We start from the raw sequence: 56,253 nt of genomic DNA, 5'->3' as shown, positions 1-56,253 counted from the left end.
ATTGCTGGCCGTCGCGACCCAGGCTGCCGGCGCCGCCCATGAACTGGGCACACCGCTGGCGACCATGAGCGTGCTGCTTAAGGAAATGCAGCAGGATCACCCTGACCCGATGTTGCAGGACGATCTGAAGGTGTTGCAGGATCAGGTCAAGTTGTGCAAGGAAACCTTGCAGCAACTGGTGCGCGCCGCCGAGGCCAATCGTCGTCTGGCGGTGGAAATGCAGGACGTCACCGATTGGCTCGACGAAGCCCTGAATCGCTGGCATTTGATGCGCCCGGAAGCCAGTTACCGCTTCCAGCGCCTGGGCCAGGGGACTGTGCCGCGCATGGCGCCGCCACCGGACCTGACCCAGGCCCTGCTAAATTTGCTGAACAACGCCGCCGACGCTTGCCCCGAAGGCTTGCAGGTAACCCTGGACTGGAATGCCGAGGACTTGACCATCAGCATTCGCGACCATGGCGCCGGTGTGCCATTGGCCATTGCCGAACAAATCGGCAAACCGTTTTTTACCACCAAGGGCAAAGGTTTCGGCCTGGGCCTGTTTTTGAGCAAGGCCAGCGTGACACGCGCCGGCGGCTCAGTGAAACTCTACAGTCATGAGGAAGGCGGCACGCTCACCGAGCTGCGCCTGCCCCGTGTCGCCCGAGGAGACGAACATGAGTGACGAGATCCAAGTCGAAGGCGAAGAACTGCCGCATTTGCTGCTGGTAGACGACGACGCAACCTTCACCCGCGTAATGGCCCGCGCCATGGCCCGCCGCGGTTTTCGCGTCAGCACGGCAGGTTCCGCCGAAGAAGGCTTGACCATTGCCCAGGCCGACATTCCGGATTATGCCGCCCTTGATCTGAAGATGGACGGCGATTCGGGCCTGGTGTTGTTGCCAAAACTGCTCGAACTCGACCCGGAAATGCGCGTGGTAATCCTCACCGGTTACTCGAGCATTGCCACCGCCGTCGAGGCGATCAAGCGCGGTGCCTGCAATTACCTGTGCAAACCGGCGGACGCCGATGATGTGCTGGCCGCGTTGCTCTCCGAGCACGCCGACCTTGACACCCTGGTGCCGGAAAACCCGATGTCGGTGGACCGTCTCCAGTGGGAGCACATCCAGCGCGTACTGACCGAGCACGAAGGCAACATTTCCGCCACCGCCCGCGCCCTGGGCATGCACCGCCGCACGCTGCAGCGCAAACTGCAGAAGCGCCCGGTCCGTCGCTGAACGGACGCTGAACGATTATCGCCAGCCCTCGCGATAACACGAACCGATCATTTATGATCGGCTCGTGTGTGTTCTTTTCTTTATCGAGCCTTATCCATGAATCAGAACGCTGAATATTCCGCGGTCAACGATGCTGTGCGCGGGCAATTTTTTCGCAAAGTCTGGGCGATGACCACGCCTTACTGGCGCAGCGAAGAGAAGGGCAAGGCCTGGACGTTGCTGATTGCGGTGATCGCGCTGTCATTGTTCAGCGTGGCGATTTCGGTGTGGATCAACAGTTGGTACAAGGATTTCTACAACGCCCTGCAGAAGAAGGACGAAGCGGCGTTCTGGCAGTTGATCCTGTATTTCTGCGGCATCGCCGCCGTGGCGATTCTCGGCGCGGTGTACCGGCTTTATCTGACTCAGATGCTGACCATTCGCTGGCGGGCGTGGCTCACCGAAAAGCACTTCGCCCGCTGGCTCACCAACAAAAATTACTACCAGCTGGAGCAGGGCGGTTACACCGATAACCCGGACCAGCGGATTTCCGAAGACCTCAACAAGTTCACCACCAATACCTTGGGCTTGGGCCTGGGTTTGATCCGTAACATCGTTAGCCTGGTGTCGTTCTCGATCATTTTGTGGGGCGTGTCGGGCAGTATCGAAGTGTTTGGCTTCACGATCCCCGGCTACATGTTCTGGTGCGCGCTGGTTTATGCCGCCGTCGGCAGCTGGCTGACGCACGTGATCGGTCGTCGCTTGATCGGCCTCAACAATAACCAGCAACGTTTCGAAGCCGACTTGCGTTTCTCCATGGTGCGGGTCCGCGAAAATGCCGAAAGCATTGCGCTATACAACGGCGAGCCCAACGAGAACCGTCGTTTGAGCAGCCGCTTCGGTCTGGTCTGGCACAACTTCTGGGACATCATGAAGGTGTCCAAGCGCCTGACCTTCTTCACCTCCGGTTATGCGCAGATCGCAATCATCTTTCCGTTCATGGTCGCGGCGCCGCGTTACTTCGCTGGCAAGATCGAGCTTGGTGAGCTGATGCAAATCAACTCCGCATTCGGCAACGTCCAGGAGAACTTCAGCTGGTTCATCAGCGCGTACCAGGACCTCGCCGAGTGGCGTGCCACGTGTGATCGTCTGCTGAGTTTCCGTCAGGCCATGACCGACAACGAAGAACGCGTACCGGCCATCGACGTGCAGAATCAAGGCTCGGCGCTGAAGGTGCAAAACCTTGGGCTCGACCTCGCTGACGGTCGTCATCTGCTCACCAACGCCGACATGACCGTGGAGGAGGGCGAGCGCGTCATGCTCAGCGGTCGTTCCGGCAGCGGCAAGTCGACGTTGCTGCGGGCGATGGGGCACCTTTGGCCGACTGGCCATGGCAGCATCCGTCTGCCGACGGCGCGTTATCTGTTCCTGCCGCAAAAACCCTATCTGCCGATTGGCACCTTGCGCGAAGCGCTGAGTTATCCACAACCCGGCGACACCTACCCGCACGAGCGTTATGCCCACGTTCTGGAAACCTGCCGCTTGCCGCACCTGGTTTCGCGTCTGGATGAGGCCAATCACTGGCAGCGCATGCTCTCGCCGGGTGAGCAGCAACGTCTGGCCTTTGCCCGTGCGCTGCTTTATGCGCCGCAATGGCTGTACATGGACGAAGCGACTTCGGCGATGGACGAAGAGGATGAAGCGTCGCTGTATCAGGCGTTGATTGATGAGTTACCGGGGTTGAGCATTGTCAGCGTCGGCCATCGCAGCAGCCTGAAGCGCTTCCACCCACGGCATGTGCGGATCGAGAATGGCCATCTGGTGGACCAAACCGTGACCGCCTGATCACCACCGCCTCGCTCCTACAGAGGCGGTGGTGATCGTACAACCGTGTTGAGCTATGATGCGGATTCAGCCGAATTTTCGAGAAAGACGTTCACCATGGAAAACCCGATCGACGCACCTCGCCTCCCTCGCAAGCGCCGCAGCCTCGCTCAGGAACTGGTGACGGTGCTGTCCGAGCAGATCCGCGACGGTCATCTCAAACGTGGCGACAAATTGCCCACCGAGTCGGCGATCATGGATGCCCATGGCGTCAGCCGCACCGTGGTACGCGAAGCGATTTCCCGTTTGCAGGCCGCCGGGCAGGTGGAAACCCGCCACGGTATCGGCACCTTTGTGCTCGACACGCCGAGCCCGAGCGGTTTTCGCATCGATCCGGCCACCGTGGTGACCTTGCGTGATGTGCTGGCCATTCTGGAATTGCGCATCAGCCTGGAAGTGGAATCCGCCGGCCTTGCCGCGCAACGTCGCAGCGCTGAGCAGTTGGCGTTGATGCGTGCAGCGCTGGATGCGCTGAATGAAAGCGCTTCCCACGCCAGCGATGCGGTGGCTTCGGACTTCCAGTTCCACCTGCAAATCGCCCTGGCCACCGGCAACCGCTACTTTACCGACATCATGACCCATCTGGGCACCAGCATCATTCCGCGCACGCGCCTTAATTCCGCGCGTCTGGCCCATGATGATCAACAGCACTACATGAGTCGTCTGAGTCGCGAGCACGAAGAGATTTACGACGCAATTGCCCGCCAGGATTCCGATGCGGCGCGGGCCGCGATGCGGTTGCATCTGACGAATAGCCGCGAGCGGTTGCGCCAGGCGCATGAAGAGGCGCAGGCGCAGCGGGGATAGGTTTTGCAGGTTGGGGATTTGTTGCCTGATAGATTGCTTTCGCGAGCAAGCCCGCTCCCACACTTGATCTCGGTTGTTCACAAAAAATGCGTTCACCGAAGATCCAATGTGGGAACGGGCTTGCTCACGAAAGGGCCGGTGGCCATCTCGCAGTAACTTCAGCCAGTCCTCAAAATCGAACGATCCACCCTCACCGCCAACTCAGCAGCCCCAGATTTGGCATCAAAAACCGCATTCCCGCGCTCATCCACAACCGCCCGGGCAATTGGCAAGCCTTTCGACAACAATTCCAGCGGTGCGCCTTTCAGCGATTGGCCCGAAGCCAGTTCCAGTTTCAATTTGATAGTCATCAGTGATCCCCTTATCAGGCATTGGCCGCTGAATTCAGCACGCCGGTTGGTTGGTAGTCCTTGAGCAGGAGGTAAGTGCTCCAGCCCCACCAATCATCCACGGTGGCAGTATCGTTCAGGTTGTTGACGTCCTTGCGCCGCAGCACCTTGGCGCCCTCAACCTTGAACAGCGGTGAGAAATTGCCTGCCGGGTTCAGTACCGCTTGCAGGTCGGGCAGTCTTTTCAAAGCAGCGAAGCTGCCGGCCGATGGAGCGGTGCCACCGAGGTACGCCGCGAACACTTCATCCGCCGACACCTGAACCGCTTGATTCACCTGAGCGCGATTGGCGCTGTCGATGGCGTCGAAGTAGCGCTTGTCGCCGTAGGCGTGCCAGCGATCGCCGTTGCCATTGCTCACGTTGAGGCCGAACTTGCTGTCTTCATCGTGCATGAAACGGGTAATCAACGAACCGAGATCACTGGGCGTGACCACCGCCGCCAACTGTTTGCGCGGTACTCGCAGGTGACCGGCGGAATACAGGTCGGTCAGGTAGTGATCGGCAAAAGCGTTCATCGCATAGGCCTGTTCCAACTGCTTTTCATCGCCGCTGTTGTGGGCCAGTACCGCATGTTGCAGAGCTGCCGTGTGCCCGGCGATGTAAGCCAGCAACGCCCATTCGGCAAAGTGGTCGGCATTGTTGGCGGCCAGTTTCAGATAACGCCCCAAAGGGAACAGCGCCGAGACGAAGCTGCCGCCGCCGGTGATTTTGTTCCACTCTTCCGACAACGTATCACCCAAGGCGTCATAAGCCTCGTGCGGCTGTTTACCCTCCCTGATCGCTTGATTGATGGCGGCGATTTCCTTCTGCATGACGCCGAGGATCAACTTCACCTCGGCGTTTGAGGCCGGCAGTACCGCCAGGGAGTTGAAGGCATTGGTAAAACGCAGGATTCGGTCCGTCGCTGTTGCGCCTTCGCAGATCGGTTGATCGGGAACTCCATAAAAATCACCCCCCAACGCAATCACTTGCCCATAGGTCAATGCCAGGCCATTGGGCAGGTGCAACTCCACCTGCGAGGCCGGTATGGCAGGCGCATCCTTGACGAAACGCAGCAGGGTGCTGTCGCCGATCGCGGTATGTTCTGCACCTTCAAACCTCAACTGGGGCGCGCTTTTCAGCGCCTTTTTCGGTGGCGTCGGCAGCAGGCCTTGATGCTGATGTTTGGGGCCGTGATGGCCGCCAGCGGTGAGCTTAAGCGTGTCGCCATTGCCAGAAAAGGCGATGCCGTGCTCGGTAAAAAGATCATCCAGATCGGCAATGACCTGTCGGGTATTTTCCTTCGATTGTGCGTGTAGTCCTGACATTTCTAGCTCCTTGATATGTCGTAGGTAGAATCAAATTAAACTGTATGTATATACAGTTATCTGGATCATAGATGAGAACTTTCCTACGTCAAGGGATTACTTTTTCCGACGCGAATTTTGAGGTCCGCGATGAAATGCAGTTGACGGTTATATTTTAAGTTGTACGATGACCTACAACTTCGGCGAAGGCTGAACGGTTTTCTCACACAACGTTGCTACCAGGGTGTTCGAATAATGAATCCACAAGAACTGAAGTCCATCCTCTCTTCCGGCCTGCTGTCGTTCCCGGTCACCGACTTCAATGCTCAGGGCGATTTCCATCGCGCGGGCTACATCAAACGTCTCGAATGGCTGGCCCCATACGACGCCTCGGCATTGTTCGCCGCGGGCGGCACCGGTGAGTTCTTCTCTCTGGCGGCCAGCGAATATTCGGAAATCATCAAGACTGCCGTCGACACCTGCGCCACGAGCGTACCGATCCTGGCCGGTGTTGGCGGTTCGACTCGTCAAGCCATCGAATACGCTCAGGAAGCCGAGCGTCTGGGCGCCAAAGGCCTGTTGCTGCTGCCGCACTACCTGACCGAAGCCAGCCAGGATGGTGTTGCCGACCACGTTGAAGCGGTATGCAAATCGGTAAAAATCGGCGTGGTGGTTTACAACCGCAACGTCTGCCGCCTGACCGCTCCATTGCTGGAACGTCTGGCCGAGCGCTGCCCGAACCTGATCGGTTACAAGGATGGCCTGGGCGATATCGAGTTGATGGTGTCGATCCGTCGCCGTCTCGGTGATCGCTTCAGCTACCTGGGTGGTCTGCCGACCGCCGAAGTCTACGCCGCAGCCTACAAGGCGCTGGGCGTACCGGTTTACTCCTCGGCGGTGTTCAACTTCATCCCGAAAACCGCGATGGATTTCTACCACGCCATTGCTCGTGAAGATCACGCCACGGTTGGCAAAATCATCGATGACTTCTTCCTGCCGTACCTGGACATCCGTAACCGCAAGGCCGGTTACGCCGTGAGCATCGTCAAGGCCGGAGCGAAAATCGCAGGCTTCGACGCAGGCCCTGTGCGTGCGCCGCTGACCGATCTGACGGGTGAAGAGTACGAAATGCTCGCCGCGCTGATCGACAAGCAAGGTGCGCAGTAACACTCGATAAAACCTGGGCCGCTGAGCAATCAGCGGCTTTTTGCGTGAGGAGATGATTCCGTGGTTGATTCAAAGCGTTTCGATAACTACATCAACGGCGAATGGGTGGCGGGCAGTGATTATTGCGCCAACATCAACCCGTCCGAGCTGACCGATACCATCGGCGACTACGCCAAGGCCGATCTGGCTCAGGTCCACGCCGCCATCGACGCCGCTCGCGCCGCGTTTCCGGCCTGGTCCACTTCGGGCATTCAGGCACGTCACGATTCACTGGATAAAGTCGGTACTGAAATCCTCGCTCGTCGCGAAGAGCTCGGCACTTTGCTGGCCCGGGAAGAAGGCAAGACCCTGCCCGAAGCCATCGGCGAAGTGACTCGCGCCGGTAATATCTTCAAGTTCTTCGCCGGCGAATGCCTGCGCCTGTCCGGCGATTACTTGCCGTCGGTGCGTCCGGGCGTCAACGTCGAAGTCACTCGCGAAGCGCTCGGTGTGGTCGGCCTGATCACCCCGTGGAATTTCCCGATTGCGATCCCAGCGTGGAAAATCGCTCCGGCTCTGGCTTACGGCAACTGCGTCGTGCTGAAGCCTGCTGATCTGGTACCGGGCTGCGCCTGGGCGCTGGCGGAAATCATCTCCCGCGCGGGCTTCCCGGCCGGCGTGTTCAACCTGGTGATGGGCAGCGGTCGCGTGGTTGGCGATGCGCTGGTACAGAGCCCGAAAGTTGATGGCATCAGCTTTACCGGTTCCGTGGGCGTGGGTCGTCAGATCGCTGTCAGCTGCGTCTCGCGCCAGGCCAAGGTTCAGCTGGAAATGGGCGGCAAGAACCCGCAGATCATTCTCGATGACGCCGACCTCAAGCAAGCGGTCGAGCTGTCGGTACAGAGCGCGTTCTACTCCACCGGCCAGCGTTGCACCGCGTCGAGCCGCTTCATTGTCACCGCCGGGATTCACGACCAGTTCGTCGAAGCCATGGCCGAGCGCATGAAGTCGATCAAGGTTGGCCACGCGCTGAAAACCGGCACTGATATCGGTCCGGTCGTCTCGCAGGCTCAGCTTGAACAGGACATGAAGTACATCGACATCGGCCAGTCCGAAGGTGCACGTCTGGTCAGTGGCGGTGGTCTTGTGACCTGCGACACGGAAGGCTACTTCCTCGCCCCGACGCTGTTTGTCGACAGCACAGCGGCGATGCGCATCAGCCGCGAAGAGATCTTCGGCCCGGTGGCCAATATCGTTCGCGTGGCCGATTACGAGGCAGCGCTGGCCATGGCCAATGACACCGAGTTCGGTCTGTCGGCGGGCATCGCTACCACGTCGCTCAAGTACGCCAACCACTTCAAACGCCACTCCCAGGCCGGGATGGTGATGGTCAACCTGCCGACCGCCGGCGTGGATTACCACGTTCCGTTCGGTGGGCGTAAAGGTTCATCCTATGGGTCACGTGAGCAAGGTCGCTATGCGCAAGAGTTTTATACGGTCGTGAAGACCAGCTACATCGGCTCCTGACAGGAAACACCGCGGTATCGGCATCGATACCGCAACACAACTGCTTCACCCGCGCATAAAAATAATCAGTGGGAGTACATCTACAATGCAATCGACCAAGCCGACTCACGTCCGCTATTTGATCCTGCTCATGCTGTTTCTGGTGACCACGATCAACTACGCCGACCGGGCCACCATCGCAATCGCCGGCTCCAGCCTGCAAAAAGACCTCGGCATCGACGCGGTCACCCTCGGTTATATCTTCTCCGCATTCGGTTGGGCCTACGTGGCCGGGCAAATTCCCGGTGGCTGGCTGCTGGACCGTTTCGGTTCGAAAAAAATCTACGCCCTGAGCATTTTCACCTGGTCGCTGTTCACCGTGCTGCAAGGCTATGTCGGTGAATTCGGGCTTTCCACCGCCGTCGTCGCGCTGTTCATGCTGCGCTTTTTGGTGGGCCTGGCCGAAGCGCCATCCTTCCCCGGCAACGCACGTATCGTGGCGGCCTGGTTCCCGACCGCTGAGCGCGGTACAGCGTCTGCGATCTTCAACTCGGCGCAATACTTCGCCACGGTGTTGTTCGCGCCGCTGATGGGCTGGATCGTCTACAGCTTTGGCTGGCAGCACGTGTTCATCGTCATGGGCGTGATCGGTATTGTCTTCTCGGGGATCTGGCTGAAGGTGATCTACAGCCCGCGCCAACACCCGATGATCAACGACGCCGAGTTCAAACACATCGCCGACAACGGCGGCATGGTCGACATGGACCAGGACAAAGGCAAAGGCAAAAAAGGCGACGGTCCGAAGTGGGACTACATCCGCCAACTGCTCACCAACCGCATGATGCTCGGCGTGTATCTGGGCCAGTATTGCATCAACGGCATCACTTACTTCTTCCTCACCTGGTTCCCGGTGTACCTGGTGCAGGAGCGCGGCATGACCATCCTCAAGGCCGGTTTCATTGCCTCGCTGCCGGCGATCTGCGGGTTTATCGGTGGTGTGCTTGGCGGGGTGATTTCCGATTACCTGCTACGCAAAGGTCACTCGCTGACGTTCGCCCGCAAGGCGCCGATCATCGCTGGCTTGCTGGTTTCCAGTAGCATCGTGGCTTGCAACTATGTGGACGTGGAATGGATGGTCGTCGGCTTCATGGCCCTGGCGTTCTTCGGCAAAGGTGTGGGTGCATTGGGCTGGGCGGTGGTGTCCGACACCTCGCCGAAACAGATCGCCGGTCTCAGCGGTGGCCTGTTCAACACCTTCGGCAACATCGCGTCGATCACCACGCCGATCGTTATCGGTTACATCATCAGCTCCACCGGCTCGTTCAAATGGGCACTGGTGTTCGTTGGTTGCAACGCGCTGGTAGCCGTATTCAGCTATCTGGTGATCGTTGGCCCGATCAAGCGTGTGGTACTCAAAGAGCCGCCTGTCAGCGGTCCTGAAACCAACAATAAGTTATCTGAAGCGCATTCCTGAGGAGCGGCGTCATGCAGTTGATTGAACATTCCGACTCGCCGCGCTACATCCGCCTGCACGAGCGGGACAATGTGGTGATCGTGGTCAACGATCAGGGCGTACCGGCCGGTACCGAATTCCCCGATGGTTTGGTCACCGTGGATTTCGTGCCGCAGAGCCACAAGGTCACTCTCGAGGATATTCCCGAGGGCGGTCAGGTGATTCGTTACGGCCAGACGATCGGCTACGCATTGCAGCCGATTCCGCGTGGCAGCTGGGTCAAGGAAGATCAACTGCGCATGCCCACCGCGCCACCGCTGGACAGCCTGCCGCTGTCCACCGAAGTACCGGCTGCGCAGGCACCGCTGGAAGGTTTCACGTTCGAGGGTTATCGCAACGCCGACGGCACCGTCGGCACGCGCAATATTCTCGGCATCACCACCACTGTGCAATGCGTCACCGGCGTGCTGGATCACGCGGTAAAACGCATCAAGGATGAGTTGCTGCCCAAGTACCCGAACGTCGACGATGTGGTGGCGCTGACCCACAGTTACGGCTGCGGCGTGGCGATCACCGCCACCGATGCGTACATCCCGATTCGCACGGTGCGCAATCTGGCGCGCAACCCGAACCTGGGGGGCGAAGCGCTGGTGATCAGCCTGGGCTGCGAGAAATTGCAGGCCGGGCAGGTGATGCACGAGAACGACAGCTCGGTGGATTTGAGCGAACCGTGGTTGTATCGCTTGCAGGATTCCAGTCATGGTTTCACCGAGATGATCGAGCAGATCATGGCGCTGGCCGAGACTCGTTTGAAGAAGCTCAATCTGCGTCGTCGGGAAACCGTGCCGGCGTCCGAACTGATCCTCGGCATGCAGTGCGGCGGCAGCGATGCGTTCTCTGGCATCACTGCCAACCCGGCACTGGGCTATGCCTCGGACCTGTTGCTGCGGGCCGGTGCGACGGTGATGTTTTCCGAAGTCACCGAGGTGCGCGACGCGATTTACCTGCTGACGTCCCGCGCCGAAACCGAGGAAGTGGCTCAGGAACTGGTGCGGGAAATGGACTGGTACGACCGTTACCTGGCCAAGGGCGAAGCGGATCGCAGTGCCAATACCACACCGGGGAACAAGAAGGGCGGGTTGTCGAATATTGTCGAGAAGTCCCTGGGCTCGATCGTCAAATCCGGCAGCAGCGCGATCAATGGGGTGCTCGGCCCTGGCGAGCGCTTCAAGCGCAAAGGGCTGATTTTCTGCGCGACCCCGGCCAGTGATTTTGTCTGCGGGACGTTGCAGTTGGCGGCGGGGATGAACCTGCATGTGTTCACCACCGGGCGCGGTACGCCGTATGGTTTGGCGATGGCGCCGGTGGTGAAGGTGTCGACCCGCACAGAACTGGCGCAACGCTGGCCGGATTTGATTGATATCGATGCCGGGCGGATTGCTACCGGGCGAGCTTCGATCGAGGACCTCGGCTGGGAGTTGTTCCACTACTACCTTGATGTGGCCAGCGGCAAGAAACAGACGTGGGCGGAGCAGCATAAGCTGCATAACGACATTACCTTGTTCAACCCTGCACCTATCACGTAATGATCGTTCCCACGCGCAGCAAAGGAATGCAGCCCGGGACGCTCTGCGTCCCAAAAGCGTGACGCAGAGCGTCACAAGAGGCATTCCCACGCAGAGCGTGGGAACGATCCGGGTGAAAGTGGCTTATCATTAGCCCCCTAACGACGCCCACCCAAGGTTCTCCCGGCATGCTGGCTATTTTCCTCGAAACCCTGAACATCACCGCGCCGGTGTTTGCCATGCTGTTTCTGGGGGCGCTGCTCAAGCGCATCGACTGGATCAACGACAACTTCATTCATACCGCGTCGGCCCTGGTGTTCAACGTCACCATGCCGGCGTTGCTGTTTCTGGGCATCTTGCATGCCGACCTGCACGCCGCACTGCAACCGGCGCTGCTGATCTACTTCTCGGTCGCGACGCTGGCGTGCTTTGCGATTGCCTGGGGCTGGGCGATCTGGAAATGCCCGCGGGAAGACCGAGGCATCTATACCCAAGGCGCTTTCCGTGGCAACAACGGCGTTATCGGTCTGGCCCTGGCGGCGAGTATGTACGGCGACTACGGGATTTCCCTCGGGGCCATTCTCGCAGCGTTGGTGATCCTGTTTTACAACACGCTTTCGACCATCGTGCTGGCGGTCTACAGCCCGGTGATCAAGTCTGACCCGTGGAGTATCTGCAAAAGCGTGATGGTCAACCCGTTGATCATCAGCGTGTTTGCGGCGGCGCCGTTTGCGTATTTCAAGATCGGTTTGCCGGGGTGGCTGGAGACGTCCGGCCAGTACCTGGCACAAACCACTTTGCCATTGGCATTGATCTGCATCGGTGGCACGTTGTCGCTGGCGGCGATGCGCAAAAGCGGCACGATGGCGCTGAGTTCCAGCCTGGTGAAGATGATCGGCCTACCGGTGCTGGCGACACTCGGTGCCTGGCTCTGGGGGTTTCGCGGGGCGGAGTTGGGGATTTTGTTTCTGTACTTCGGCAGCCCGACTGCCGCGGCCAGTTTCGTCATGGCCCGAGCGGCCAATGGCAACCATGAACTGGCGGCGGCGATCATTGTGATTACCACGCTGATGGCGGCGGTCACCACCAACGTCGGGATCTTTTTGTTGCAGTGGGGTGGGTGGATTTAGCCGAAGGTTTTGCGGTGTTCTTCAGATCGCCTACTCCGGCTTCTGATAGGTATCAATCACTTCCTGCGCCGCCCGAAACGCATCGATCGCCGCCGGCACGCCGGCATACACCGCGCAATGCAGCAGCGCCTCGCGAATCTCTTCCACGGTGCAGCCGTTGTTCAGTGCACCGCGCACATGGCCTTTCAATTCTTGTGGGCACTTCAACGCGGTCAGCGCGGCGAGGGTGATCAGGCTGCGGGTTTTCAGCGGCAGGCCTTCACGATTCCACACTCCGCCCCAGGCGTGTTCGTTGACGAAGTCCTGCAACGGTTGGGTGAACTCGGTGGCGTTACCCAAGGCGCGGTCGACGAAGACGTCGCCCATCACTTGGCGGCGGACTTCAACCCCAGGCTTTTTGTCAGTGCTCATGGCAATTCCCTCTTATGGTGTTGGCGACGCCAGGCGCGCAGCGATGTGAATAGCAAGAACGCCCCCAGCGCCGGCAGGACGAAAAGCAGCATCAGGTGTTCAAGCTTGCCGGCCAGCGGCATGCCGGTGGTGAACGACACCACGTGCAGCCCATAGGCCAGGTACAAACCCAAAAACAGCAGGCCTTCGGCGCGCGTGACCCGGTAGCCGGAATAGAACACCGGCAGGCACAGCACTGCGACACCGAGCATCACCGGCAGGTCGAAATCCAGGGCGTTCGGCGAGACCGACAGCGGCGACGGCGCGATCAATGCGGTAAGACCGAGCACGCCCAAGAGGTTGAGCAGGTTGCTGCCGATCACGTTGCCCACCGCGATGTCCCGCTGACCGCGCAACGCAGCGATCAACGAAGTGGCCAGCTCCGGCAGGGAGGTGCTGACGGCGACGATGGTCAGGCCGATGATCCGCTCCGACAACCCCAGGTCGGTCGCGACAGCCACCGCGGCGCCGAGCAGCAAATGCCCGGCGAACACCAGCATCGCCAGCCCGGCGACGATCATCAGCAAGCTGCTGAACCACGGTGCCTGCGGTGCCTCATGAGCCCCCGATGCTGGACGAGCCGAGTGCCGCGACTGACGCAGTATCAAGCCCAGATACAGCACCAGCGCGCCCAGCAGAATAATGCCGTCTGTGCGGTTCAGCTCTTCGTTCCATGCCAGTACGAACACCAGCAGGCTGGCGCCGATCATCAGCGGAATATCCAGGCGCACCAATTGCCGCGAAACCCGCAGCGGAATTATCAGCGCCGAAAGCCCGAGGGTGACAAGGATGTTGAAGATGCTGCTGCCGATCACGCTGCCGACGGCGATGTCGGCGTTTTGCGCCAGGGTGGCTTGCAGGCTGACCGCCATCTGCGGTGCGCTGCTGCCGAGGGCCACGATGGTCAGGCCGATGATCAGCGGCCGCACATGCAGCCGCGCGGCCAGGCGCACGGCCGCGCGCACCATCAGTTCGGCGCCGGCGATCAGTAAAAACAGGCCGCTGAACAATTCAATCACGCTGATCAGGGGTAAATCGGCAAGTCCGAAAATAGTCAGCGCTCCGTCTATCAATCGTCGAGGGCTTGCACGCGAACTTTCGCGGTGCCACTGCGCAGCATGCCCAACTGTTCGGCCGCTTCACGTGACACGTCGATCAGGCGCCCACGGGAGTATGGCCCGCGGTCGTTGACGCGCACCACGCAGGACCTGTCGTTATTCAGGTTGGTAATCTTCACCCGGGTGCCGAACGGCAACTGGCGATGGGCGGCGGTCAGGCCGTGCTGGTTGAAACGCTCGCCACTGGCGGTGCGTTTGCCATGGTGTTTGGCGCCGTAATACGAAGCTACGCCGGTCTTGTCGTAGCCGTGTGGATCGATGGTATCCGTACTGGCACAACCGGCCAGCAGAGAGAGCAGGGCGCAGGCACTGAGCAGACGTTTCATTAGGGTGACCCCATGATCGTTCCCACGCTCCGCGTGGGAATGCAGCCCGTGACGCTCCGCGTCACAAAAGCGGACGCAGAGCGTCCAATGAGGCGTTCCCACGCAGAGCGTGGGAACGATCACTGTGGTTAGCCTTCGAGCTTGCTTTTAAGCAGTTCGTTGACCTGTTGCGGGTTGGCCTTGCCTTTGGAGGCTTTCATGGCCTGGCCGACGAAGAAGCCGAACATCTTGCCGCGTTTGGCTTCGTCTGCCGCACGGTATTGTTCGACCTGCTCGGCGTTGGCCGCGAGCATTTCGTCCAGCACTGCCGAGATCGCGCCGGTGTCGGTCACTTGCTTGAGGCCGCGCTTGTCGATGATCTCGTCCGCGCTGCCTTCGCCGTTGGCCATGGCTTCAAACACCACTTTGGCAATCTTGCCGGAGATGGTGTTGTCCTTGATGCGCAGCAGCATGCCGCCCAGTTGCTCGGCCGAAACCGGCGACTGGTCGATATCCAGGCCTTGCTTGTTCAACAGGCTGCCCAGTTCAACCATCACCCAGTTGGCCGCCAGTTTGGCGTCGCCACTGATGCTCACGACTTTTTCGAAGTAGTCGGCTTGCTCGCGGCTGGTGGCCAGGACGCTGGCGTCGTAGACCGACAGGCCGAACTGTTCCTGGAAGCGCTCGCGTTTCTGCGGTGGCAGTTCCGGCAGGGTGGCGCGCACGTCGTTGAGGAACGAGTCCTCGATGACCACCGGCAGCAGGTCCGGATCGGGGAAGTAACGGTAGTCGTTGGCTTCCTCTTTGCTGCGCATCGGACGGGTTTCGTCCTTGTTCGGGTCGTACAGGCGAGTCTGCTGGATCACCTTGCCGCCGTCTTCGATCAGTTCGATCTGACGCTGCACTTCGCTGTTGATTGCCTTCTCAATGAAGCGGAAGGAGTTGACGTTCTTGATCTCGCAGCGCGTACCGAACTCAACCTGACCCTTTGGACGGATCGACACGTTGCAATCGCAACGCAGCGAGCCTTCGGCCATGTTGCCGTCGCAGATGCCCAGGTAGCGCACCAGCGCGTGGATAGCCTTGACGTAAGCCACGGCTTCCTTGGCGCTGCGCATGTCCGGCTCGGAAACGATTTCCAGCAACGGCGTGCCGGCGCGGTTCAGGTCGATGCCGGTGGCACCGTTGAACTCTTCGTGAAGGCTTTTACCGGCGTCTTCTTCCAGGTGCGCGCGGGTAATACCGACGCGTTTGACCGTGCCATCTTCCAGGGCGATGTCCAGGTGGCCCTTGCCGACGATCGGCAATTCCATCTGGCTGATCTGATAACCCTTGGGCAGGTCCGGGTAGAAATAGTTTTTCCGGGCGAACACGTTGTGCTGACCGATCTCGGCATCGATGGCCAGACCGAACATCACCGCCATGCGCACCGCTTCCTGGTTCAGCACCGGCAATACGCCGGGCATGCCCAGATCGACCAGGCTGGCCTGGGTGTTCGGCTCGGAACCGAAAGTGGTGGAACTACCGGAAAAGATTTTCGACCGGGTGGTGAGCTGGGTATGAATCTCCAGCCCGATCACGACTTCCCATTGCATGTGTTTCTCCTCAGAAGCCGGTTGGGGTGCGGGTGTGCCAGTCAGTGTTCTGCTGATACTGATGGGCAACGTTCAACAGGCGACCTTCCTGGAAATACGGGGCGAGCAATTGCACGCCGACCGGCAGGCCATCGACAAAACCTGCAGGCATGGACAAGCCCGGCAGACCGGCGAGGTTGGCGGTGATGGTGTAGACGTCTTCCAGGTACGCAGCGACCGGGTCGCTGTTCTTGGCGCCGAGCTTCCAGGCCGGGTTCGGCGTGGTTGGGCCGAGGATGATGTCGACCTCATCAAAGGCAGCCATGAAGTCGTTCTTGATCAGACGACGGATTTTCTGCGCCTTCAGGTAGTAGGCGTCGTAGTAGCCGGCCGACAGCGCGTAGGCACCGACCATGATCCGGCGCTGCACTTCCGGGCCGAAACCTTCGCCACGGGAACGCTTGTACAGGTCTTCCAGGTTTTTCGGGTCTTCGCAGCGATAGCCGAAACGCACGCCGTCGAAACGCGACAGGTTGGAAGACGCTTCCGCCGGGGCGATCACGTAGTACGCAGGGATTGCGTGCTGCATGTTCGGCAGGCTGATTTCCTTGACCACGGCGCCGAGCTTTTTCAGCTCTTCAACGCTGGCCATGACAAGATCGGCGATGCGTGGGTCCAGACCGGCGCTGAAGTATTCCTTCGGCACGCCGATGCGCAGGCCTTGCAGCGAACCGTTGAGGCCGGCGCTGTAATCAGGCACGGGCTCGTCGATGCTGGTGGAGTCCTGCGGGTCGAAACCGGCCATGCCTTGCAGCAGGATCGCGCAGTCTTCGGCGGTGCGGGCCAATGGGCCGCCCTGATCGAGGCTGGACGCGTAGGCGATCATGCCCCAGCGCGAAACGCGACCGTACGTCGGTTTCAGACCGGTGAGGTTGGTCAGCGCGGCGGGCTGACGAATCGAGCCGCCGGTGTCGGTGCCAGTCGCCGCTGGCAGCAGACGAGCGGCTACCGCAGCAGCCGAACCGCCAGACGAGCCGCCCGGAACGTATTCCAGGTTCCACGGGTTTTTCACCGGGCCGTAGTAACTCGACTCGTTGGCCGACCCCATGGCGAATTCGTCCATGTTGGTCTTGCCCAGGGTCACGGCCCCGGCAGCAGCCAGTTTGGCGACCACGGTGGCGTCGTACGGTGCTTTGAAGTTGTCGAGCATCTTCGAACCGCAGCTGGTGCGGATGCCCTGGGTGCAGAACAGGTCTTTGTGGGCGATCGGCGCGCCGAGCAGGGCGCCGCTCTCACCGTTGGCCCGACGAGCGTCAGCGGCTTTCGCCTGCTGGAGCGCCAGGTCTTCGGTGAGGCTGATGAAACTGTTGAGCTGCGGGTCGAGCTGGGCGATGCGCGCCAGCAGGACTTTGGTCAGCTCTTCGGAAGAAAACTTTTTATCGGCGAGTCCGCGGGCGATCTCGGCCAGAGTCAATTGATGCATTGCAGGCTCTTTCCCTTTAGTCGATGACTTTCGGAACCAGATACAGGCCGTTTTCGACCGCTGGTGCGATGGACTGATAGGCCTCGCGATGATTGGTTTCGGTCACGACGTCTGCACGCAGGCGCTGGCTCGCTTCCAATGGGTGGGCCAGCGGCTCGATACCGTCGGTATTGACCGCTTGCATTTCGTCAACCAGCCCGAGAATGCTGTTCAGGGCCGAAGTGATGTGTGGAAGATCGGCATCATTGAGGCCAAGGCAGGCCAAATGAGCGATTTTTTCCACGTCGGAGCGTTCAAGCGCCATGGGATTCTCCAGTGGAAAACAGAACGGACGGCGTCCGTGTGTTAGATTGTCGGAACACTACCGCATTTCTACGGTCTCAAGGCCGCGATTGTGGGGCTTGGTGCACAGAAAAGCGGCCAATTTAACATATTGGCGCCTTGCCCAAAATCCCTGTCGTTGTTAGAGTTTGCCGCACTTTTTTACCCACGCGTTGCCTAGGGTCCCTTTCCCATGTTCAAGAAACTGCGTGGCATGTTTTCCAGCGATCTTTCCATTGACCTGGGCACTGCCAACACCCTTATTTACGTGCGCGAGCGCGGTATCGTCCTGAATGAGCCATCGGTTGTGGCTATTCGGACACACGGTAACCAGAAAAGTGTCGTTGCTGTCGGCACCGAGGCCAAGCGTATGCTCGGCCGTACGCCGGGCAATATTGCTGCCATTCGTCCGATGAAGGACGGTGTGATCGCCGACTTCAGCGTCTGCGAAAAAATGCTGCAGTACTTTATCAACAAGGTTCACGAAAACAGCTTTCTGCAGCCTAGCCCTCGTGTGCTGATCTGCGTTCCATGCAAATCCACCCAGGTTGAGCGTCGTGCCATCCGTGAATCGGCCCTCGGTGCCGGTGCCCGCGAAGTATTCCTGATCGAAGAGCCGATGGCTGCTGCAATCGGTGCTGGCCTGCCGGTTGAAGAAGCTCGCGGTTCGATGGTTGTCGATATCGGTGGCGGTACCACTGAAATCGCACTGATCTCCCTGAACGGTGTGGTTTACGCCGAATCCGTACGGGTTGGCGGCGATCGCTTCGACGAAGCGATCATCACCTACGTGCGTCGCAACTACGGCAGCCTGATCGGCGAATCCACCGCCGAGCGCATCAAACAGGAAATCGGTACGGCCTACCCGGGCGGCGAAGTTCGTGAAGTCGACGTTCGTGGCCGTAACCTGGCTGAAGGCGTTCCACGCGCATTCACCCTGAACTCCAATGAAGTGCTGGAAGCTCTGCAAGAGTCCCTGGCCACCATCGTTCAGGCTGTGAAAAGTGCGCTGGAGCAATCGCCTCCGGAGCTGGCGTCGGATATCGCCGAGCGTGGCCTGGTACTGACCGGTGGTGGCGCCTTGCTGCGCGACCTCGACAAGTTGCTGGCCCAGGAAACCGGTCTGCCGGTGATCGTCGCCGAAGACCCGCTGACCTGCGTTGCTCGCGGCGGTGGCCGTGCATTGGAAATGATGGATAAACACACCATGGATCTGCTTTCCAGCGAATAAGTCGCCGGATCGTCTCTATGCTGTTGAGCGCGCAGGCAGCACTTTGCAGTGCTGCCTGTTGCGTTTATCTTCTGTCAGTCTGCATCCAGGCCGGTTTGATGCCGTATGAATAAAGAGAACATTTGCCTGGGAGGAGCGGCTTATTAAACCGCTTTTCACCAAAGGCCCCTCACTGGGCGTGCGCTTGTTGGTGCTGGCCGTGCTATCGGTCGCGCTGATGGTGGTCGATGCCCGCTTCACACTGCTCAAGCCAGTGCGTAGCCAAATGTCGCTGGTGCTGATGCAGTCTTACTGGATCACCGATCTGCCGCAGCGGCTATGGCAAGGTGTGGCCAGCCAATTCGGCAGCCGGACCGAGCTGGTTGCCGAAAACGAAAAACTCAAAACCGAAAACCTGCTGTTGCAGGGGCGCATGCAAAAGCTGGCCGCCCTCACCGAGCAGAACGTTCGGCTGCGCGAGTTGCTCAACTCTTCCGCGCTGGTCAACGAAAAGGTCGAAGTGGCCGAGTTGATTGGTATGGACCCCAACCCCTTTACCCATCGCATCATCATCAATAAAGGTGAGCGCGACGGTGTGGTCCTCGGTCAGCCGGTGCTCGATGCCCGCGGCCTGATGGGTCAGGTGGTGGAGTTGATGCCGTACACCTCCCGCGTACTGTTGCTGACTGACACCACCCACAGCATTCCGGTGCAGGTGAACCGTAACGGTCTGCGGGCGATTGCCAGCGGCACCGGCAACCCGGAACGCCTTGAGCTGCGTCATGTGGCCGATACCGCCGACATTAAAGAAGGCGATTTGCTGGTCAGCTCCGGTCTCGGTCAGCGTTTCCCGGCGGGTTACCCGGTGGCGACGGTCAAGGAAGTGATTCACGATTCCGGTCAGCCGTTCGCCATCGTCCGTGCGGTGCCGACCGCTGCGTTGAACCGCAGCCGTTATCTGTTGTTGGTATTCAGTGACGGACGCACACCTGAGGAGCGTGCCAACGATGCCGCCCAGGCTCAGGAAGCGCTGGACCAGCACGGCGGTGGGCCGATCATTCCGGCGACTGTGCCTAAACCGGCCGCGTCGGTGATACCGACCGCCGTTGCTGCTCCGGCGGCCCCGGCGGTTGCGCCTGCTGCCGCAACCCCGGCAAAACCTGCCGCTGCCCATGCTGCCAGCAAGCCACCCGCGTCGGCTCCGGCCGCCGCCAAACCACCGGCGGCCCAACCCGCTGCCGTGAAACCGGCTGCCAAACCGCCTGTCTCTGCGCCGGCTACCACTGGGGGGAGAGAATAATGGGCGGTACTACTTCATCCCGAAACGACTGGATGGTCTGGCTGACCTTCGCCATCGGCCTGCTGCTCAGCGTTTCGCCGTTGCCGCAGTTCATGGAAATCCTGCGTCCTCTGTGGCTGGCCTTGCTGTTGGCCTTCTGGGCGTTGGCCCTGCCGCATAAAGTCGGCATGGTAACCGCCTGGTGCCTGGGGTTGGCCGAAGACGTGCTGTACGGCACGCTGCTGGGCCAGAACGCGTTGATCCTCACGCTCATTACGTTTCTGGTGCTGTCGCTGCAACAGCGCCTGCGCATGTTCCCGATGTGGCAGCAGAGCCTGGTGATCCTGGTGATCTTCGGCCTCGCCCAACTGGTTCAGTTATGGCTGAGCGCCCTGACCGGCAATCGTCAGCCGACCTTGGCGCTGGTGTTGCCGGCACTGGTCAGCGCGTTGCTCTGGCCATGGATCAGCTACGGTTTGCGCGGTTTGCGTCGACGCTACAAAATTAATTAATTCGGTCAGGCATGTGCCCGCACCGGTGCCCTGTCTCGCCAAAAAGGAACAGTATTTGTGAGACAGGGCGCCAAGCAGGGAGATGTCTTGATGAAGCAGCTGTACCTCGCCTCAGGCTCGCCGCGTCGGCGTGAACTGCTCACGCAGATCGGCGTGTCGTTCTCCGTCATCAGCGCGGACATCGATGAAACCCCTTTACCTGAAGAATCCCCATCGGCCTATGTCGAGCGTCTGGCGCGCGGCAAAGCCGAAGCCGGGCACAGGACCGTCGTGTCCGACGCCGATTTCTGCGTGCTGGGTGCCGACACCGCCGTGGTGCTGGACGGGAAAATTCTCGGCAAGCCGGTGGACGAAGCCGACGCATGCGCCATGCTTATGCTGCTGTCCGGATGTGAACATGAAGTGCTGACCGCGATTGCGGTGCGCGATGGCGAGCGCTGCGAGTCTTTGGTGGTGCGCAGCCTGGTGCGTTTTCGCCACATCGACCGCGACGAAGCGGCGGCCTACTGGGCCAGCGGCGAACCCCGGGACAAGGCCGGCGGTTACGGGATTCAAGGGTTGGGCGCGGTGTTCGTCGCCGGGCTCAATGGCAGCTATTCGGCGGTGGTCGGATTGCCGCTGTGCGAAACCTTCGAGTTACTCGGCCATTTCGGCATACCCTGTTGGCAAACCCTTAACGCGCGCTGAGCGTCGTACTGACAAGATGCGACCATTATCGTGAACATGCCTGAACGAGACCCTGCCATGAGTGAAGAGATCCTGATCAACATCACGCCGATGGAATCGCGCGTGGCAGTGGTCGAAAACGGTGTCCTGCAAGAGGTCCACGTCGAGCGCACGCAAAAGCGCGGGATCGTCGGCAACATCTATAAAGGCAAGGTCGTGCGGGTATTGCCGGGCATGCAGGCTGCCTTCGTCGATATCGGACTGGACCGCGCCGCGTTCATTCATGCCTCGGAAATTTCCCTGCGTGAAGGCCCGGCGGTGGAGAGCATCAGCGCGCTGGTTCATGAGGGTCAGAGCCTGGTGGTACAAGTCACCAAGGACCCGATCGGCTCCAAAGGCGCACGCCTGACCACGCAACTGTCGATTCCGTCGCGCTATCTGGTGTACATGCCGCGCACCGCCCACGTCGGCATTTCCCTGAAGATCGAGGACGAAGCCGAGCGTGAACGCCTCAAGCAAGTGGTCACCGACTGCGTGGCCAAAGAAGGCATCAAGGAAGCCGGCGGTTTTATTCTGCGTACCGCGGCCGAAGGGGCCGGGGCCGATGAAATCCTCATGGACATCCGCTACCTGCGCAGGCTCTGGGACCAGATCAACGAACAGATCAAGACCATCAGCGCGCCGAGTGTTATTTACGAAGACCTTGGCCTGGCGTTGCGCACCTTGCGTGACCTGGTGAGCCCGAAGATCGAGAAGATCCGCATCGACTCCCGGGAAACCTTCCAGAAAACCACGCAGTTCGTCGCCGAGCTGATGCCAGAAATCGCCGACCGCCTGGAGCATTACCCCGGCGAACGGCCGATCTTCGACCTGTATGGCGTCGAAGACGAAATCCAGAAAGCCCTGGAACGCAAGGTGCCGCTCAAGTCCGGCGGCTATCTGGTGGTCGATCCGGCGGAAGCCATGAGCACCATCGACGTCAATACAGGTGCCTTTGTCGGTCATCGCAACCTCGAAGAAACCATCTTCAAGACCAACCTCGAAGCCGCCACCGCCATTGCCCGTCAGTTGCGTCTGCGTAACCTGGGCGGGATCATCATCATCGACTTCATCGACATGGAAGATGAAGAGCATCAGCGTCAGGTGCTACGCACGCTCGAGAAGCAACTGGAGCGCGATCACGCCAAGACCAACATCATCGGTATTACCGAGTTGGGCCTGGTGCAGATGACCCGCAAGCGCACCCGTGAAAGTCTTGAGCAAGTGCTGTGCGAACCGTGCAGCAGTTGTCAGGGGCGCGGCAAACTCAAAACCCCGGAAACCGTGTGCTACGAGATCTTTCGCGAAATCCTGCGTGAGGCCCGGGCCTATCAGGCCGAAGGCTATAGGGTGCTGGCGAATCAGAAAGTGGTCGACCGTTTGCTCGACGAAGAGTCGGGCAATGTCGCCGAGCTCGAAGGCTTTATCGGACGCACGATTCGGTTCCAGGTGGAAACCATGTATTCCCAGGAACAATACGACGTGGTGCTGCTCTGAATCGTTGTGTTTCAACCCCACTAGAACGGCTGGCCTCAGCTTTTTGCAGTATTTTTGCCATGGGAGCCAACTGACATGGACCGTCTGACACGCATTTTGGCCGCACTGACCCGCTGGGGGCTGGGCCTGTGTGCGTTGGTTTTGGTGCTGATGGCGCTGTTCGTCAGCCTCGGCCGGGAGCTGACGCCGCTGGTGGCCGAGTACCGTGCCGACGTCGAAGACAAAGCCAGCGATGCCTTGGGCATGCCCCTGCAGATCGGCAAGCTTGAAGGCAACTGGAGCGGTTTCGCCCCGGTCCTTTTGGCCCATGACGTGATGGTCGGCGAGGGCTCCAATGCCCTGCGCCTGGATCAGGTGCGCGCGGTGCCGGACCTCTGGGCCAGCTTGCTGGCGCGCGAAGTGCGCATCGCACACCTGGAACTCAACGGCCTGAAGATCAGCCTCAAGGAAGGCGAGGACGGTCATTGGGCGCTAGAGGGTTTGCCGGTGCAGCAGGACCAGCCGATGAACCCGGAGCAACTGCTCAATCGCATGCAGATGGTCCAGCAACTGTCGGTGCTCGACAGCCAGATCACCTTGCAGCCGTTGGGGGAGTCACCGCTGACCCTGACGTATGTCGGCCTGAATCTGAAAACCGGTCCATCCCGTCAGCGGCTCGATGCCCGTTTGACCCTGCCCGATGGCCAGCCGGTTGCGATGAGCCTGCGCACCCGTATCCACGCCAGTCAGTGGAAGGACGGTGAGGCTGAGGCCTACCTGAGCCTGCCGCAAAGCGATTGGTCGAAATGGTTGCCCGAGCGCCTGACCCAGCAGTGGAATTTCTCCGAGATCAAGGCCGGTGGCGAGTTCTGGATTAACTGGAGCAAGGGCACCGTGCAACGCGCCGCGATTCGTTTGAACGCGCCGCAACTCAAGGGCGCCTATGCCGAGCGCAAGCCGATCCAGATCAATAATCTGGCGCTGAACGGGTATTTCCAGCGCAGTTCCACAGGCGTCCTGGTGACCCTGGACTCTCTGGCCATGAGCCTGGGGGACAGCCGCTGGGAATCGAAACTGCAATTTCAACAAACTGCCGCGACCGATACGGTGCCAGAGCTCTTGCATCTGCAAGCCGACCGTCTCGATCTCACACCGCTCACTCCACTGCTGAACGCACTGGGCCCACTGCCCGAAGGGATCGCCACGGCGGTCGAGCGACTCAAGGTCACCGGGGTTTTACGCAACGTGCTGATCGACTTCCGCCCAGCCGCTACCGATGACAGTAAATTCAGCTTTGCCGCCAATCTGGAAAAGGTCGGCTTCGACGCCTATCGCGGTGCACCAGCGGTGCGAAATGTCAGCGGCAGCATCAGTGGCGACCTCGGGCAGGGCGAGCTGCGCATGGACAGCAAGGATTTCTCCCTGCACCTGGACCCGATTTTCGCCAAGCCATGGCAGTACATTCAGGCCAACGCCCGGTTGACCTGGAAACTCGACAAAGAAGGTTTCACTCTGATCGCACCGTACCTGAAGGTACTGGGCGAAGAGGGCAAAATTGCCGGCGACTTCCTGATCCGCCTGCATTTCGATCACACCCAGGAAGACTACATGGACCTGCGGGTCGGTCTGGTCGACGGCGACGGTCGCTACACCGCCAAGTACCTGCCGACGGTTCTCAGCCCGGGGCTGGACGAATGGCTGCGCACCGCGATTGTCAAAGGCGCGGTGGATGAAGGCTTCTTCCAGTACCAAGGTTCGCTGAACCACGGCGCCGCCGAAACGGCTCGCAGCATCAGCCTGTTTTTCAAGGTTCACGATGCCGAGTTGGCGTTTCAGCCGGGCTGGCCGCATGTCAGCAAGGTCAGCGGCGATGTGTTCATCGAAGACAGCGGTGTGCGGATTCTCGCGAGCAAGGGCCAATTGCTCGACACCCAGGTCAGTGACGTCTACGTCAATATTCCCCATGCACCTGCCGGGCAGAGCCCTCATCTGTTCCTCGACGGCGCGTTCGCTGGCGGATTGGGCGATGGCCTGAAGATTCTGCAGGAAGCACCGATCGGCACCGCCGACACCTTCGCCGGTTGGGAAGGCGAGGGCGACCTGCAAGGCAAACTCAAACTCGATATTCCGCTGGTAAAAGGCGAGCAGCCAAAAATCCTCGTCGACTTCAAGACCGCCAAGGCCCGTTTGAAGCTCAGTGAGCCCACCCTGGAACTGACGCAACTCAAGGGCGATTTCCGTTTCGACAGCACCAAGGGACTGAGCGGGCAAAAGATCACGGCGCGCGTATTCGACAAGCCGGTGACCGCACAAATATTCGCTGAAGGCAGCCCAGGCAAACTCAACACTCGGGTTAAGGCGACGAGTGAGGTCGAGGTTAAAAAACTCACTGAATGGCTGAATGTCACTCAGCCATTGCCGGTGACGGGGACGATCCCTTATCAGTTGCAACTGAACCTTGATGGTGCCGACAGTCAATTGATGGTCAGCTCCAATCTCAAAGGTGTGGCGGTGGATTTGCCGGCACCGTTCGGCATGGCGACCGATGTCGGGCGCGTTACCGTATTCCGTATGACCCTGCAAGGGCCCGAGCGGCGTTACTGGGCCACCTATGGTGAACTGGCAAACTTCACGTTTGCGGCACCGACCGGCAATTTCGCCGACGGTCGCGGCGAGTTGTTTCTCGGTGGCGGCAGTGCGGTGTTGCCTGGCGCCAAAGGTTTGCGTGTGCGTGGCGTACTGTCCGAGCTGGATGTCGCCCCCTGGCAGGATCTGGTGACCAAATATGCTGGCCAGGATCCAGGCGGCAGTGCCAAGCAGTTGCTCAGTGGCGCGGACTTGAAGATTGGCAAGCTCAGCGGTTTTGGCACCACCCTGGATCAGGCATCGGTGCAGTTGGCACGCAAACCGGCCGCATGGGCCTTGCAACTCGATAGTCAGCAGGCCAAGGGCAGCGTCGCAATTCCCGATGCGAAAGCCGCACCGATTGCGGTCAATCTGCAATACGTACGTTTGCCGGCACGAGACCCTACGGCGCTGGCTGACGAGAATTCGCCGGATCCGCTGGCCACGGTGGACCCGACGAAGATCCCGGCGCTGGATGTCACCATCAATCAGCTGTTCCAGGGGCCGGATCTGGTGGGTGCCTGGCACCTGAAAGTTCGACCGACCGCCAAGGGTATCGCCTTCAATGCCCTTGATCTGGGCCTCAAGGGCATTCTCTTGCGGGGCAGCGGTGGCTGGGAAGGCACACCGGGTAATTCCAGCAGTTGGTACAAGGGCCGAGTCAGTGGCAGGAACCTTGCTGACGTGCTCAAGGGCTGGGGTTTTGCGCCGAGCGTTACCAGCCAGGAATTTCATATGGATGTCGACGGTCGCTGGCCTGGTTCACCGGCGTGGCTGGCGACCAAGCGCTTCTCCGGCAGCCTTGATGCGTCGCTCAATAAAGGTCAGTTTGTTGAAGTCGAGGGCGGTGCGCAGGCGCTGCGGGTATTTGGCCTGCTCAACTTCAACTCCATCGGCCGCCGCTTGCGCCTGGACTTTTCCGACCTGTTCGGCAAAGGCTTGAGCTATGACCGGGTCAAAGGCTTGCTGGTCGCCAGTAACGGGGTCTACGTGACCCGTGAACCCATTCTGCTGACCGGTCCGTCGAGCAATGTGGAGCTTAACGGCACGCTGGACCTGGTGGCTGATCAGGTCGATGCCAAGTTGTTGGTGACTTTACCGGTGACCAACAATCTGCCGATTGCCGCGCTGATCGTCGGTGCACCGGCCGTCGGCGGGGCGCTGTTTCTGATTGATAAGCTGATCGGTGACCGCGTGGCGCGCTTTGCCAGCGTCAAATACACCGTCAAAGGGCCATGGAAAGAACCGAAAATCACCTTCGACAAGCCTTTTTGAATTCTTTTGAAAAAGCACTCTTTGGGCCTATGGAGTAGCATGTTTTTATGCGACGCCGCTTGCCCCTGTAGGAGCTGCCGCAGGCTGCGATCTTTTGACTTTAATTACCAGGGTCAAAAGAATCGCAGTCCCGTTTCACTCCGCAGCTCCTACAGGTATGCGTAGATTTCACATAAGGAATAGGCCATGTCTGTAGCGGTGATTCAAATGGTCAGCCAGAGCGACGTGTTGGCCAATCTGGCCCAGGCCCGTCGTCTGCTTGAGCAGGCGGCGACCGGTGGCGCGCGGCTTGCCGTGTTGCCGGAAAACTTCGCCGCCATGGGCCGTCGCGACATTGCCGACATCGGCCGCGCCGAAGCTTTGGGCGAAGGCCCGATCCTGCCGTGGTTGAAACAGACCGCCCGCGACCTCAAGTTATGGATAGTGGCCGGCACATTGCCGTTGCCGCCGGTGGATCAACCGACGGCCAAAGTGCATGCCTGCTCGTTGCTGGTCGATGACCAGGGCGAAACCGTTGCACGGTATGACAAGCTGCACCTGTTCGACGTAGACGTGGCGGATAATCGCGGGCGTTATCGCGAATCCGATGACTATGCTTATGGCAGTGGTGTGGTCATTGCCGATACTCCGGTCGGTCGGGTCGGGCTGACGGTGTGTTACGACCTGCGTTTCCCGGAGCTGTACAGTGAATTGCGTGCTGCTGGCGCGGAGTTGATTACCGCTCCGTCAGCCTTCACCGCGGTGACCGGTGCGGCTCATTGGGACGTGCTGATTCGCGCGCGGGCCATCGAGACTCAGTGTTACATGCTTGCGGCCGCCCAGGGTGGGACGCATCCGGGGCCACGAGAAACCTTTGGTCATGCCGCCATCGTCGACCCATGGGGGCGTGTGCTGGCACAACAGGATCAAGGCGAGGCCGTGCTGCTGGCCCAACGCGACAGCAGCGAACAGGCGTCCATCAGGGCGCGGATGCCGGTGTCCACTCACCGGCGCTTTTTCTCGCAGGGCGCCCAGCGACCTGCATCAGAACGACGAATTTAAGGCGTAAAGCATATGAGCGAGTTGTTGTCCTCCGTCAGTGAACACCTTCTGGCACCCGGCGGCGTAACAATCGAGAGCCTGCAAGGTGTGCTCGGTGATCTGGCCGGCCCGGGCATCGATGCCGCCGACTTGTATTTCCAAGGGCAGATTTCCGAATCCTGGGCGCTGGAAGACGGCATCGTCAAAGAAGGCAGCTTCAATCTCGACCAAGGTGTCGGCGTGCGGGCGCAATCGGGCGAAAAAACCGGTTTCGCCTACAGCAATGCAATCACCCTCGAAGCGCTGGGCGCGGCGGCCCGTGCGGCCCGTTCGATCTCCCGGGCTGGGCAGAACGGCACTGTGCAGGCGTTCACCACCCAGGATGTCGCCCAGTTGTATGGGCCGGACAACCCGCTGGAAGTGATGACCCGTGCCGAGAAAGTCGAGCTGCTCAAGCGTATCGACGTGGCGACCCGTGCCCTCGACCCGCGTATCCAGCAAGTCACCGTGAGCATGGCCGGGGTCTGGGAACGGATTTTGATTGCTTCCACCGACGGCGGGCTGGCGGCGGATGTGCGACCGCTGGTGCGTTTCAACGTCAGTGTGATCGTCGAGCAGAATGGCCGTCGTGAACGCGGCGGTCATGGCGGTGGTGGTCGTACCGATTACCGCTATTTCCTCAGCGACGACCGCGCCATGGGCTATGCCCGCGAAGCGTTGCGTCAGGCGCTGGTGAATCTGGAAGCGATCCCGGCCCCGGCCGGTACGTTGCCGGTGGTGTTGGGTTCGGGTTGGTCCGGCGTGTTGCTGCACGAAGCCGTCGGCCATGGCCTGGAAGGCGATTTCAACCGCAAGGGCAGTTCGGCCTACAGCGGGCGCATGGGCGAGATGGTTGCCTCGAAGCTCTGCACCATCGTCGATGACGGCACCCTCGCCGGGCGCCGTGGTTCGCTGAGCGTCGACGACGAAGGCACCCCGACCGAGTGCACCACGCTGATCGAAAACGGCGTGCTCAAAGGTTATATGCAGGACAAGCTCAACGCACGCCTGATGGGTGTGGCACGCACCGGCAACGGCCGTCGCGAATCCTACGCGCACCTGCCGATGCCGCGCATGACCAACACTTACATGCTCGCTGGCGAAAGCGACCCGGCGGAAATCATCGCCTCGGTGAAAAAAGGCATCTACTGCGCCAACCTCGGCGGCGGTCAGGTGGACATCACCAGCGGCAAGTTCGTGTTCTCCACCAGCGAGGCGTACCTGATCGAAGACGGCAAGATTACTGCCCCGGTCAAAGGCGCGACGTTGATCGGCAACGGGCCGGAAGCCATGAGCAAGGTGTCGATGGTCGGTAACGATCTGGCGCTGGACAGCGGTGTGGGAACGTGTGGCAAGGATGGGCAGTCGGTGCCGGTGGGTGTCGGCCAGCCAACGCTGAAAATCGATGCGATTACCGTGGGTGGCACGGGCGCGTAAGAAATGGAGCTTCGGGTGAGCCGCCAGGTGGCTCACCCGATTCGGGACTTAACGCAGACCGCGTTGAGTCTCGTCCAGCTCACGGATGTACTTGAAGATTTTACGGCTCGAAGCCGGTGGCTTGTTGGTCGCCAGTTCGTGCTGGGCCTGACGGATCAGGGAGCGCAATTGCTGACGATCAGCTTCCGGGTAGTCGAGCACGAACTTCTCCAGGACTGCATCGTCGCCCGCGATCAAGCGATCGCGCCAGCGTTCCAGGCCATGGAAACGTTCGTTGTACTGCCGAGTGGAGGCATCGAGTTGATCGAGCAGAGTCAGAATGGCGTCAGTGTCCTGATCGCGCATCAGTTTGCCGATGAACATAAGGTGCCGTTTACGCGCGATATTCGCGGTGTGCTTGGGCGCATCGGCCAGGGCCCGGCGCATAGCGTCGGTCAACGGCAGTTTTGCCAGCAAGTCTGGCTTGAGTGTTGTAAGGCGCTCGCCAAGGTCAACCAGAGCATGCAGCTCGCGTTTAACCTGGGATTTGCTTTTTTCTCCCGTATCGAGGGAGTCGTCGTAAGAATCAACCATGGTGGCCGTCCGCAAAGAAACGCCGCCATGATAACCAGTCGGGGGCCGCTTGTCCGGCCCGGTCGCTCGAAGGCCCCAGCCGAAAGCAGAATTTGAGTGGAGAACAGCATGAGTGCAGTTGAAAGCGTCGGCCCACAAGCGTTGCCGGCACTGCAAGAACAAGTCGAGCAGATCATCGCTGAAGCCAAGCGCCAGGGCGCCAGTGCCTGTGAAGTGGCCGTGTCGCTGGAGCAGGGCCTGTCGACCACGGTGCGTCAGCGGGAAGTCGAAACCGTTGAGTTCAATCGCGATCAGGGCTTTGGCATCACCTTGTATGTGGGGCAGCGCAAAGGCTCGGCCAGTACCTCGGCCAGCGGTTCGGAAGCGATTCGCGAAACCGTCGCCGCCGCGCTGGCCATTGCCAAGCACACCTCCGAAGACGAAGCCTCGGGCCTGGCGGATGCCGCGTTGATGGCCAAGGATCTGCAGGATTTCGACCTGTTCCATCAATGGGACATTACCCCGGAGCAAGCCATCGAGCAGGCTTTGGCCTGTGAAGCGGCGGCGTTTGCCACCGATAGCCGGATCACGAATGCCGACGGCACCACCCTCAATACTCATCAGGGCTGCCGGGTTTACGGTAACAGCCACGGTTTTATCGGTGGTTACGCGTCGACTCGTCACAGCCTCAGCTGCGTGATGATCGCCGAAGCCGATGGCCAGATGCAGCGCGATTACTGGTATGACGTGAACCGTCAGGGCAATTTGCTGGCCTCTGCGCAGAGCATCGGCCAGCGTGCCGCGCAACGGGCGGCGAGCCGTCTGGGTGCGCGTCCCGTACCGACCTGCGAAGTGCCGGTACTGTTTTCCGCGGAACTGGCCGGTGGCTTGTTCGGCAGTTTCCTGTCGGCGATTTCCGGCGGCAATCTGTATCGCAAATCATCGTTCCTCGAAGGCACGCTGGGGCAAAAGTTGTTCCCGGAATGGTTGACCCTCGATGAACGTCCGCACCTGATGCGCGCCCTGGGCAGTTCGGCCTTCGATGGCGATGGCCTGGCGACCTACGCCAAGCCGTTCGTGGAGAAGGGCGAGTTGGTGTCCTACATACTCGGCACTTACTCCGGTCGCAAGCTAGGCATGCCGAGCACCGCCAACGCCGGCGGCGTGCACAACTTGTTCGTCACCCATGGCGACGAAGATCAGGCAGCCTTGTTGCGTCGCATGGGCCGAGGCCTGTTGGTCACCGAACTGATGGGGCAGGGCCTGAATATGGTCACTGGCGATTACTCCCGTGGCGCGGCGGGTTTCTGGGTCGAGAACGGCGAAATCCAGTTCGCGGTCCAGGAAGTGACCATCGCCGGCAACATGCGCGACATGTTCAAGCAGATCGTGGCGGTCGGTAATGATCTGGAGCTGCGCAGCAACATTCGTACTGGTTCGGTGTTGATCGAGCGGATGACGGTGGCGGGTAGCTAACCCCGGTCGCTGCACAAAAAGGCGCGCCATCTATCGGATGGCGCGCCTTTTTTATTGGCCGCAACATCGATCCTGTGGGAGCGGGCTTGCCCGCGATAGCGTCATTTCTGTCGACATCGATGTTGAATCTTCAATCGTCATCGCGGGCAAGCCCGCTCCCACAAAATACCCGGTGCTTTGCTGTGCTTGTTTTGGTTCTCATTATCATCTAATAATAAATCTCATTAACGAGTGAGCCCGGATCATGAGTTCTGCCTTGCACGAGCAGCCTTACCTCGAAAGCTGGCGCTGGATGAGTCGCCAGATCCGTTGCGCCATGGACCCTGACGAGCCGCGCCTGATCGAACATTACCTGGCCGAGGGCCGGTATCTGGCGTGTTGCACGGCCACCTCTCCCTGGACCATCGCCGAAACCTCCTTCCGTTTATTGCTCGACACTGCCACCGACGTCGCGCTGCCCTGGCACTGGCGCAGCCTGTGTCTCGACCAGGCCTGGCGGCCGTTGCGCGATCTCGAACGGCAATCACTCTGCGGTTGCCGCCTCAAACGCTGGCAAAGCTACGCCTGGCAACTGGCGACCTGCGAGTTGCAACCTTCGATTCCTCTCATAGAACTGGTGCAAGGATCTCCTGATGAATAACACACGTATCGAACGCGACAGCATGGGCGAATTACAGGTCCCGATTGATGCTTTGTATGGCGCACAGACCCAGCGCGCGGTGGATAACTTCCCGATCAGCGGCAAACCGATGCCCGTGCAGTTCATCCGGGCGCTGATTCTGGCCAAGGCTGCTGCCGCCCGAGCCAACGTCGAGCTCAAACAGATCAGCGAATCCCAGGGCAAGGCCATCGTTGATGCGGCTCAAGGTCTGCTCGAAGGCGACTTCATGCAGCACTTTCCTGTGGATATCTTCCAGACCGGTTCCGGCACCAGCTCCAACATGAACGCCAACGAAGTGATCGCTACCTTGGCCAGCCGCTTGTTGGGCGAGCCGGTCAATCCCAACGATCACGTCAATTGCGGTCAGAGCAGCAACGACATCATCCCGACCACCATCCATGTCAGCGCCGCACTGAGCTTGCATGAGCAGTTGCTGCCGGCGCTGGTGCATCTGGTGCAGGTGATCGAACACAAGGCCGAGCAGGTTCATCCGTTCGTCAAAACCGGGCGTACCCATTTGATGGACGCCATGCCCGTGCGCATGAGTCAGGTGCTCAATGGTTGGGCGCAACAGCTCAAGGCCAATATCGGTCACCTGCAGGATCTGCTGCCAAGCCTGCAGTCCCTGGCCCAGGGCGGCACGGCGGTGGGGACCGGGATCAATGCCCATCCGCAGTTTGCCGCGCGTTTCAGCCAACAGCTCAGCCAACTGACCCAGGTGCAGTTCACGCCGGGCAAGGACCTGTTTGCGCTGATCGGCTCGCAGGACACGGCGGTCAGCGTTTCAGGGCAGCTCAAGGCCACGGCGGTTTCCTTGATGAAAATCGCCAACGACCTGCGCTGGATGAATTCCGGCCCGTTGGCCGGGCTCGGTGAAATCGAACTCGAAGCCTTGCAGCCCGGCTCGTCGATCATGCCCGGCAAGGTAAACCCGGTGATCCCGGAAGCTACCGCGATGGTCGCCGCTCAGGTGATCGGCAACGACACGGTGATCACCGTCGCCGGCCAGTCGGGCAATTTCGAGTTGAACGTCATGCTGCCGATCATCGCCCAGAACCTGCTGAGCAGTATTGAGTTGCTGGCCAACGTCAGCCGCTTGCTGGGCGACAAGGCTATCGCCAGCTTCAAGGTCAACGAGGCCCGGCTCAAGGACGCGCTGTCGCGCAATCCGATTCTGGTCACTGCACTCAACCCGATCATTGGTTACCAAAAAGCCGCTGAGATTGCCAAGAAGGCTTATCAGCAGGGCCGGCCGGTAATCGATGTCGCCTGGAACACACTGACCTGACGCGCAACCAACTGGAAGAATTGCTCAACCCAGAGAAGCTCACCGCAGGCGGTGTGTAATCACTGCTACCGCTTTGGAGGCTCACCATGGAGCATTGGAAACGCACGATCGAAAGAGCAAATCGCTGTTTCATGCTGGGCGAGCTGATCGATGCCCGCGAGGCCTACTTGCAGGCATTGGCCCTGGCCCAAGTGTTGTTCGAACGCTGGGCGGATGCCGACGAAGCGGTGGCGGCTTGCGTGATTTCCCACCATAACCTGGCGGACCTGCACTTGCGTCTGAACCAGCCAGAGGAGAGCGCCGAGTACCTTTGCGCGATCCATCAACGGCTGTTGCAGACCATGCAGGACCCGCGACTGGCGCCGGCTTTGCGTGAAGCCGCGCTACGCCAGAGCAGCAAAACCTATGTCGAGCTGCTGAATTTCATCAGCGATCATGGCGAGTATCCGCGCACCCACCGTTTGTTGCTCACCGACATCGCTTCGCCCTCGCATCAGCCTGCGCCCTTACAACATGGAGTTCATTGAAATGGCTTTTACCCTGCCTGCCTTGCCGTACGCCTATGACGCCCTGGAACCGCACATCGATGCGCAGACCATGGAAATCCACTACACCAAACACCACCAGACCTACATCAATAACCTCAACGCAGCGGTCGAAGGCACTGAATTTGCGGAATGGCCCGTGGAAAAACTGGTGGCGGCTGCTCAGCAATTGCCGGAAAAACTTCGTGCGGCGGTGATCAATCAGGGCGGTGGGCATGCCAACCATTCGTTGTTCTGGAAAGTCATGGCGCCCAACGGTGGTGGTCAGCCTGAAGGTGCACTGGCCAAGGCTATCGATGAGCAATTGGGTGGTCTCGACAACTTCAAGGAGGCTTTCACCAAAGCTGCGCTGACCCGTTTCGGTAGCGGTTGGGCCTGGTTGAGTGTGACGCCGCAAAAGACCTTGATCGTTGAAAGCAGCGGCAACCAGGACAGCCCATTGATGAACGGCAATACGCCGATTCTCGGCCTGGACGTTTGGGAACACGCTTATTACCTGCGCTATCAGAACCGCCGTCCGGAATACATCAATGCGTTCTACAACGTGATCAATTGGCCCGAAGTCGCCGCGCGTTATCAGGCTGCGCTGGTTTGAATCTTCTATAAAAACAATCCAGGGCTGACTATGGGTACTGAAACACTGGCGGTCGGAAGTGGACGAATGTTTCGTTACGCACTGGGATCGCTGTTACTGCTGGCGGGCATGACGTTATTGGCTGCTCAAGGGCTGAGCTGGCTGGACCTCGAACCGAAACTGCAGCGCGCCCTGCAAGGCGGGGCGATTTGCGCCTTGGGTACGGCTTTGGGCGCGGTGCCGGTGCTGGTGATTCGGCAGATGCCTCAGGTAGTCAGCGACATATTGCTCGGTTTCGGAGCCGGGGTGATGCTTGCGGCGACGGCGTTTTCGCTGATCGTGCCGGGCATTGCCGCGGCCGAAAACCTCGGGCTGACCCCTTGGGCGGCCAGCGGCCTGATCAGCTTCGGCATTCTGCTGGGTGCATTCGGGTTGTTTCTGGTGGATCGCAGGGTGTCTGGCACTACACCCGAAATGCTCGTGGGGACACTGGAGCGATCGTTGATTGCGCCGCGGATCTGGTTGTTTGTATTTGCCATCATTGCCCACAACATCCCCGAAGGCATGGCGGTTGGCGTCTCGGCCGGCGGTGGCATGCCTGACGCCGACAGCCTGGCCATGGGCATCGCCTTGCAGGATGTGCCGGAAGGGCTGGTGATTGCGTTGGTGTTGGCCGGAGCAGGAATGTCGCGGGTCAAGGCGTTCCTGGTCGGTGCTGCGTCAGGGTTGGTCGAGCCGGTGTTTGCATTGTTGTGCGCCTGGCTGGTGAGCCTGGCTGAACTGCTATTGCCTTTCGGGCTGGCACTGGCGGCCGGTGCGATGCTGCTGGTGGTGACTCACGAGGTCATCCCCGAATCGCGTCGCCATGGTCACGAGAAACTGGCAAGCCTGGGGCTGCTGATCGGGTTTTGTCTGATGATGGTGATGGATACGGCGCTCGCCTAGAACGCAGACTTGTAGCAGCTGGCGAAGCCTGCGTTCGGCTGCGAAGCAGTCGTAAAATCAGTCAGCGCGGTCTTTCAGGCAAACTGGATATACCGGATTTACGACTGCCCTACAGCCGAACGCAGGCTTCGCCAGCTGCTACAAGGCGAGCATTACTCGCCTTCGTCGAAGTAGTTGTTGATCAACTTCACCAATGCATCCAGCGCTTCCTGCTCCTGTTCGCCTTCGGTAATCAGGTGGATTTTGGTGCCCTTGCCAGCGGCCAGCATCATCATGGCCATGATGCTTTTGCCGTCGACCACGGTTTCTGGCGTGCGTCCTACCCTGATCGTGCAATCCTTGAACTGACCGGCGACCCCAACGAATTTTGCAGACGCGCGGGCATGCAGGCCCAGCTTGTTGATGATTTCGATTTCCAGAGCAGGCATCGCGATGTGAATCCTTTAGCTGAGGTCGCGGTGGCGGACCTGGACGTTCTTCAGGGTTTTTTGCAGGACCTGACCCAGGCGTTCGGTCAGGTAGACAGAGCGGTGATGCCCGCCGGTGCAGCCGATGGCAATGGTGACATAGGCACGATTGCTGGCAGCAAAGCGGGGTAGCCACTTGAGCAAGTAGGAGGAAATGTCCTGGAACATCTCTTCGACGTCCGGCTGTGCCGCCAGATACTCGGCCACCGGTTGATCGAGTCCGGACTGTGCCCGTAGCTCCGGCTTCCAGTAGGGGTTGGGCAGGCAGCGCACGTCGAACACCAGATCGGCGTCCACCGGCATGCCACGCTTGAACCCGAAAGACTCCACCAGGAACGCAGTGCCCGGTTCCGGCTGATTCAGCAGGCGTAACTTGATGGTATCGCGTAACTGATACAGGTTCAGATTGGTGGTGTTGACCTTGAGGTCAGCCAGGTCGGCGATAGGCCCCAGCAGATTGGTTTCGTCCTGGATCGCCTCCGCCAATGAGCGATTGGCGCTGCTCAGCGGGTGACGACGGCGAGTTTCCGAAAAGCGTTTGAGCAAGGTTTCTTCGTCAGCGTCCAGGTACAGCACATCGCACTGGATATGCCGGCTGCGGACTTCTTCCAGCAATTCGGGAAACCGTGACAGGTGGCTCGGCAAGTTACGCGCATCGATGGACACGGCCACCAGCGGTTGCGCCAGTTCGGTGTGAATCAATGCGCGTTCGGCCAGTTCCGGCAGCAAGCCGGCAGGCAGGTTGTCGATGCAGTAATAGCCGTTGTCCTCGAGCACATCGAGGGCAGTGCTTTTACCTGAGCCGGAGCGGCCGCTGACGATGATCAGGCGCATGATTAGTGACCGTTCTGCTCGTCCAGGACAACCTGATACAAGGCTTCATTGCTCGGGGCGCTGCGCAGTTTTTCCCGCACTTCCTTGCGATCGAGCATGCTGGCGATCTGGCGCAGTAGCTCCAGGTGCGCATCGGTGGCGGCTTCCGGGACCAGCAGCACAAACAACAGGTCAACCGGGGCACCGTCGATGGCGTCGAAATCGATAGGGGCTTCCAGGTGCAGCAGCGCACTGATTGGCGAGGTGCAGCCTTTGAGCCGACAGTGGGGGATGGCGATGCCGTTGCCGAAACCGGTAGAACCGAGTTTCTCACGGGCAATCAGAGCCTCGAAGACGTCCTGCATTCCCAGATCCGGTACTTCGCGGTGGATAAGGTTGGCAATTTGCTCAAGGGCTTTCTTTTTACTGCCACCCGGCGCGTTCACTTGGGAACGGCCGGGGGTCAGGATGGTTTCTAGTCGGATCATGGATTGGGGGTGTTAACGACCGGTCGCGCCCTGGAGGAGGCTCTGGGTCTTTTCCTTATGCTTTTTAAGTTGGCGATCCAGCTTGTCGGTCAGCAGGTCGATGGCGGCATACATGTCCGTATGCTCGGCATTGGCGACCACTTCTCCGCCGGGAATATGCAGCGTGGCTTCGATCTTCTGCAGCAGTTTTTCGACATTCATCGTGACTTGCACATTGGTGATCTTGTCGAAATGCCTCTCCAATCGGTCGAGTTTTTCGCCGATGTAGGTGCGCAGGGGTTCGGTCACTTCCAGTTGGTGTCCACTGATGTTGACTTGCATACAGCTTCTCCTTCGTTGCCAGTGCATAAAGCGGCAGGCAGAAATGCCTGCCACTGGAACGCTGTGGCGAGCCCGACGGCTACATCAACCGCTTCCGTTCGCTGGAAGGCGCGATCCCCAGGGATTCGCGGTACTTGGCGACGGTGCGACGGGCTACCTGAATGCCTTGTGCCTCCAGTAAACCAGCGATCTTGCTGTCACTCAACGGCTTTTTCTGATTTTCCGCGGCAACCAGTTTTTTGATGATCGCGCGGATCGCTGTGGACGAGCATTCACCGCCTTCGGAGGTACTGACGTGGCTGGAAAAAAAGTATTTCAGTTCATAGATGCCCCGTGGGGTATGCATGAATTTTTGCGTGGTCACCCGTGAAATCGTCGATTCATGCATGCCCACCGCTTCGGCGATGTCATGCAGCACCAACGGCTTCATGGCTTCGTCACCGTATTCAAGAAAGCCGCGCTGATGCTCGACGATCTGGGTGGCGACTTTCATCAGGGTTTCATTGCGGCTTTGCAGGCTCTTGATGAACCAGCGAGCCTCCTGCAGCTGATTACGCATGAAGGTGTTGTCAGCGCTGGTATCGGCACGACGCACGAAACCGGCGTACTGGGCGTTGACTCGCAGGCGTGGCACCGATTCCTGATTCAGCTCCACCAGCCAGCGCTCGTTGTCCTTGCGCACGATCACGTCGGGAACGACGTATTCGGCTTCGGTGGACTCGATCTGTGAGCCCGGGCGTGGATTGAGGCTCTGGACCAATTCGATGACCTGACGCAGCTCATCCTCCTTGAGCTTCATGCGGCGCATCAGTTGGCTATAGTCGCGGCTGCCGAGCAGGTCGATGTAATCGGTGACCAGGCGTTTGGCCTCGGCCAGCCAAGGGGTCTTGGCAGGCAGCTGGCGCAGTTGCAGCAGCAAGCATTCACCGAGGTTGCGAGCGCCGATGCCGGCGGGTTCGAATTGCTGGATGCGGTGCAGGACGGCTTCGATTTCGTCCAGTTCGATGTCCAGTTCCGGGTCAAACGCTTCGAGGATTTCCTCGAGGGTTTCATCCAGGTAGCCCTGACTGTTGATGCAATCGATCAGGGTCACGGCGATCAGGCGATCGGTGTCGGACATCGGTGCCAGGTTCAGTTGCCAGAGCAAATGACTTTGCAGGCTTTCCCCGATTGATGTGCGGGTGGTGAAATCCCACTCGTCGTCATCATTGCTCGGCAGGCTGCTGGCGCTGGTCTGGTAGACGTCCTCCCAGGCCGTGTCGACGGGCAATTCGTTGGGAATACGCTCGTTCCAGTCGCCTTCCTCGAGGTTATCCACCGTCGGGGCTGTTTCCTGGTAGGAGGGTTCCTGAATGTCGGTATTGGGTTTCTGTTCGGCGCTATCGGCCAACGGGTCGGCGTTATCGAAGTCGTCGCCTTCTTCCTGGCGTTCGAGCATCGGATTGGACTCCAGGGCCTCCTGGATTTCCTGTTGCAGGTCCAGGGTCGACAATTGGAGCAGGCGGATGGCCTGTTGCAGCTGCGGTGTCATCGTCAGCTGCTGGCCCATTCTCAAGACTAGCGATGGTTTCATGGCAGGGGCTTAACACCTTATTCGCCGGCGCACATGCGCCATCCACTACAGGGCGCCGAAGCGCCAAACATAAGCAAATTATATGCCCGAAACTGAAGTGTTTGCCTAGAGCGCTGTAACAATAAAAATTTATTGATTTTTTATTGAAGCGAGCGCCCTCTCGGCGACCCGGGCACCTCAGGTGCTTACAGGCGGAACTCGTGGCCTAGATACACTTCTTTGACCAGTTCATTGGCCAGGATGGTGGCAGAGTCACCTTCAGCGATCAGTTGGCCATCGTTGACGATGTAGGCGGTTTCGCAGATATCCAGGGTTTCGCGGACGTTGTGGTCCGTGATCAGCACACCAATGCCTTTGGCCTTGAGGTGATGGATGATCTGCTTGATATCGCCCACCGAAATGGGGTCCACACCGGCGAAGGGTTCGTCGAGGAGGATGAATTTCGGGTTGGTCGCCAGTGCCCGGGCGATTTCCACGCGGCGGCGTTCACCACCGGACAGGCTCATGCCGAGATTGTCGCGGATGTGGTGGATGTGAAATTCCTGCAGCAGGCTTTCCAGCTCTTGGCGACGGCCGGCCTTGTCGAGCTCCTTGCGGGTCTCGAGGATCGCCATGATGTTGTCGGCCACCGACAGTTTACGGAAGATCGACGCTTCTTGCGGAAGATAGCCGATACCCGCCTTCGCGCGACCGTGCATCGGCTGGTGGCTGACGTCCAGGTCGTCGATCAGTACACGGCCCTGATCGGCCTGTACCAGGCCGACAATCATGTAGAAGCAGGTGGTTTTACCGGCACCGTTAGGGCCAAGCAAGCCGACGATCTGACCGCTGTCGATGGACAGGCTGACGTCGCGCACGACCTGACGGCTCTTGTAGCTCTTGGCCAGATGCTGAGCTTTCAGAGTTGCCATTACTGGGCCTTTTGCTCGTCGGTTTTCTTCTTCGGCTGGATCACCATGTCGATGCGAGGGCGTGCCTCGGTGACCTTGTTACCCGTGGCGCGACCGGCGCTCGCAAGCTTTTTGACCGTGTCGTAGACGATTTTCTCGCCCTGGGTGGTGTTGTTGTCCTTGTCGACAACTTTTGCCTTGTCGATCAGCACGACGCGGTTCTGCGCCGCGTGGTACTGGATGGTTACGCCCCAGCCCTGAACAGGCTTGGTGTCGCCGGCGGTCTGCAGTTGCTCGAAGTAGGCGAGGTTGCCCACCGAAGTCACTACGTCGATGTCGCCCGCAGGCGTGCGGGTGATGGTTACAGTGTTGCCGGTAACCTTCATCGAGCCCTGGGTGATGATCACGTCGCCCTTATAGGTGGCAACGCCATTCTTGTCGTCCAGTTGGGCATCGTCGGCCTGAATGCGGATAGGCTGCTCTTGATCGTTCGGCAGAGCCCAGGCGCTCACGCTTCCCAGTGCTGCGCCCAGACTGAGCAAAATAGGGAGAGTTTTAACGAGCCTCATACTGTCCTCTTACGTTCGATAGCAGGTGTATCCTGCTTTCTTTCAAGTACGCTTTCATTCCGTTGCCTGTCGATACACCGCCGGCGCCGTCGATTCTAACGGGTTGATCGGTCTGCGCATATTGCTGCTGCGGGAACACTGTCATACGGGTGGTGGTAATCAGGGTTTTGCGATTTTTTTCGTCGAAGCGGGTGATACGTACCGAATCAATCAGCTCGACTTGAGTGCCGTCCGGATTGACTTCGCCGCGCTCGCTCTGAACGTGCCAAGGGAATTCGGTGCCACGGAACATGTTCAGGTCAGGATTGGTCAGCAACGTCACTTCGGTCGCTTTCAGGTGTTCGACCTTGTCCGACGTCATCTCGTATTGCAGTTTGCCGTCGGGCAGGTACTGCACGCTGTGGGCGTTGATGGCGTAATAGTCGATCGCACTTTCATCGACCTTCACGACTGGTTTGTCGAGGAAGCGTTCCGGGCTGATGTTCCAGTAGCCGACCGCCGCAAAAATCGCGGCGATGCAACCGAACACCAGGATGTTGCGAATTTTTTTGCTCAGCATGATGGGCTCACAGGTATGCGGCGTTGGCCGCATCTAGGCGGCCCTGGGCGCGCAGGATCAATTCGCAGAATTCGCGAGCGGCACCTTCGCCACCACGGGCCTGGGTGATGCCGTGGGCGTGTTCGCGCACGAAACTGGCAGCGCTGGCCACCGCCATGCCCAGGCCGACGCGGCGAATCACCGGCAGGTCTGGCAGGTCGTCGCCGAGGTAGGCCACTTGTTCATAGCTCAGGTTGAGCTGGGCAAGAAGTTCGTCGAGCACCACCAGTTTGTCTTCGCGACCCTGATAAAGGTGTGGAATGCCGAGGTTCTTCGCACGCCGTTCAACCACCGGGGTCTTGCGGCCGCTGATGATAGCGGTCTGCACACCGGCTGCCATCAACATTTTGATGCCTTGGCCGTCGAGGGTGTTGAAAGTCTTGAATTCGCTGCCGTCTTCGAGGAAGTACAGGCGCCCATCGGTCAGTACGCCGTCGACGTCGAATACCGCCAGTTTGATCTGTTTGCCGCGTTGCAGCAGGTCCGTGCTCATTACATTACTCCCGCACGCAGCAAATCGTGCATGTTCAAGGCGCCGACCGGACGGTCTTCGCTGTCGACCACTACCAGTGCGTTGATCTTGTGGTCTTCCATGATTTTCAGGGCCTCGGCGGCGAGCATCTCGGCGCGGGCGGTCTTGCCGTGGGCGGTCATCACTTCATCAATGGTCGTGCTGTGGATATCAATCGTGCGGTCCAGGGTGCGGCGCAGATCGCCGTCGGTGAAGATCCCGGCGAGCTTTCCATCCGTGCTCAGTACAACGGTCATGCCCAACCCCTTGCGGGTCATTTCCATCAAGGCATCCTTGAGCAGCGTGCCGCACATCACTTGCGGCAATTCGGTGCCGGCATGCATGACATTTTCCACTTTCAGCAACAAGCGGCGGCCAAGGGCGCCACCCGGGTGGGAAAAAGCGAAATCTTCAGCGGTAAAACCGCGAGCCTCAAGCAAGGCAACGGCGAGAGCGTCGCCCATGACCAGTGCCGCGGTGGTCGATGAGGTGGGCGCCAGGTTCAGCGGACAGGCTTCGTGTTCGACGCTTACATTGAGATTGACTTCCGCAGCCTTGGCCAGCGGCGACTCGGGGTTGCCGGTCAGGCTGATCATCTGAATGCCCTGGCGCTTGATCAGCGGCAACAAGGTGACGATTTCATTGGTGGAGCCGGAGTTAGACAGCGCTAGAATGATGTCATCACGGGTGATCATGCCCATGTCGCCATGGCTGGCCTCGGCCGGGTGCACGAAGAAAGCCGTGGTGCCGGTGCTGGCCAGGGTGGCGGCAATCTTGTTGCCGATGTGCCCCGATTTGCCCATGCCGACCACGACCACCCGGCCTTTGCTGGCCAGAATCATCTCGCAAGCACGTACGAAATCTGCATCGATATGGGGCAGCAAGCCTTGTACGGCTTCCAGTTCGAGGCGGATGGTACGTTGTGCTGATTGAATCAGGTCGCTGGATTGGTTCATGTCGGAAATCGAATAGCCTGATGAAAAGGCGGCGATTATAACGGTAATGATCAAAACCCTCACGCTAGTTCGTCGTGGTTTGTCATTCCTTGTTACCCAATCCTCTCTAAATAGATGATTTCAGGCGGTCATGTTGCTGAACATGCCCGGCTTGGGCCTTGGGCGCTTTAGCTTTGCAGTGATATAGTTCGCCGCCAGTTCGGCCTGCCCGGGAGGTATGTGCTTTCGCCAGAAAGCCAGGCGTCCGAGTGAGAGGCTGCATCGCAAGGAGTTTAGATGAGTGCCGATAACGCCTACGCGGTCGAGCTGAAGGGACTGACCTTCAAGCGCGGTACGCGCAGCATTTTCAATAACGTCGATATTTGCATCCCGCGCGGCAAGGTCACCGGCATCATGGGACCTTCCGGGTGTGGCAAGACCACGCTGTTGCGTCTGATAGGCGCACAATTGCGCCCCACCAGCGGCGAAGTCTGGGTCAATGGCCAGAACCTGCCGACGTTGTCGCGCAGCGATCTGTTCGATGCGCGCAAGCACATGGGCGTGTTGTTTCAGAGCGGCGCGCTGTTTACCGATCTTGATGTGTTCGAGAACGTTGCTTTTCCGCTGCGTGTTCATACCGCGCTGCCGGAAGAAATGATCCGCGACATTGTCCTGCTCAAGTTGCAGGCAGTGGGCTTGCGTGGCGCCATCGACCTGATGCCTGACGAATTGTCCGGCGGCATGAAACGTCGCGTCGCGCTGGCCCGGGCAATTGCGCTCGATCCGCGAATCCTCATGTATGACGAGCCCTTTGTTGGCCAGGACCCGATCGCCATGGGCGTACTGGTGCGCCTGATCCGCCTGCTCAACGATGCACTGGGTATCACCAGTATCGTGGTCTCCCACGATCTGGCCGAGACCGCGAGCATTGCTGACCACCTTATTGTGGTGGGTGACGGGCAAGTGCTGGGCCAGGGCGCACCCAAGGATTTGATGAAGTCGGATGAGCCACGTATTCGTCAATTCCTGACTGGCGAACCCGACGGCCCGGTCGCATACCACTTTCCAGCGCCGGATTACCGCGCAGATCTTCTGGGGAAGCGCTGATGCGCAAGATTTCATTAATAGAAAGAGTACGTCGTTTCGGCTTTGCCGGCATCGATGTACTGGCGGTATTCGGGCGTTCGGCGCTGTTCCTGTTTCATGCCTTGCTCGGTCGTGGCGGTATCGGCGGCGGTTTTGGCTTGCTGGTCAAGCAACTGCATTCGGTGGGCGTGATGTCCTTGGTGATCATCGTGGTCTCCGGGGTATTCATTGGCATGGTGCTGGCGCTGCAGGGCTTTAACATCCTTTCCAGCTACGGTTCTGAGCAAGCCGTCGGGCAGATGGTTGCGCTGACGCTGCTGCGTGAACTGGGGCCGGTGGTCACGGCCTTGCTGTTCGCCGGGCGCGCAGGTTCGGCCCTGACCGCCGAAATCGGCAACATGAAGTCCACCGAGCAATTGTCCAGCCTGGAAATGATCGGGGTCGACCCGCTCAAATACATCATTGCCCCGCGCCTGTGGGCTGGCTTCATTTCCCTGCCGGTGCTGGCAATGATTTTCAGCGTGGTGGGTATCTGGGGTGGGTCGTGGGTGGCCGTCGACTGGCTGGGCGTCTATGAAGGCTCCTACTGGTCGAACATGCAAAACAGCGTGACGTTTGTCGACGATGTGCTCAACGGCATTATCAAAAGCATCGTTTTTGCCTTCGTCGTGACCTGGATCGCCGTATTCCAAGGCTATGACTGCGAGCCCACTTCCGAGGGGATCAGTCGTGCCACTACCAAGACCGTGGTGTATGCCTCTTTGGCTGTGCTCGGCCTGGACTTTATTTTGACCGCCTTGATGTTTGGAGATTTCTGATGCAAAACCGCACCCTGGAAATCGGTGTCGGCCTTTTCTTGCTGGCTGGCATCCTGGCTTTGCTGCTGTTGGCCCTGCGGGTCAGTGGCCTGGCTCCGACTGCGAGCACCGATACTTATAAACTTTATGCCTATTTCGACAATATCGCCGGTTTGACGGTCAGAGCTAAAGTGACCATGGCGGGTGTAACCATCGGCAAGGTCACGGCAATCGATCTGGACCGCGACAGCTTCACCGGTCGGGTGACCATGCAACTGGAAAAGCGCGTAGATAATCTGCCGACTGACTCCACTGCATCTATCCTGACCGCTGGCCTGCTGGGTGAGAAATACATCGGTATCAGCGTGGGCGGGGAAGAAAACCTGCTCAAGGAGGGTGGAACCATCCACGACACGCAGTCGTCGCTGGTGCTGGAGGACCTGATCGGTAAATTCCTGCTCAATACCGTTAGCAAAGACGCCAAATGAGGAGCTTTTGAATGATCTCTATCTTGCGACGTGGCCTGTTGGTAATACTCACGGCCTTGCCGTTGATGGCTAACGCCGTGGCGGCGCCTACCGCGCACGAACTGGTACAGGACACCACCACCCGGTTGCTGGCAGATCTTGCCGCCAACAAAGAAAAGTACAAGCAGGATCCGCAAGACTTTTATGCGGCGCTCAACAGCATCGTTGGCCCTGTCGTGGATGCCGAGGGTATTTCCAAGAGCATCATGACGGTCAAGTACTCGCGCAAGGCCACGCCTGAACAAATGCGCACGTTTGAAGAAAACTTCAAAAAAGGCCTGTTTCAGTTCTATGGCAATGCCTTGCTCGAGTACGACAACCAGGGCATCGTCGTCGATCCTGCCAAGGATGAGTCGGGAGACCGTACCAGCGTTGGCATGACGGTCAAAGGCAGCAGCGGCGCGATCTATCCTGTGTCTTACACGCTCGAAAAGATCAATGGCGAGTGGAAACTGCGCAACGTGATCATCAACGGCATCAACATCGGCAAGCTGTTCCGCGATCAGTTCGCTGATGCGATGCAGCGCAATGGCAACGACCTGGACAAGACCATCAACGGTTGGGCCGGGGAAGTCGCCAAAGCCAAGGACGCCACCGAAAAATCTACCGAGAACCAGACCCAATGAGTGAGTCGGCCATTCGCATGAGTGAAGCTGGCGAGCTACTGCTCAGTGGCGTGCTGGATTACCGCACAGGCCCGAACCTGCGCAAGCAGGGGCAGGCGCTGATCAAGTCCAGTAACGCGGCTGCGCTGGTTGTCGATTGTTCCGCGGTTGAGAAGTCCAGCAGCGTCGGCTTGTCGCTGCTGCTGTGCTTCATGCGCGATGCTCAGGCGGCCGGCAAGGCCTTGAGCGTTCGTGCGATGCCCGAAGACATGCGCGAAATCGCTCAGGTCAGTGAACTGACCGAGCTGTTGGCGCAACCCTGAACCGCATCTATAAGGAAGCCCCCCGTCAGAGTCCTGCTTCGCGGGGTTCGCAGGCGCGGGGCTTTTTTGTATGATGTCCGACCCGCGCGCACAGGGCGCCGATTGAGGTTGAGCATGCAGGCCACCGAAGTGAAGAGCTTTCTTGAAGGAAAGCTGTCCGAGACTCTTTTACAAGTGCAGGTAGAAGTTGAGGGCGAAGGCTGCAACTTTCAGCTGAACGTGATTAGCGATGAACTGGCGGCGTTGAGCCCGGTGAAGCGTCAGCAGCAGATCTATGCCCATTTGAACCCATGGATCACCGATGGCAGCATCCATGCGGTCACTATGAAATTTTTCAGCAGCGCGGCCTGGGCCGAGCGCACCTGAGCCCAAGGGCGTCGAGATTCTTATGGATAAATTGATTATTACCGGTGGCGTTCGTCTTGATGGCGAAATCCGCATCTCCGGGGCAAAGAACTCTGCCCTGCCGATCCTGGCTGCAACCCTGCTGTGTGATGGCCCGGTTACCGTTGCCAACCTGCCGCACCTGCACGACATCACCACCATGATCGAGCTGTTCGGTCGCATGGGCATTGAGCCGGTGATCGATGAGAAACTCAGTGTCGAAATCGACCCGCGCACCATCAAGACCCTGATCGCGCCGTACGAACTGGTGAAAACCATGCGTGCCTCGATCCTGGTGCTGGGCCCGATGGTTGCCCGTTTCGGCGAAGCCGAAGTTGCACTGCCTGGCGGTTGCGCCATCGGTTCGCGTCCGGTCGACCTGCACATCCGTGGTCTTGAAGCCATGGGCGCGGTCATCGACGTCGAAGGCGGCTACATCAAGGCCAAGGCCCCTGAAGGCGGCCTGCGCGGTGCGCACTTCTTCTTCGATACCGTCAGCGTGACCGGCACCGAGAACATCATGATGGCAGCCGCTCTGGCCAAGGGCCGCAGCGTTCTGGCAAACGCCGCTCGCGAGCCTGAAGTCGTCGACCTGGCAAACTTCCTGAACGCCATGGGCGCGAAGGTTTCCGGCGCCGGCACCGATACCATCACCATCGATGGCGTCGAGCGTCTGCACCCGACCACTTACAAGGTGATGCCTGACCGTATCGAGACCGGCACCTACCTGGTGGCGGCAGCGGTAACCGGCGGGCGTGTGAAGGTCAAGGACACCGATCCGACCATCCTGGAAGCCGTTCTGGAAAAGCTTCGCGAATCCGGTGCCGAAATCACCTGCGGCGAAGACTGGATCGAGCTGAACATGCACGGCAAGCGGCCAAAAGCCGTTAACGTGCGGACCGCTCCATACCCGGCGTTCCCGACCGATATGCAGGCGCAGTTCATCTCCCTCAACGCCATTGCCGAGGGCACTGGTGCGGTGATCGAGACGATCTTCGAAAACCGCTTCATGCACGTTTACGAACTGCACCGCATGGGCGCTCATATCCAGGTCGAAGGCAACACTGCTATCGTCACCGGCATCGAAAAGCTCAAGGGCGCGCCAGTAATGGCTACCGACCTGCGTGCTTCGGCCAGCCTGGTGATTTCGGCGCTGATCGCCGAAGGCGATACCCTGATCGACCGCATCTACCACATCGACCGTGGTTACGAGTGCATCGAAGAGAAACTGCAGATGCTCGGCGCGAAAATTCGCCGCGTACCGGGCTAGTTTCTGCTGCATGGGCACAGGGACGTGCCCGTTGGTTTCGTTTAAAGTCGAGGGTAGTCTTTTCATTAGAGAGACGCCCTCGATGTGTGTCCGGCGCCATTTGCGACCGGGCATCAGTAGCCTGATAAGGACTGACGTTTCCCATGTTGACCATCGCACTGTCCAAGGGCCGCATCCTTGACGACACCCTGCCGCTTCTGGCTGAAGCGGGCATCGTGCCGACCGAGAATCCGGACAAGAGCCGCAAGCTGATCATTCCCACGACCCAGGCCGATGTGCGCCTGCTGATCGTGCGCGCCACCGATGTACCGACTTATGTCGAGCATGGTGCCGCGGACCTCGGCGTCGCCGGTAAAGATGTGCTGATGGAATATGGCGGCCAGGGTCTGTACGAGCCTCTGGATCTGCGAATTGCCCTCTGCAAGCTGATGACCGCCGGCCGTGTCGGCGATGTCGAGCCCAAGGGCCGCCTGCGGGTGGCGACCAAATTCGTCAACGTTGCCAAGCGTTACTACGCCGAGCAGGGACGTCAGGTCGACATCATCAAACTCTACGGCTCGATGGAGCTGGCGCCGCTGATCGGTCTGGCGGATAAGATCATCGACGTGGTCGACACCGGTAACACCCTGCGTGCCAACGGTCTGGAACCCCAGGATTTCATTGCCGACATCAGCTCCCGGCTGATCGTCAACAAAGCTTCGATGAAAATGCAACACGCCCGTATCCAGGCGTTGATCGACACCCTGCGCAAGGCAGTGGAGTCTCGACACCGCGGCTGATTTACCTGCGCGACCTTGAGTCGCGCCGTCTATCCGCCTCATAGCCAGAATTCTCAGGTGCCCAAGCGGATCGATGGTAGCTTCGGGTACCTGAGTTTTCGCCATTCCTATGAGGCTCTCGCTATGACCGCACCGACTGCAATTCGCCGACTCAACGCTGCTGACCCGGATTTCGCACATCATCTGGATCATCTGCTGAGCTGGGAAAGTGTGTCTGACGACTCGGTCAATCAGCGGGTGCTGGACATCATCAAAGCCGTGCGTGAGCGTGGTGATGCAGCACTGGTGGAATTCACCCAGAAGTTTGACGGCCTGCAAGTTGCCTCGATGGCAGACCTGATCCTGCCGCGCGAACGCCTGGAACTGGCCCTGACTCGCATCACCGTGCCTCAGCGCGAAGCCCTGGAAAAAGCCGCGGCCCGCGTGCGCAGCTATCACGAAAAACAGAAACAGGACTCCTGGAGCTACACCGAAGCCGACGGCACCGTGCTGGGCCAGAAGGTCACCCCGCTGGATCGCGCCGGCCTGTACGTGCCGGGCGGCAAGGCGTCGTACCCGTCCTCGGTGCTGATGAACGCAATACCAGCCAAGGTTGCAGGCGTGACCGAAGTGGTTATGGTCGTGCCAACTCCGCGCGGCGAAATTAACGAATTGGTGCTGGCCGCAGCCTGCATCGCCGGCGTTGACCGGGTGTTCACCATCGGCGGCGCCCAGGCTGTTGCGGCGCTGGCCTACGGCACCGAAAGCGTGCCGAAGGTCGACAAGGTTGTTGGCCCGGGCAACATCTATGTCGCCACCGCCAAGCGCCACGTGTTCGGTCAGGTCGGCATCGACATGATTGCCGGCCCGTCGGAGATCCTCGTGGTGTGTGACGGCCAGACCGATCCGGACTGGATTGCCATGGACCTGTTCTCCCAGGCGGAACACGATGAAGACGCCCAAGCGATTCTGGTCAGCCCGGACGCCGAGTTCCTCGACAAGGTCGCCGCCAGCATCGCCAAATTGCTGCCGACCATGGAACGCGCCGAAATCATCGAAACCTCGATCAATGGTCGCGGTGCGCTGATCAAGGTTCGCGACATGGAACAAGCCATCGAAGTCGCCAACCGTATCGCGCCAGAACACCTGGAGTTGTCGGTTGCCGATCCGCAGGCCTGGTTGCCGCAGATTCGTCACGCCGGCGCGATCTTCATGGGCCGTCACACGTCCGAAGCCCTGGGCGACTATTGCGCAGGTCCAAACCACGTGTTGCCGACGTCCGGCACTGCGCGCTTCTCTTCGCCACTGGGTGTTTACGACTTCCAGAAACGTTCGTCGATCATCTTCTGCTCCGAGCAGGGTGCCTCCGAACTGGGCAAAACTGCTTCCGTGCTGGCCCGTGGCGAGTCGCTGACCGCTCACGCTCGTAGCGCCGAATACCGTATCGTTGACGACAAGAAGGGCAACCAAGCATGAGTAAATTCTGGAGTCCTTTCGTCAAGCGCCTGGTGCCTTACGTGCCGGGCGAGCAGCCGAAGCTGGCGAAACTGGTGAAGCTCAACACCAACGAAAACCCGTACGGTCCATCGCCCAAAGCGTTGGCCGCGATGCAGACCGAACTGAACGACAACCTGCGTCTGTATCCGGACCCGAACAGCGACCTGCTCAAGCAGGCTGTTGCCAAGTACTACGGCGTACAGGGCAATCAGGTGTTCCTCGGTAACGGTTCCGATGAAGTCCTGGCGCACATTTTTCACGGTTTGCTGCAACACGATCAGCCGCTGCTATTCCCGGACATCAGCTACAGCTTCTACCCGGTTTACTGCGGGTTGTATGGCATCGCATTTGACGCGGTGCCGCTGGATGAACAGTTCCAGATCAATCCGGCGGACTACGCCAAGCCGAACGGCGGGATCATTTTCCCTAACCCGAACGCGCCGACCGGTTGCCTGTTGGCGCTGGACGCTGTCGAACAAATCCTCAAGGCCAGCCCGGATTCGGTGGTCGTGGTGGATGAGGCTTACATTGATTTCGGCGGTGAAACGGCGATCACGCTGGTGGACCGTTATCCGAACCTGTTGGTGACTCAGACCCTGTCCAAGTCCCGTTCGCTGGCGGGCCTGCGGGTTGGTCTGGCGGTAGGGCATCCGGACCTGATCGAGGCGCTGGAGCGGATCAAGAACAGCTTCAACTCCTACCCGCTGGATCGTCTGGCGATTGTGGGGGCTGCGGCAGCGTTCGAGGATCGCGAGTATTTCGACAAGACCTGCCGGTTGGTCATCGAGAGCCGCGAAAAGGTGGTCGCGCAGCTGGAGGCGAAGGGGTTTGAGGTGTTGCCGTCGGCGGCAAACTTCATTTTCGCCCGTCACCCGAAGCACGATGCGGCAGGGTTGGCGGCGAAGTTGCGTGAACAGGGCGTGATTGTTCGGCACTTCAAGCAGGAGCGGATTGCCCAGTTCCTGCGGATTTCCATCGGCGCGCCGGAGCAGAACCAGGCACTGATCGACGGCCTCGGCGACCTCTAACACCCCCCCAGACTGATCGTTCCCATGCTCCGCGTGGGAATGTATCCCGTGACGCTCCGCGTCACAGTGGACGCAGAGCGTCCATGGCGGTATTCCCACGCAGAGCGTGGGAACGATCAGGTTTTGTGGGTTACTCGTGATGCGGTTCGCCAAGGAAGGTCAGCGACGTGAACAGTCCGCGAGTGCTCACATCCGGGCTATTTTTCACTGGCACTTCCACCTGCGCCGCAATCACGTTCAACCCTTCATTGCGCACCAGAACCTGCGCCCGGCCGTCCGCATCGGTTTCGGTGCTCATGGTACTCGGCGCGCTGCGATAGTCGCCCACCAACTTCACGCCCGCCGCCGGCTTGCCATCCAACAGCACCCGTACCGGCAACGACTTGCCCGGCCCGACCGTCAGCGGATCGACTTCCGGCAAAATCACCAGTTTCATCTGATCGAGCTTCGGCAACTTCGCCCCCGGCTGGTAAATGGCCAGGCTGTATTTGAACGTCTCGGTCGACTCGATCGATCCTGGCACCTTACTGCGTCCTTCGTTGATCCACTTTTTGTCGGCGGTCAGCGACCACATGCCATTGTCCAGCGCGACTGCTAGCGCCGCGGGCGGTTTGAGTGGTTGCAGACGCGCATGGTCGGCCAGGCGTTCCACGGTAACCGGGATCATTTTTCCTTCGGTGTCGTAGGCCCAGGCGCCGCTGATTTTCTGCGCCTTGAAAGCATTGTCCTCAGCGCCATCACCGTAGATGGCTTCGATATTGCCGCGACGTTGTTCGGTCCATAGGCCATGGGCCGAAACGTGGGTGGCGAACATCGCGCCGAACAGCCCCAGCAGAACCAGTGATTTGCCTTGTTGCATGGTGATCTTTCCTTTTACAGGTTGAGTGTCAGGCTGACGGTGAAATTGCGTGGCTCGCCGGGGTTGACCCAGTAGTTGCTGTAGGAGCGCTCGAAGTATTTCTCGTCGAAAAGATTGTTCAGGTTCAGGCCCACGGTGACGTTTTCGCTGGCCTTGTAATGGGCCAGCAGGTCGACGGTGTGGTAAGCCGGCAGTTCGAAATCGCTGCCGGCTTCACCCGAGCGATCGCCGACATAGGTGAACGCTGCACCAAGGTCCGAACCGCGCAAATGGCCATCCTGAAATTCATAAACGCCCAGCACACTGCCGCTGCGTTTGGCCACGCCAAGAATTCGGCTGCCGGTGGGAATCACTTTGTCGCCTTGGGTGACTTCAGCGTCGATGTAAGCGAAAGCACCGATCACTCGCACGGCATCGGTCACTTGCCCAGTAACTTGCAGGTCGACACCCTGGCTGCGGGCCTTGCCCATGGCGCGGCTGGAGTCGGTGCTCGGATCGAGCGCCAGGACGTTTTCCTTTTCGATATGGAAGGCGGCGAGGGTGGTGCTCAAGCGGTCGTCGAACAGCTCGCTCTTGATCCCGACTTCATAACCGACACCTTCTTCCGGGTCGAAGGATTTGCCGGCGGCGTCCAGGCCGTTGTTCGGTTTGAACGAGGTGGAGACGTTGGCGAACAGCCCCACTTCGGGTGTCAGTTGGTAGAGCAGGCCGGCCCGTTGGGTCAGGGCATCGTGGCGCTGGCGGCTGGTCGCGTTGCGGCTGCGATCGTCAATGCTTTGTTCGAAATGTTCGAAGCGCGCACCGAGCATGCCGCGCAGTTTGTCGGTGAAGACGATCTGGTCCTGAAGGTTCAGCGCCTGGCTTTCGACGTGCTCGAAGAAGTCGGTCCCGGAGCGCGCGCCATTGGGTTTCGGCTGGCCGTAAATCGGCCGATAGATATCGATGGCGTAAGGGCTGCCGGCAATGGTCGTGACCCGTTCGTTCTTGCGGAAATTCTCGTACTCGCTGCCAATCAGCAGTTCGTGTTGCCAGCTACCGATGTCGAACAAACCGCGCAGTTCGAGTTGGGTGATGCTGTCGTGCCAGTTGGTATCACGTTCTCGGTAGCGACGGTTGATGGTGTGGCCGTCGGCGTTCAAGGGACGGTTTTCGGAGGCGAAGCCCCAGAGCTTGCCTTCCTTGTAATGGCTGGCCAGGCGTAGTTTCCAGCTGTCGTTGAGCTGATGTTCGAGGGTGGCTTGCAGCAGATTGTTGTGGTTGTCGATGTTGCCGTCGTTGGGTTCGCCGAGGAAGGTCGAACGGGAGACGCCGCTCCATTTATTGTTCGGCGCGACGATACCGCGATCGAATGTCGAGCTGTGGCGCACGAATTCGCTCTCCACCAACAGGCTGGTGTCCGGGTTCAGTTGCCAGCTGAAGGAAGGCGCAACGAACACTCGCTGACTGTCGACGTGATCGCGGAAGCTGTGGTTGTCCTCGACGGCCAGGTTCACCCGGGACAGAACATTGCCGTCATCATCCAGCGGTGTGTTGACGTCCACGGCGGTGCGATAGCGATCCCAGCTGCCGGCGCTGGTTTGCAGTGTGGTGAAGGCTTCACGCTGGGGTTTCTTGGTGACGATGTTCACCGTACCGCCCGGATCGCCACGACCATAGAGGCTGGCGGCCGGGCCTTTGAGCACTTCGATGCGCTCGATGTTGGCCACGTCCGGCGTGCTTGGATAGCCGCGGTTGGCGCTGAAGCCGTCCTTGTAGAACTCCGAAGTGGTGAAGCCGCGCACGCTGTATTCGTAGAGCGTCAAGCCGCCGAAGTTGTTCTGCTTCGACACACCGCCGGCGTATTCCAGTGCGCGCTCGACGCTGGTGCTGCCCAGATCCTTGAGCACACTGACGGGAATCACGCTGATCGATTGCGGGATATCGCGAATGGCCGTGTCGGTTTTGGTTGCGCTGGAGGAGCGCGTGGCGCGGTAACCCTTGACCGGGCCGGTGGGGGATTCGTAGTCGGAGGTGACGCTGATGGCGTCCAGTTCAACGGTTTGCGATTCTTCGGCGAAGACCGGATCCCCCAGCAAACCGAGGGCCAGGCCTGCGAGGGAAGCCATTGTTCGAGACGACATGTTATGTTGTTCCAAAAGTTGTATCGAAACAATATAACATGCCTAATGAGAATGTCTGCTGTTAACAGCTTCGCAGTTATGGAGCTGCTGAGGGCGCAGCTCCTGCCGGCTTACTCGCCTTCTTTTTCCTTGATCGGCGCGGGTGGCGGACGCAGACCGATTTCTGCCGTGAGCTTGAGCTCTTTACCGTTGCGCATCACCTGAATGGTGACTTTGTCGGTCGGCTTGATCCGCGCCACCTGGTTCATCGAACGACGACCGTCGCCGGCCGGTTCACCGTCGATGCTGAGGATTACGTCGCCCAGTTGCAGGCCAGCCTTCTGCGCCGGGCCATCACGGAAAATCCCCGCGACCACAATCCCCGGACGTCCCGACAGACCAAACGATTCCGCCAGTTCCTGACTCAACGGTTGCACTTCGATGCCGAGCCAACCGCGAATCACTTGGCCGTGTTCGATGATCGACTTCATCACTTCCATCGCCAGTTTGACCGGGATCGCGAAGCCGATGCCCTGAGAACCGCCGGACTTGGAGAAGATCGCCGTGTTGATGCCGGTCAGGTTGCCGTTGGCGTCCACCAGCGCACCGCCGGAGTTGCCGGGGTTGATCGCGGCGTCGGTCTGGATGAAGTCTTCGTAGTTGTTCAGCCCGAGCTGATTGCGCCCTGTGGCGCTGATGATGCCCATGGTCACGGTCTGGCCGACGCCGAATGGGTTGCCGATGGCCAGGGCCACGTCGCCGATGCGGATATTGTCGGAACGGCCGACAGTGATCGATGGCAGGTTTTTCAGGTCGATCTTCAACACCGCGAGGTCGGTTTCCGGGTCGCTGCCGATGACTCGGGCCAGGGTTTCACGGCCATCCTTGAGCGCCACCACGATCTGGTCGGCACCGCTGGTCACATGGTTGTTGGTCAGCAGGTATCCTTCCGGGCTCATGATCACGCCCGAACCGAGGCTCGATTCCATGCGCTTCTGCTTGGGCGAGTTGTCGCCGAAGAAGCGGCGGAACTGCGGATCTTCGAACAGCGGATGGCTGGGCTTGTTGACCACTTTGGTGGTGTATAGATTGACCACCGACGGCGCGGCCGTGGTCACCGCGTCGGCATAGGACACCGGGCCCTGCTGCAGGCCAAGAGTTTGCGGGGCTTGCTGCAGATTGACGTCCAGGCTCGGTAGCCCGACCCACTCCGGGTAACGCTGCATAATCAATAGAGCGATAAGCACGCCGGCCAATAGCGGCCAGCCGGAAAAACGCAGCGCCTTGAGCATTAAACACGTCCTACAGAGGTTGCAGGCGGTGTGAGACCGCCCATAATGTCGCGCATTATACGAGGCCGCGCGCGCCTCTGAACGGGATATTTAGGAGTCTTTTATGGCCGTTGCCCTGAGCACCCTGGTCGAAGAAGCCGACCGCTACCTGGCAAGTGCGAAGATCGCCGATTATTGCCCCAACGGTTTGCAGGTCGAAGGCCGGCCGCAAGTGATGCGCATCGTCAGCGGTGTTACCGCAACCCAGGCGTTGCTGGACGCGGCGGTGGAGGCCCAGGCCGATCTGGTGCTGGTGCATCACGGCTATTTCTGGAAAGGCGAGAACCCGTGCATCACCGGCATGAAGCAGCGCCGGTTGAAAACCCTGCTCAAGCACGATATCAGCCTGCTGTCTTATCACTTGCCGCTGGATCTGCACCCGGAAGTCGGTAACAACGTGCAGCTTGCGCGGCAACTGGATATCACCGTCGAAGGCCCGCTGGATCCGGACAATCTGAAAGTCGTTGGCCTGGTCGGCTCGTTGAACGAGCCGATGACCCCTCGCGATTTCGCCCGTCGCGTGCAGGAAGTCATGGGGCGCGAGCCGTTGCTGATCGAAGGCAGCGAGATGATTCGTCGGGTCGGCTGGTGCACCGGTGGCGGCCAGGGGTACATTGATCAGGCGGTGTTGGCTGGCGTCGATCTGTACCTCAGCGGCGAGGCCTCCGAGCAGACGTTCCACAGCGCCCGGGAAAACGACATCAGCTTCATCGCCGCCGGCCACCACGCCACCGAGCGTTACGGTGTGCAGGCTTTGGGCGATTACCTGGCACGACGCTTTGCGCTGGAGCACATCTTCATCGATTGCCCGAATCCGATTTGATTTCAGACGACAATGCGGTCACATCTGTAGGATGGGTTTCCAATCTGGAATGCTCAAACGAGGGGGTATATTCATATACCCTTTCGATCTAGCCAGCGTCCTGATTAGAAGAGGGCGCTGTGCTAGGATTCCCCGCTCGAACACGGCCCGCAGGCCGTCCATAAGATCGTTTTCGTGAGTAGCCATGGTCGACAAACTGACGCATCTGAAACAGCTGGAGGCCGAAAGCATCCACATCATCCGCGAGGTCGCCGCCGAGTTCGATAACCCGGTGATGCTGTACTCCGTCGGTAAAGACTCCGCCGTGATGCTGCACCTGGCACGCAAGGCATTCTTCCCGGGCAAACTTCCGTTTCCGGTGATGCACGTCGACACCCGGTGGAAGTTCAAGGAAATGTACGCGTTCCGCGACCGCATGGTCGAAGAGCTCGGCCTGGACCTGCTGGTGCACGTGAACCCCGATGGCGTC

56 protein-coding genes and 1 pseudogene (2 of these 57 running past the window's edge) are annotated in these 56,253 nt (G+C 59.6%); 35 read left to right on the top strand and 22 right to left on the bottom strand.

All coding sequences use genetic code 11. The features are described from left to right. From MMG91_RS20260 to MMG91_RS20245, 4 genes are all read left to right on the top strand, one after another. On the top strand, positions 1-664 hold the 3' portion of the coding sequence (locus MMG91_RS20260; RefSeq protein ID WP_305448192.1) for an ATP-binding protein. It extends 599 nt beyond the left edge of the window; 664 of the gene's 1,263 nt are visible here — the last part of the coding sequence; its start codon lies beyond the left edge, outside the window; the stop codon is at positions 662-664. Continuing rightward, complete coding sequence (locus MMG91_RS20255; RefSeq protein ID WP_007901386.1) at positions 657-1,217, top strand: response regulator transcription factor; 561 nt, start codon at positions 657-659, stop codon at positions 1,215-1,217. The genes MMG91_RS20260 and MMG91_RS20255 overlap by 8 nt, the downstream gene beginning before the upstream one ends. A 96-nt stretch (positions 1,218-1,313) precedes the next feature. Then, on the top strand, positions 1,314-3,041 hold the full coding sequence (locus tag MMG91_RS20250) for an ABC transporter ATP-binding protein/permease (RefSeq protein WP_310660500.1): 1,728 nt from the start codon (positions 1,314-1,316) through the stop codon (positions 3,039-3,041). 96 nt (positions 3,042-3,137) lie between these two features. Next, complete coding sequence (locus MMG91_RS20245) at positions 3,138-3,887, top strand: FadR/GntR family transcriptional regulator (RefSeq protein WP_038978943.1); 750 nt, start codon at positions 3,138-3,140, stop codon at positions 3,885-3,887. A 158-nt stretch (positions 3,888-4,045) separates the two neighbouring features. Here MMG91_RS20245 and MMG91_RS20240 read toward each other — a convergent pair whose 3' ends face one another. Both MMG91_RS20240 and MMG91_RS20235 read right to left on the bottom strand, forming a co-directional pair. Continuing rightward, positions 4,046-4,237 carry a hypothetical protein gene (locus MMG91_RS20240; protein WP_310660499.1) on the bottom strand — a complete coding sequence of 64 codons (192 nt, stop codon included), beginning with the start codon at positions 4,235-4,237 and terminating at the stop codon, positions 4,046-4,048. Between the two features lie 14 nt (positions 4,238-4,251). Then, positions 4,252-5,583: a phospholipase gene (locus MMG91_RS20235; RefSeq protein WP_310660498.1), complete on the bottom strand. Its 1,332-nt coding sequence runs from the start codon at positions 5,581-5,583 to the stop codon at positions 4,252-4,254. A 234-nt stretch (positions 5,584-5,817) separates the two neighbouring features. Between MMG91_RS20235 and kdgD the strand changes: the two genes are divergently transcribed. From kdgD to MMG91_RS20210, 5 genes are all read left to right on the top strand, one after another. Beyond that, entirely contained in the window at positions 5,818-6,729 is a 912-nt protein-coding gene (kdgD, locus tag MMG91_RS20230) for a 5-dehydro-4-deoxyglucarate dehydratase (protein WP_310660497.1), read from the top strand. A 60-nt stretch (positions 6,730-6,789) separates the two neighbouring features. Then, positions 6,790-8,235 carry an aldehyde dehydrogenase family protein gene (locus MMG91_RS20225; RefSeq protein ID WP_310660496.1) on the top strand — a complete coding sequence of 482 codons (1,446 nt, stop codon included), beginning with the start codon at positions 6,790-6,792 and terminating at the stop codon, positions 8,233-8,235. A gap of 85 nt (positions 8,236-8,320) precedes the next feature. After that, positions 8,321-9,688: an MFS transporter gene (locus MMG91_RS20220; protein WP_305448199.1), complete on the top strand. Its 1,368-nt coding sequence runs from the start codon at positions 8,321-8,323 to the stop codon at positions 9,686-9,688. An 11-nt stretch (positions 9,689-9,699) separates the two neighbouring features. Then, on the top strand, positions 9,700-11,253 hold the full coding sequence (gene garD / locus MMG91_RS20215) for a galactarate dehydratase (RefSeq protein ID WP_305504534.1): 1,554 nt from the start codon (positions 9,700-9,702) through the stop codon (positions 11,251-11,253). A gap of 167 nt (positions 11,254-11,420) precedes the next feature. Beyond that, positions 11,421-12,362, top strand: coding sequence for an AEC family transporter (locus MMG91_RS20210; RefSeq protein WP_305504536.1), 942 nt, complete (start codon positions 11,421-11,423; stop codon positions 12,360-12,362). Between the two features lie 30 nt (positions 12,363-12,392). Here the strand turns inward: MMG91_RS20210 and MMG91_RS20205 are convergent, their stop codons facing one another. From MMG91_RS20205 to gatC, 6 genes are all read right to left on the bottom strand, one after another. Further along, positions 12,393-12,773 carry a carboxymuconolactone decarboxylase family protein gene (locus MMG91_RS20205; RefSeq protein ID WP_052965594.1) on the bottom strand — a complete coding sequence of 127 codons (381 nt, stop codon included), beginning with the start codon at positions 12,771-12,773 and terminating at the stop codon, positions 12,393-12,395. Next, positions 12,770-13,831 carry a calcium/sodium antiporter gene (locus MMG91_RS20200; RefSeq protein WP_305504538.1) on the bottom strand — a complete coding sequence of 354 codons (1,062 nt, stop codon included), beginning with the start codon at positions 13,829-13,831 and terminating at the stop codon, positions 12,770-12,772. The genes MMG91_RS20205 and MMG91_RS20200 overlap by 4 nt, the downstream gene beginning before the upstream one ends. Before the next feature lie 50 nt (positions 13,832-13,881). After that, a complete protein-coding gene (locus tag MMG91_RS20195; protein ID WP_123355900.1) occupies positions 13,882-14,256 on the bottom strand; it encodes a septal ring lytic transglycosylase RlpA family protein in 375 nt (124 codons plus the stop codon). Positions 14,257-14,384: 128 nt separating this feature from the next. Beyond that, a complete protein-coding gene (gatB, locus tag MMG91_RS20190; RefSeq protein WP_310660495.1) occupies positions 14,385-15,830 on the bottom strand; it encodes an Asp-tRNA(Asn)/Glu-tRNA(Gln) amidotransferase subunit GatB in 1,446 nt (481 codons plus the stop codon). 10 nt (positions 15,831-15,840) lie between these two features. Next, entirely contained in the window at positions 15,841-17,292 is a 1,452-nt protein-coding gene (gene gatA, locus MMG91_RS20185) for an Asp-tRNA(Asn)/Glu-tRNA(Gln) amidotransferase subunit GatA (RefSeq protein WP_310660494.1), read from the bottom strand. Positions 17,293-17,308: 16 nt separating this feature from the next. Continuing rightward, the gene (gene gatC, locus MMG91_RS20180; RefSeq protein ID WP_007901429.1) at positions 17,309-17,596 is read right to left on the bottom strand and encodes an Asp-tRNA(Asn)/Glu-tRNA(Gln) amidotransferase subunit GatC; all 288 of its coding nucleotides are present in this window, start codon (positions 17,594-17,596) and stop codon (positions 17,309-17,311) included. Positions 17,597-17,806: 210 nt separating this feature from the next. Between gatC and mreB the strand changes: the two genes are divergently transcribed. The 8 genes from mreB (at position 17,807) to tldD (ending at position 29,191) form a co-directional block, all read left to right on the top strand. Beyond that, positions 17,807-18,844: a rod shape-determining protein MreB gene (gene mreB / locus MMG91_RS20175; protein ID WP_002555108.1), complete on the top strand. Its 1,038-nt coding sequence runs from the start codon at positions 17,807-17,809 to the stop codon at positions 18,842-18,844. Positions 18,845-18,986: 142 nt separating this feature from the next. Next, entirely contained in the window at positions 18,987-20,123 is a 1,137-nt protein-coding gene (gene mreC, locus MMG91_RS20170; protein WP_310660509.1) for a rod shape-determining protein MreC, read from the top strand. After that, positions 20,123-20,614 (top strand): rod shape-determining protein MreD, encoded by a 492-nt coding sequence (mreD, locus tag MMG91_RS20165; RefSeq protein ID WP_305448206.1) that lies wholly within the window; start codon positions 20,123-20,125, stop codon positions 20,612-20,614. Before mreC ends, mreD begins: the two co-directional genes overlap by 1 nt. 90 nt (positions 20,615-20,704) lie before the next feature. Then, entirely contained in the window at positions 20,705-21,301 is a 597-nt protein-coding gene (locus MMG91_RS20160; RefSeq protein WP_305448207.1) for a nucleoside triphosphate pyrophosphatase, read from the top strand. Positions 21,302-21,358: 57 nt separating this feature from the next. Next, on the top strand, positions 21,359-22,816 hold the full coding sequence (rng, locus tag MMG91_RS20155; protein WP_008008603.1) for a ribonuclease G: 1,458 nt from the start codon (positions 21,359-21,361) through the stop codon (positions 22,814-22,816). A 75-nt stretch (positions 22,817-22,891) separates the two neighbouring features. Next, positions 22,892-26,695 carry a YhdP family protein gene (locus MMG91_RS20150; protein ID WP_310660493.1) on the top strand — a complete coding sequence of 1,268 codons (3,804 nt, stop codon included), beginning with the start codon at positions 22,892-22,894 and terminating at the stop codon, positions 26,693-26,695. Positions 26,696-26,881: 186 nt separating this feature from the next. Further along, a complete protein-coding gene (locus MMG91_RS20145; protein ID WP_310660492.1) occupies positions 26,882-27,736 on the top strand; it encodes a carbon-nitrogen hydrolase family protein in 855 nt (284 codons plus the stop codon). 12 nt (positions 27,737-27,748) lie between these two features. Continuing rightward, a complete protein-coding gene (gene tldD, locus MMG91_RS20140) occupies positions 27,749-29,191 on the top strand; it encodes a metalloprotease TldD (protein ID WP_310660491.1) in 1,443 nt (480 codons plus the stop codon). A 48-nt stretch (positions 29,192-29,239) separates the two neighbouring features. Here tldD and yjgA read toward each other — a convergent pair whose 3' ends face one another. Next, positions 29,240-29,764 carry a ribosome biogenesis factor YjgA gene (gene yjgA, locus MMG91_RS20135; RefSeq protein ID WP_007901505.1) on the bottom strand — a complete coding sequence of 175 codons (525 nt, stop codon included), beginning with the start codon at positions 29,762-29,764 and terminating at the stop codon, positions 29,240-29,242. A gap of 108 nt (positions 29,765-29,872) precedes the next feature. Between yjgA and pmbA the strand changes: the two genes are divergently transcribed. The 6 genes and pseudogenes from pmbA to MMG91_RS20105 all read left to right on the top strand — a co-directional run bounded on the left by pmbA (position 29,873) and on the right by MMG91_RS20105 (position 35,232). Further along, positions 29,873-31,219 (top strand): metalloprotease PmbA, encoded by a 1,347-nt coding sequence (pmbA, locus tag MMG91_RS20130; protein ID WP_310660490.1) that lies wholly within the window; start codon positions 29,873-29,875, stop codon positions 31,217-31,219. A gap of 244 nt (positions 31,220-31,463) precedes the next feature. After that, the gene (locus tag MMG91_RS20125) at positions 31,464-31,859 is read left to right on the top strand and encodes a FagA protein (RefSeq protein WP_305423527.1); all 396 of its coding nucleotides are present in this window, start codon (positions 31,464-31,466) and stop codon (positions 31,857-31,859) included. Beyond that, positions 31,852-33,227: pseudogene (locus MMG91_RS20120) on the top strand (class II fumarate hydratase). The gene MMG91_RS20125 and the pseudogene MMG91_RS20120 overlap by 8 nt, the downstream one beginning before the upstream one ends. Positions 33,228-33,254: 27 nt before the next feature. Further along, a complete protein-coding gene (locus tag MMG91_RS20115) occupies positions 33,255-33,695 on the top strand; it encodes a hypothetical protein (RefSeq protein ID WP_305448212.1) in 441 nt (146 codons plus the stop codon). A gap of 1 nt (position 33,696) precedes the next feature. After that, positions 33,697-34,308, top strand: coding sequence for a superoxide dismutase (locus MMG91_RS20110; protein ID WP_305448213.1), 612 nt, complete (start codon positions 33,697-33,699; stop codon positions 34,306-34,308). A 30-nt stretch (positions 34,309-34,338) separates the two neighbouring features. After that, on the top strand, positions 34,339-35,232 hold the full coding sequence (locus MMG91_RS20105; protein ID WP_310660489.1) for a ZIP family metal transporter: 894 nt from the start codon (positions 34,339-34,341) through the stop codon (positions 35,230-35,232). A 152-nt stretch (positions 35,233-35,384) separates the two neighbouring features. On the opposite strand, the gene MMG91_RS20100 is transcribed toward MMG91_RS20105, so the two are convergent. The 10 genes from MMG91_RS20100 to MMG91_RS20055 form a co-directional block, all read right to left on the bottom strand. Further along, positions 35,385-35,660 (bottom strand): HPr family phosphocarrier protein, encoded by a 276-nt coding sequence (locus MMG91_RS20100; RefSeq protein ID WP_310660488.1) that lies wholly within the window; start codon positions 35,658-35,660, stop codon positions 35,385-35,387. Between the two features lie 15 nt (positions 35,661-35,675). Further along, on the bottom strand, positions 35,676-36,533 hold the full coding sequence (gene rapZ / locus MMG91_RS20095) for an RNase adapter RapZ (RefSeq protein ID WP_123498993.1): 858 nt from the start codon (positions 36,531-36,533) through the stop codon (positions 35,676-35,678). A 2-nt stretch (positions 36,534-36,535) separates the two neighbouring features. Then, entirely contained in the window at positions 36,536-37,000 is a 465-nt protein-coding gene (gene ptsN, locus MMG91_RS20090; RefSeq protein WP_310660487.1) for a PTS IIA-like nitrogen regulatory protein PtsN, read from the bottom strand. A 12-nt stretch (positions 37,001-37,012) separates the two neighbouring features. After that, on the bottom strand, positions 37,013-37,321 hold the full coding sequence (gene hpf, locus MMG91_RS20085; protein WP_003178005.1) for a ribosome hibernation-promoting factor, HPF/YfiA family: 309 nt from the start codon (positions 37,319-37,321) through the stop codon (positions 37,013-37,015). A gap of 79 nt (positions 37,322-37,400) precedes the next feature. Further along, the gene (locus MMG91_RS20080; protein ID WP_310660486.1) at positions 37,401-38,894 is read right to left on the bottom strand and encodes an RNA polymerase factor sigma-54; all 1,494 of its coding nucleotides are present in this window, start codon (positions 38,892-38,894) and stop codon (positions 37,401-37,403) included. A gap of 185 nt (positions 38,895-39,079) precedes the next feature. Continuing rightward, complete coding sequence (gene lptB / locus MMG91_RS20075) at positions 39,080-39,805, bottom strand: LPS export ABC transporter ATP-binding protein (RefSeq protein WP_030128011.1); 726 nt, start codon at positions 39,803-39,805, stop codon at positions 39,080-39,082. Beyond that, complete coding sequence (gene lptA / locus MMG91_RS20070; RefSeq protein ID WP_305448218.1) at positions 39,805-40,353, bottom strand: lipopolysaccharide transport periplasmic protein LptA; 549 nt, start codon at positions 40,351-40,353, stop codon at positions 39,805-39,807. The genes lptB and lptA overlap by 1 nt, the downstream gene beginning before the upstream one ends. Continuing rightward, on the bottom strand, positions 40,340-40,912 hold the full coding sequence (gene lptC / locus MMG91_RS20065; RefSeq protein WP_258620085.1) for an LPS export ABC transporter periplasmic protein LptC: 573 nt from the start codon (positions 40,910-40,912) through the stop codon (positions 40,340-40,342). The genes lptA and lptC overlap by 14 nt, the downstream gene beginning before the upstream one ends. A gap of 7 nt (positions 40,913-40,919) precedes the next feature. Next, a complete protein-coding gene (locus MMG91_RS20060) occupies positions 40,920-41,444 on the bottom strand; it encodes an HAD family hydrolase (RefSeq protein WP_008008625.1) in 525 nt (174 codons plus the stop codon). Then, on the bottom strand, positions 41,444-42,418 hold the full coding sequence (locus MMG91_RS20055; protein ID WP_258620086.1) for a KpsF/GutQ family sugar-phosphate isomerase: 975 nt from the start codon (positions 42,416-42,418) through the stop codon (positions 41,444-41,446). Before MMG91_RS20055 ends, MMG91_RS20060 begins: the two co-directional genes overlap by 1 nt. 276 nt (positions 42,419-42,694) lie before the next feature. Here MMG91_RS20055 and MMG91_RS20050 point away from each other — a divergent pair, with 276 nt between their 5' ends. From MMG91_RS20050 to hisC, 10 genes are all read left to right on the top strand, one after another. Further along, complete coding sequence (locus MMG91_RS20050; RefSeq protein WP_305448221.1) at positions 42,695-43,504, top strand: ATP-binding cassette domain-containing protein; 810 nt, start codon at positions 42,695-42,697, stop codon at positions 43,502-43,504. Continuing rightward, complete coding sequence (mlaE, locus tag MMG91_RS20045; protein ID WP_310660485.1) at positions 43,504-44,301, top strand: lipid asymmetry maintenance ABC transporter permease subunit MlaE; 798 nt, start codon at positions 43,504-43,506, stop codon at positions 44,299-44,301. Before MMG91_RS20050 ends, mlaE begins: the two co-directional genes overlap by 1 nt. Continuing rightward, positions 44,301-44,768: an outer membrane lipid asymmetry maintenance protein MlaD gene (mlaD, locus tag MMG91_RS20040; RefSeq protein WP_305448222.1), complete on the top strand. Its 468-nt coding sequence runs from the start codon at positions 44,301-44,303 to the stop codon at positions 44,766-44,768. The genes mlaE and mlaD overlap by 1 nt, the downstream gene beginning before the upstream one ends. A gap of 11 nt (positions 44,769-44,779) precedes the next feature. Next, positions 44,780-45,433: an ABC transporter substrate-binding protein gene (locus MMG91_RS20035; RefSeq protein WP_310660484.1), complete on the top strand. Its 654-nt coding sequence runs from the start codon at positions 44,780-44,782 to the stop codon at positions 45,431-45,433. Continuing rightward, complete coding sequence (locus tag MMG91_RS20030; protein ID WP_305448224.1) at positions 45,430-45,735, top strand: lipid asymmetry maintenance protein MlaB; 306 nt, start codon at positions 45,430-45,432, stop codon at positions 45,733-45,735. The genes MMG91_RS20035 and MMG91_RS20030 overlap by 4 nt, the downstream gene beginning before the upstream one ends. 114 nt (positions 45,736-45,849) lie before the next feature. Then, positions 45,850-46,101 carry a BolA family protein gene (locus MMG91_RS20025; RefSeq protein ID WP_305423505.1) on the top strand — a complete coding sequence of 84 codons (252 nt, stop codon included), beginning with the start codon at positions 45,850-45,852 and terminating at the stop codon, positions 46,099-46,101. A 22-nt stretch (positions 46,102-46,123) separates the two neighbouring features. Continuing rightward, a complete protein-coding gene (gene murA / locus MMG91_RS20020; RefSeq protein WP_310660483.1) occupies positions 46,124-47,389 on the top strand; it encodes a UDP-N-acetylglucosamine 1-carboxyvinyltransferase in 1,266 nt (421 codons plus the stop codon). 143 nt (positions 47,390-47,532) lie between these two features. Next, on the top strand, positions 47,533-48,168 hold the full coding sequence (hisG, locus tag MMG91_RS20015; RefSeq protein ID WP_007901570.1) for an ATP phosphoribosyltransferase: 636 nt from the start codon (positions 47,533-47,535) through the stop codon (positions 48,166-48,168). Positions 48,169-48,291: 123 nt separating this feature from the next. Then, positions 48,292-49,623, top strand: coding sequence for a histidinol dehydrogenase (gene hisD / locus MMG91_RS20010; RefSeq protein ID WP_305448225.1), 1,332 nt, complete (start codon positions 48,292-48,294; stop codon positions 49,621-49,623). Beyond that, on the top strand, positions 49,620-50,672 hold the full coding sequence (hisC, locus tag MMG91_RS20005) for a histidinol-phosphate transaminase (RefSeq protein WP_305448226.1): 1,053 nt from the start codon (positions 49,620-49,622) through the stop codon (positions 50,670-50,672). The genes hisD and hisC overlap by 4 nt, the downstream gene beginning before the upstream one ends. Before the next feature lie 130 nt (positions 50,673-50,802). On the opposite strand, the gene MMG91_RS20000 is transcribed toward hisC, so the two are convergent. The 3 genes from MMG91_RS20000 to algW form a co-directional block, all read right to left on the bottom strand. Beyond that, the gene (locus MMG91_RS20000) at positions 50,803-51,531 is read right to left on the bottom strand and encodes a DUF4198 domain-containing protein (protein ID WP_050681505.1); all 729 of its coding nucleotides are present in this window, start codon (positions 51,529-51,531) and stop codon (positions 50,803-50,805) included. Between the two features lie 14 nt (positions 51,532-51,545). Beyond that, positions 51,546-53,651, bottom strand: a complete 2,106-nt coding sequence (locus MMG91_RS19995) for a TonB-dependent siderophore receptor (RefSeq protein ID WP_310660482.1) — start codon at positions 53,649-53,651, stop codon at positions 51,546-51,548. 110 nt (positions 53,652-53,761) lie between these two features. Further along, positions 53,762-54,922, bottom strand: a complete 1,161-nt coding sequence (gene algW / locus MMG91_RS19990) for a Do family serine endopeptidase AlgW (protein ID WP_008070565.1) — start codon at positions 54,920-54,922, stop codon at positions 53,762-53,764. A 103-nt stretch (positions 54,923-55,025) separates the two neighbouring features. On the opposite strand from algW, the gene MMG91_RS19985 reads away from it, so the two are divergent. Beyond that, the gene (locus MMG91_RS19985; RefSeq protein WP_310660481.1) at positions 55,026-55,784 is read left to right on the top strand and encodes a Nif3-like dinuclear metal center hexameric protein; all 759 of its coding nucleotides are present in this window, start codon (positions 55,026-55,028) and stop codon (positions 55,782-55,784) included. A gap of 184 nt (positions 55,785-55,968) precedes the next feature. Beyond that, positions 55,969-56,253: the 5' portion of a sulfate adenylyltransferase subunit CysD gene (gene cysD / locus MMG91_RS19980; protein ID WP_305504569.1), read on the top strand. It continues 633 nt past the right edge of the window; the window shows 285 of its 918 coding nt (coding positions 1-285); the start codon lies at positions 55,969-55,971; its stop codon lies off the right edge, out of view.

The sequence above is a fragment of the Pseudomonas sp. JL3 genome, assembly GCF_031570575.1.
In the GTDB taxonomy this organism is placed as follows: Bacteria; Pseudomonadota; Gammaproteobacteria; order Pseudomonadales; family Pseudomonadaceae; genus Aquipseudomonas; species Aquipseudomonas cucumis.
The sequence above is the reverse complement of the archived record's forward strand: the minus strand, read 5'-3'. Positions and strand labels throughout refer to the sequence as shown.

Bases quoted from the DNA above. Each gene is read 5' to 3' on its own strand.
- ptsN (WP_310660487.1), bottom strand. From the start codon at position 37,000: ATGATCCGACTAGAAACCATCCTGACCCCCGGCCGTTCCCAAGTGAAC.
- hisG (WP_007901570.1), top strand. From the start codon at position 47,533: ATGTTGACCATCGCACTGTCCAAGGGCCGCATCCTTGACGACACCCTG.
- kdgD (WP_310660497.1), top strand. From the start codon at position 5,818: ATGAATCCACAAGAACTGAAGTCCATCCTCTCTTCCGGCCTGCTGTCG.
- MMG91_RS20255 (WP_007901386.1), top strand. From the start codon at position 657: ATGAGTGACGAGATCCAAGTCGAAGGCGAAGAACTGCCGCATTTGCTG.
- pmbA (WP_310660490.1), top strand. From the start codon at position 29,873: ATGAGTGCAGTTGAAAGCGTCGGCCCACAAGCGTTGCCGGCACTGCAA.
- garD (WP_305504534.1), top strand. From the start codon at position 9,700: ATGCAGTTGATTGAACATTCCGACTCGCCGCGCTACATCCGCCTGCAC.
- MMG91_RS20150 (WP_310660493.1), top strand. From the start codon at position 22,892: ATGGACCGTCTGACACGCATTTTGGCCGCACTGACCCGCTGGGGGCTG.
- MMG91_RS20055 (WP_258620086.1), bottom strand. From the start codon at position 42,418: ATGAACCAATCCAGCGACCTGATTCAATCAGCACAACGTACCATCCGC.
- MMG91_RS20205 (WP_052965594.1), bottom strand. From the start codon at position 12,773: ATGAGCACTGACAAAAAGCCTGGGGTTGAAGTCCGCCGCCAAGTGATG.
- rng (WP_008008603.1), top strand. From the start codon at position 21,359: ATGAGTGAAGAGATCCTGATCAACATCACGCCGATGGAATCGCGCGTG.
- gatA (WP_310660494.1), bottom strand. From the start codon at position 17,292: ATGCATCAATTGACTCTGGCCGAGATCGCCCGCGGACTCGCCGATAAA.
- MMG91_RS20110 (WP_305448213.1), top strand. From the start codon at position 33,697: ATGGCTTTTACCCTGCCTGCCTTGCCGTACGCCTATGACGCCCTGGAA.
- lptC (WP_258620085.1), bottom strand. From the start codon at position 40,912: ATGCTGAGCAAAAAAATTCGCAACATCCTGGTGTTCGGTTGCATCGCC.
- MMG91_RS20000 (WP_050681505.1), bottom strand. From the start codon at position 51,531: ATGCAACAAGGCAAATCACTGGTTCTGCTGGGGCTGTTCGGCGCGATG.
- algW (WP_008070565.1), bottom strand. From the start codon at position 54,922: ATGCTCAAGGCGCTGCGTTTTTCCGGCTGGCCGCTATTGGCCGGCGTG.
- hisC (WP_305448226.1), top strand. From the start codon at position 49,620: ATGAGTAAATTCTGGAGTCCTTTCGTCAAGCGCCTGGTGCCTTACGTG.
- murA (WP_310660483.1), top strand. From the start codon at position 46,124: ATGGATAAATTGATTATTACCGGTGGCGTTCGTCTTGATGGCGAAATC.
- lptB (WP_030128011.1), bottom strand. From the start codon at position 39,805: ATGGCAACTCTGAAAGCTCAGCATCTGGCCAAGAGCTACAAGAGCCGT.
- MMG91_RS20060 (WP_008008625.1), bottom strand. From the start codon at position 41,444: ATGAGCACGGACCTGCTGCAACGCGGCAAACAGATCAAACTGGCGGTA.
- yjgA (WP_007901505.1), bottom strand. From the start codon at position 29,764: ATGGTTGATTCTTACGACGACTCCCTCGATACGGGAGAAAAAAGCAAA.
- gatC (WP_007901429.1), bottom strand. From the start codon at position 17,596: ATGGCGCTTGAACGCTCCGACGTGGAAAAAATCGCTCATTTGGCCTGC.
- MMG91_RS20115 (WP_305448212.1), top strand. From the start codon at position 33,255: ATGGAGCATTGGAAACGCACGATCGAAAGAGCAAATCGCTGTTTCATG.
- MMG91_RS20080 (WP_310660486.1), bottom strand. From the start codon at position 38,894: ATGAAACCATCGCTAGTCTTGAGAATGGGCCAGCAGCTGACGATGACA.
- MMG91_RS20240 (WP_310660499.1), bottom strand. From the start codon at position 4,237: ATGACTATCAAATTGAAACTGGAACTGGCTTCGGGCCAATCGCTGAAA.
- MMG91_RS20035 (WP_310660484.1), top strand. From the start codon at position 44,780: ATGATCTCTATCTTGCGACGTGGCCTGTTGGTAATACTCACGGCCTTG.
- MMG91_RS20100 (WP_310660488.1), bottom strand. From the start codon at position 35,660: ATGCCTGCTCTGGAAATCGAAATCATCAACAAGCTGGGCCTGCATGCC.
- MMG91_RS20195 (WP_123355900.1), bottom strand. From the start codon at position 14,256: ATGAAACGTCTGCTCAGTGCCTGCGCCCTGCTCTCTCTGCTGGCCGGT.
- MMG91_RS20210 (WP_305504536.1), top strand. From the start codon at position 11,421: ATGCTGGCTATTTTCCTCGAAACCCTGAACATCACCGCGCCGGTGTTT.
- MMG91_RS19985 (WP_310660481.1), top strand. From the start codon at position 55,026: ATGGCCGTTGCCCTGAGCACCCTGGTCGAAGAAGCCGACCGCTACCTG.
- MMG91_RS20250 (WP_310660500.1), top strand. From the start codon at position 1,314: ATGAATCAGAACGCTGAATATTCCGCGGTCAACGATGCTGTGCGCGGG.
- MMG91_RS20245 (WP_038978943.1), top strand. From the start codon at position 3,138: ATGGAAAACCCGATCGACGCACCTCGCCTCCCTCGCAAGCGCCGCAGC.
- MMG91_RS20125 (WP_305423527.1), top strand. From the start codon at position 31,464: ATGAGTTCTGCCTTGCACGAGCAGCCTTACCTCGAAAGCTGGCGCTGG.
- MMG91_RS20050 (WP_305448221.1), top strand. From the start codon at position 42,695: ATGAGTGCCGATAACGCCTACGCGGTCGAGCTGAAGGGACTGACCTTC.
- lptA (WP_305448218.1), bottom strand. From the start codon at position 40,353: ATGAGGCTCGTTAAAACTCTCCCTATTTTGCTCAGTCTGGGCGCAGCA.
- mreD (WP_305448206.1), top strand. From the start codon at position 20,123: ATGGGCGGTACTACTTCATCCCGAAACGACTGGATGGTCTGGCTGACC.
- hisD (WP_305448225.1), top strand. From the start codon at position 48,292: ATGACCGCACCGACTGCAATTCGCCGACTCAACGCTGCTGACCCGGAT.
- MMG91_RS20160 (WP_305448207.1), top strand. From the start codon at position 20,705: ATGAAGCAGCTGTACCTCGCCTCAGGCTCGCCGCGTCGGCGTGAACTG.
- MMG91_RS20105 (WP_310660489.1), top strand. From the start codon at position 34,339: ATGGGTACTGAAACACTGGCGGTCGGAAGTGGACGAATGTTTCGTTAC.
- MMG91_RS19995 (WP_310660482.1), bottom strand. From the start codon at position 53,651: ATGTCGTCTCGAACAATGGCTTCCCTCGCAGGCCTGGCCCTCGGTTTG.
- MMG91_RS20145 (WP_310660492.1), top strand. From the start codon at position 26,882: ATGTCTGTAGCGGTGATTCAAATGGTCAGCCAGAGCGACGTGTTGGCC.
- rapZ (WP_123498993.1), bottom strand. From the start codon at position 36,533: ATGCGCCTGATCATCGTCAGCGGCCGCTCCGGCTCAGGTAAAAGCACT.
- mreB (WP_002555108.1), top strand. From the start codon at position 17,807: ATGTTCAAGAAACTGCGTGGCATGTTTTCCAGCGATCTTTCCATTGAC.
- MMG91_RS20025 (WP_305423505.1), top strand. From the start codon at position 45,850: ATGCAGGCCACCGAAGTGAAGAGCTTTCTTGAAGGAAAGCTGTCCGAG.
- tldD (WP_310660491.1), top strand. From the start codon at position 27,749: ATGAGCGAGTTGTTGTCCTCCGTCAGTGAACACCTTCTGGCACCCGGC.
- gatB (WP_310660495.1), bottom strand. From the start codon at position 15,830: ATGCAATGGGAAGTCGTGATCGGGCTGGAGATTCATACCCAGCTCACC.
- mlaD (WP_305448222.1), top strand. From the start codon at position 44,301: ATGCAAAACCGCACCCTGGAAATCGGTGTCGGCCTTTTCTTGCTGGCT.
- hpf (WP_003178005.1), bottom strand. From the start codon at position 37,321: ATGCAAGTCAACATCAGTGGACACCAACTGGAAGTGACCGAACCCCTG.
- MMG91_RS20220 (WP_305448199.1), top strand. From the start codon at position 8,321: ATGCAATCGACCAAGCCGACTCACGTCCGCTATTTGATCCTGCTCATG.
- MMG91_RS20030 (WP_305448224.1), top strand. From the start codon at position 45,430: ATGAGTGAGTCGGCCATTCGCATGAGTGAAGCTGGCGAGCTACTGCTC.
- mlaE (WP_310660485.1), top strand. From the start codon at position 43,504: ATGCGCAAGATTTCATTAATAGAAAGAGTACGTCGTTTCGGCTTTGCC.
- MMG91_RS20235 (WP_310660498.1), bottom strand. From the start codon at position 5,583: ATGTCAGGACTACACGCACAATCGAAGGAAAATACCCGACAGGTCATT.